This is a genomic window from Actinoplanes sp. NPDC049599 (genome assembly GCF_044465625.1).
Taxonomy (GTDB): Bacteria; Actinomycetota; Actinomycetes; order Mycobacteriales; family Micromonosporaceae; genus Actinoplanes.
This window is the reverse complement of record NZ_JBITLX010000033.1, coordinates 58,228-104,691: the sequence shown is the minus strand read 5'-3', so window position 1 is coordinate 104,691 and position 46,464 is coordinate 58,228. Positions and strand designations below refer to the sequence as shown.

The window sequence follows — 46,464 nt, the reverse complement described above, 5'->3', positions numbered from 1 at the left end:
TCTCAGTCCCAGTGTGGCCGGTCGCCCTCTCAGGCCGGCTACCCGTCGTCGCCTTGGTAGGCCATTACCCCACCAACAAGCTGATAGGCCGCGAGACCATCCCAGACCGAAAAACTTTCCACCACCAACCATGCGGCCAGCAGTAATATTCGGTATTAGCCCCCGTTTCCGAGGGTTATCCCAAAGTCCAGGGCAGGTTCCTCACGTGTTACTCACCCGTTCGCCGCTCGAGTACCCCGAAGGGCCTTTCCGCTCGACTTGCATGTGTTAAGCACGCCGCCAGCGTTCGTCCTGAGCCAGGATCAAACTCTCCAACAAAAACCTATGTTGAACACTCTGTCCCGACAACAAACAATCTGTTGCCAAAGGAAACCCCAACCAAACCATCCCCCACAAAGAGGACAGCCAGCCAAAGCAAAACCAATTGGCACTGGCTTATCTAGCACCCTGTTGAGTTCTCAAAGAACAACCACACACCAGAAAACCTGCCGCCACACTCGGCGACCCGCTCCCGGGGCACTCGTTCAACTTTACTCGCGGTGTTTCTCGGCGTCAAATCCGGGGTCTTCCCGGTTTTGCGTAAGAATTTCCCGCAAGCCCTCGATCCGTAACTCCGGTCGAGAGCCGCGCACGACTCTATCCGAAGCCATTTCCTGAGGTTTGGCAGGACGGCCGGAAGCTGATCTCCCTGACCGATTTTGCTCGGTTAGTTCGTTCTGCTTGCCTCGCCCGTTTCCCTGCCGGCTCCCAAAACATTACCCGGTCGCCCCAGGAGCGCCAAATCGGCCCCCCGTGGGCCCCGACACACCCCTCTCAACGCGCCGCAGACGGCTACCCGCAGCCGTTCTGAGCAGCGAGAAGAGCTTTCAGTAGCGGCATCATCCGATCGGGTAGCGGCCCCATGATCCACACAGCGCCGGATGCGACGACGCTCGGGGCGGCGGCGGCCGGCGGCACGGCCAGGCCTGTCCGGGACGGGAAACGCCCTTCGGGAGATGGGACATCCGGGTCAGGCGGCAGCTGGACGAGGCCACAGCACGCTGCACAAAGTCGAGGACCCACGCAGATGGGAGACGGCCGACAAGACGAACGCCCACGGACCACGAAGATCGGTAGCCCGGAACACCGGGAGACCCAGAGACGGGGACCCAGAAACAGGGGAAACCAATGGCCAGGACACCGGGAGACCAGGGCCCGCAACCCCGAGGACAGAAGACAGGAAGACCCGGAGACCGGGAGGCAGAGAGATCGGGACACCCGGACACCCGGACACCCGGACACCCGGACACCCGGACACCCGGGACACCCGGGACACCGGGACACCGGGACACCGGGACACCGGGACACCGGGACAGGGGGACAGGGGGACAGGAGACAGGGGGACAGGGGGCACGGACACCGGCAGGTAAGGCGGGAGACAGGGAGACAGGGGGCACGGACACCGGTAGGTAAGGGAGGGCGCAGGGTGTAGGGAGACGTCGCGGACGACAAGGACCAGGCATGAGGGCAGGTCTCGCGGACTACACAACCTCCGGGCGCAGACGGGCGGACCCGTAGCGGGAACAGCCAGCGGATCCGGAGCGGTGCCGCAAACGGACCCGGAGCGGAACAAGCGAACCAGAAGCGAAGCAACAAGCTGGGCAGAAGCGGACCGGACCGGACCGGACCGACCGGACCAGACCGGACCAGACCAGACCAGAGCTGAGCTGCAACGGACCGGAGCTGAGCCGCAGACTGACACGAGCTGAGCTGCAAACGGATCCTCCAGACCTGCTCGAACCTGTCGGGTCGCAGGATGCCGCCCCAGCAGGCCGGCGGATCCCCCCCGAGGGCGGGATTGACCGGATCGCCCCTGACCCCTCCCCCGGCCCCCGGCGTAAGGTGCTGCCCTTGATTGCAGGCGCAGGTTTGACGCGATAGGGAGCCGACGAGATCACCGTGTCCGATGACGATGACCTCCTCCCCGCCCTGCGCGCCGCGCAGCACGGTGATGAGCAGGGTTTTGCCACCGTCTGGCGGGCCCTTCAGCCCGCCGTGCTCCGGTACCTGCGCGTCGTCGTGGGTGATGCCGCCGAGGATGTCGCCTCCGAGACCTGGTTGCAGGCCGCCCGGGATCTGCACCGCTTTTCCGGGGACGTACCCGCTTTCCGGGGTTGGTTGTTCCGGATCGCCCGGCATCGCGGTATCGACGAGCGGCGCCGGCTCGGGCGGCGACCCGAGGAGCCGGGTGGTTCCGACGCGGATGCCGGGCCTCCGGTCCGGGATGCCGCCGCCGAGGTGCTCGAGGGTTCGGACACCCGGTGGGCGCTCGGGCTGATCGCCTCGCTTCCCACCGACCAGGCCGAGGCCGTGATGTTGCGGGTCGTCGCCGGGCTGGATGTCGCCACCACCGCCAAGGTGCTCGGCAAGCGGTCCGGTGCCGTCCGGATCGCGACGATGCGGGGTTTGCGGCGGTTGGCCGCGCATCCGCAGGTGCAGGCGCGGAACCTGCCGGTGGCCGGGACTTCGCCGGTTGATCCGGCACTGCCGGAGGGGGTGTAACGCGATGGGGGCATGGAGCGCTCTTCGGTACGCGATGTCGATGAGGCGAGTCCGCCGGATCGGTCTCTCCGAGGCCGATCGGCTTGTTGCCGGTGCACGGCCCGACCCCGGCCTGGAGGGTCTGGTCGGGCTGCTCGACGCCGCCAGGTCCCCTACCCCCGAGGTGGACCTGGCCGGCGAGCGGGCGGCCGTGGCCGGTTTCCTCGCCGAGCGGCAGCGCGCTGTACCGACCGCGCCGCCGAGGAGGCAGACCCGTGCAGTCAGGACGATCGCGATGAAGGTGGCTCTCGGATTCGCTGTGCTGGCGTTCGGTGGCACCGCCTTGGCGGCGCGGACGGGCAGTCTGCCCTCCGCGGTGCAGGAACGCGCCCACACCATGTTCTCCGACGTGGGGGTGCCGGCTCCCGCGCCGGCGTCGTCGACGAAGGTCACCAGCGCCGGCGTGCCGGCTTCGGCCGTACCGTCGCCGACCCCGGCGCCGAGCCGGACCGGGACGCCCTCCCCGGGCGCGGCCGCCGTGTTGGAGCTCTGCCGGGTCTGGGATGCCGCCCGGCAGGATCCGCCCGGTAAGGCCGTCCCGGCACAGACCCGGCGCGCGTTGGCGGACGCGGCCGGCGGGGTGCCCGAGATCGACGACTTCTGCGCCGCGCTGCTCGGTGGGCCGCCGGCCGATGCGTCGGTCTCGGGCACCGGGCAGCCCAGCAGCACCGGGAAGGCCCCGGGCGGCCCGAAGGCGACCGCAACGCCGAGCCATCCCGGCAAGGGGCAGGGCAACGGGAACGGCAAGAGCCAGAGTCCGGGCAGTGAGCGGCGGGATGGATCCGGTTTTCCTGGACCGCACCGGCCGGCGCCGGCGGTTGTTCGTGGCCGTGGGTTCGGTCGGTGGCCTGCTGCTGGCGGTCGCCGCGCTGGCGCTGGTCGCCGGGTTCACCGGGGCCGGTCCGGGCTCGGTGCCCGGCTGGCCGGGTGGGGCCGACGACCGGCGCGTCGACCGGCCGGAGTCCGTGGTGTCGGTGCGTCCGCAGGTGACCCGGCAGACGGTGACGGGCGGCGTCGACCGCACCACCGCCCCGGCGGCTCCGGGGCCGACCGCGACGTCCGCGCCCGCCGCCGCGACGAGCAGCACGCCCAGCGCGTCGGTCAACCCGCACCGGCGGGTGCCCACGCACACGCCGAATCCGCGCAAGAGCAAGGAAAAATAGGACATGGGCCAGCGGGTACGGCAGCCCACGCCCCGCGCACACTGGGTCCTGCTGGCCCTGCTCATGCTGGTGCTGCTGGCGGAGCTGTCGCTGAACGGGTACGTGAGCCACGTCGGCGCCGAGGGCCGGGGCGAGCCTGCGGCCATCGACTCCGGTGGTCAGGTGCCGGCCGCGGTCCGCGACGGTGCGGCCGTGCAGCGGATCGGGGCCGACGGGTCGGCGAGCAGCCGGGCGCTGCCGGCGAAGACGATCGCGCTGACCTTCGACGACGGGCCCGACCCGGTCTGGACCCCGCGGATCCTCGCGGTGCTGGCCCGGCACCGGGCCCGGGCCACGTTCTTCCAGGTCGGCTCGCAGGTCAACAAGCATCCGGAGGTGTCCCGCCAGGTCGTCGCGGCGGGCAGCGAGATCGGCTCGCACACGTTCAGCCACCTGACCACGGCCGGGGCGCCGGGGTGGCTGCTGAGCGCCGAGCTGACCCTGACCGGCAACGCCGTCGCGGCGGCCACCGGGCAGCGGCCGGTGCTGATGCGCCCGCCGTACTCCTCGTCGCCGGACGCGGTCACCGGCGCCGACTTCGCCGCGCTGCGGCAGATCGGCGCCGCGGGCTACCTGGTGACGCTGACCGACCGGGACACCGAGGACTGGCGGCGTCCCGGGGTCGACGCGATCGTGCGGGCAGCGCAGCCGGCCCGCGGCGCCGGCGCGGTGGTCATGCTGCACGACTCCGGCGGCGACCGGAGCCAGACGGTGGCCGCGCTGGACCGGCTGATCCCGGCGATGCAGAAGCAGGGCTACCGGTTCGTGACGGTCTCCGAGGGGCTGGGGCTGCAGGCGGTGGCGCCGGCCTCGGCGGGCGAACGCTGGCGCGGGCACGCGCTGCGGCTGGCGCAGGTGTCCGGCGGGTGGCTGGCCCGGGCGATGACGATCCTGATGCTGATCGCGGTGATCCTCGCCGCGGTCCGCCTGCTCGGCCAGCTGTGGTGTGCCCGCACGCACCTGCGCCGGGTCCGGGCGCTGGAGGCCGAGCCGCTGGTCAGCCTGGGTCTGGTGTCGGTGATCGTGCCGGCCTACAACGAGGCGGCCAACATCGCCGGCACGGTGCGCTCGTTGCTCGCCAACGACTATCCGCGGCTCGAGGTGATCGTCGTGGACGACGGCTCCAGCGACGACACCGCCGGCATCGTGGAGCGGCTCGCTCTGCCCCGGGTGCGGGTGGTCCGGCAGCCCAACGCCGGCAAGCCCGCCGCGCTCAACACCGGCATCCGGTACGCCCGCGGCGACATCTTCATCCTGGTCGACGGCGACACCGTCTTCGAGCCGGACGCCGTCGGGCGCCTGATCCAGCCGCTGAAGGACCGGGGCGTCGGCGCGGTGTCGGGCAACACCAAGGTCGCCAACCGCGGCGGGCTGCTGGGGCGCTGGCAGCACCTGGAGTACGTGATCGGGTTCAACCTGGACCGGCGGATGTTCGACGTCGGCCGGTGCATGCCCACCGTGCCCGGCGCGATCGGCGCCTTCCGGCGGGCGGCCGTCCGCGACGTCGGCGGGGTCTCGCAGGACACGCTGGCCGAGGACACCGACTTCACGATGGCGGTGATCCGGGCCGGCTGGCGGGTCGTCTACCAGCCCGGCGCGGTCGCCTGGACCGAGGCGCCGGCGTCGCTGCGGCAGCTGTGGCGGCAGCGGTACCGCTGGTGCTACGGGACCATGCAGGCGATGTGGAAGCACCGGCAGGCCCTGGTGCAGCGCGGCCCGGCCGGCCGGCTCGGCCGCCGCGGCCTCGGCTATCTGCTGGTCTTCCAGGTGCTGCTGCCGCTGAGCGCGCCGATGGTCGACGTGTACGGCCTGTACGGCCTGTTCTTCCTGCCGCTCGGTGAGGTCGCCGCGGTCTGGGCCGGCTTCACCGCGGTGCAGGTCGCCACCGCCGCGTACGCGCTGAAGCTCGACGGCGAACGCTACGGCCCGTTGTGGAGCCTGCCGCTGCAGCAGGTCGTGTACCGCCAGCTCATGTACCTGGTGGTGGTGCAGTCGACGGTGATGGCGCTGCTCGGCGGGCGGCTGGGCTGGCACCGGATGGTCCGCACCGGCGCCGCCACGGCCCACATCGCCGCGACCACACCGGAGCCGGTGCCGTACCCGGCGCAGCGCACGGGCGCACCGCCCGCCCGCTGGCCGATCAACTAGCCGCGCCGGTCAGCGGATCACCTCGACGCCGGCGAAGGTGCGCTTGCCCCGGCGCAGGACCAGGAAGCGGCCCTGCAGCAGCGCCGACTCGGGGACCGTCGCCTCCGGGTCGGTGAGGCGCTCGTTGTTCAGGTAGGCCCCGCCCTCGGCGATGGTGCGGCGCGCCTCTCCCCCGCTCTTCACGAGGCCGGAGGACTGCAGCAGCGCCGTCACGGTCGGCAGCTCACCGCGTACCTGGGTCAACCCGGCCTCGGAAAGCGCGGCCCGCAGCGTTTCCGCCGAGAGCTCCGTCAGGGATCCCCGGCCGAACAGCGCCTGGCTGGCCGTGACCGCCTGCTGGGCCTCGTGCTCGCCGTGCACCAGCGCCGTGATCTCGAAGGCCAGCTCGCGCTGGGCCTGCCGGGCCTGCGGCCGGTCGGCCGTGGCCTTCTCCAGCTCCTCGATCTCCTCGCGGCTCTTGAAGCTGAAGTACCGCAGGTACAGCGGGACGTCCCGGTCGTCGGCGTTGACCCAGAACTGGTAGAACGCGTACGGCGAGGTCATCGCCGGGTCGAGCCAGGTGGCGCCGCCCTCGCTCTTGCCGAACTTGGTGCCGTCGGCCTTGAGCACCAGCGGGGTGGTGAACGCGTGCACCGGGCCCGCGCCGCGGCGGCGGACGAAGTCGACGCCCGCGGTGATGTTGCCCCACTGGTCGGAGCCGCCGAACTGCAGCGAGCAGCCGTGCCGGCGGTGCAGCTCGTGGAAGTCGTTGGCCTGCAGCAGCTGGTAGGAGAACTCGGTGAAGCTGATCCCGGTCTCCAGCCGGTTGCGCACCACGTCGCGGGCCAGCATCTTGTTGACCGGGAAGTGCTTGCCGACGTCCCGGAGGAAATCGATCACCGAGAGGTCGCCGGTCCAGTCCAGGTTGTTGACCATCGTGGCGGCGCTCGGGCCCTCGTAGGTGACGAAGGGCGCGAGCTGGTCGCGGATGCGCAGCACCCAGCCCGCGGTCACCTCGCGCGAGTTGAGCACGCGTTCGACCGATTTGCCGCCCGGGTCGCCGATCTGGCCGGTCGCCCCGCCGACCAGCAGCAGCGGGCGGTGCCCGGCCAGCTGCAGGCGGCGGGCCGTGACCACCTGCATGAGGTTGCCGACGTGCAGGGAGGCGGCGGTCGGGTCGAAGCCGACGTAGAACGTGATCGCCCCGCCGTCGAGGTGCTTGCGCAGCTCCTCGGGGTCGGTGGAGTCCTGGATCAGTCCGCGCCACTGCATGTCGTCAACGAGAGTCACCGGGAAATTGTCCCGCACCGGGCCGGCGCGGACACACCGGGTTTGGGGATGCCGGAAACGCGCGCTGGTGCGAGGCTTGGAGAATGAGTCGCCTGGGTTCCGCCACCGCACCGGTCGAGCTGTCGTCGAAGAAAGCCAGGGAGCGCCTGGAGGCCGCCCAGGAGCGGCTGCTGCGGCTGCGGCTGCTGCTCGGCGGCCAGATCGGCGAGCAGGAGATCGGGCCGCCGCTGTGCGCGGTCTTCGAGGGCTGGGACGCCTCCGGCAAGGGCGGGGCGATCAAGCGCCTGGTCTCGCCGCTGGACCCCCGGCACGTCCGGGTGTCGCAGTTCGCCGCACCCACCTACGACGAGAAACGGCACCACTTCCTCTGGCGGTTCTGGCCGAAGCTGCCCGGCTGGGGCGGGATGGCCGTCTTCGACCGCTCCTGGTACGGCCGGGTGCTGGTCGAGCGGGTGGAGGGCTTCGCGACCAAGGAGCAGTGGTCCCGCGCGTACGGCGAGATCGTCGAGTTCGAACGGACCCTGACCGCCGAGGGCATGATCATGGTCAAGTTCTGGATGCACGTGTCGCCGGAGGAGCAGCTGCGCCGGTTCGAAGACCGCGCCGGCGACCCGCTGCGCACCTGGAAGCTCACCGCCGAGGACTGGCGCAACCGGGAGAAGCGCGCGGAGTACGAGGTGGCGGTCGAGCAGATGCTCAAGCGCACCGACCACAAGTGGGCCCCGTGGCACGTCATCCCGGGCGACAGCAAGCACTATGCGCGGCTGGCGGTGGTCGAGACGGTGTGCGACGCGATCGAGACCGAGCTGACCAAGCGCGGCTGGGACCTCGACGCGCCCACCCCGGCCGCGGCCACGGGTCACTCCGGCGGGGAGTAGGCGGGCAGCCCCAGCGTCTCGCGGATCGACTTCTGCACCTGGTCGGCCGCCGGGCGGGCGTCGATGCCGTGCACGACCTCCTTGCGGCCGAACAGCTCCAGCACCGGGCGGGTCTTGAAGTGGTAGTCGCGCAGCCGGGCGGTGAGCGCCTCCGGGGTGTCGTCCGCGCGGGTGATCAGCTCGGTGCCGCAGATGTCGCAGCGCCCCTCGACCTCGGGCCGGTCGGCGATCAGGTTGTAGTCCATGCCGCAGCCCGGGCAGAGCCGCCGGCTGAGCACCCGGCGGCGCACCTCGTCGTCGGGCAGCTCGAGGTGGATGACCCCGTCGATGTCGTAGCTCTCCATGAAGAACTCGGCCTGCCGGCCGTTGCGGGGGAAGCCGTCGATGACAAAGCCGAAGTTCCAGTCGTGCTGGTCCAGCCGGTCCCGGACGACGGATTCCACCATGTCGTCGCCGACCAGCTCGCCGGCGTTCATGACCCGGCGCACCTGGGCGCCGAGCTTGGTGTGGCGCTGCACGTGCCAGCGGAAGATGTCGCCGACGCTGATGTGCACCAGGTCCAGGTCGTCGCAGAGCAGCTGGCTCTGGGTGCCCTTGCCGCTGCCCTGCACACCCATGATCACGTACTTGCGCATGGTGTCGTCCTCTCTCAGTCCGCGGCGCCGACGCGCAGCGGGCCCGGTGCCGGGCGTCCGTCCAAACCGGACGGGTCCAGGCTCCACCCGTCGGCGACGCGCAGCACGTCCTGTTCGGATACCAGGACGGTGGTGTCCTCGTCGGTGAAGGTCGCGGGCAGCCCGGCGGACCGTTCGGCCGGGTCGGGATCGCCGTGCCAGGAGGTCACGTCGCCGGTCTGTCCGACGTAGCCGAAGGTGCGGACCAGCTCGACGGCCACGGCCCGCTGCCAGCGGTGCGTCTCGGTGACCCGGTGGGTGGCGAAGAACTGCACCTCCGTGCCGAGGCGCGCGGAGAGCTCCACCACGTCCACCACCGTGTCGGGACGCAGAAGGTAGCGGCCCACCGCCAGCACCCAGGACGTGTCGCGGGCGCCCGGCAGCGGCGGCGTCACCGCGACCCGGTCGTCGCGCAGGTGCGCCAGGTCGATGCCGGCGCGCCAGTGCACCGGGCCGAGGTCGCGCAGGCCGAGGGCCGCGAGCACCTTCCCGGGATCGCCGTCGCGGACGGCGAGCCACGCCTGCTTGCCGCCGAAACCGACCATGACGTCCGTATCCATGTCCACCACGGTAGTGGGCAACCGAGGGCCGCCCGCGCCTATGCCCAGCCGTGGTCGCGGCGCAGCACGTCCGCGATGCGCTCGAAGCGGACCCGGTCGAGGACCGCGCCCTCGCGGCGGATGCCGTCCTCGTCGACCTCGAGGACCCGGTCGAGCCGGACCCAGCTGGGCCGCGCGTCGCGGTCCCAGTCGCCGGGGCCCAGGGCGAGCCAGTCGCGCTGGCCGTCGCGCTCGCTCTGGCTGGAGAGCATCAGGCCGAGCAGGGTACGGCCGTTGCGGCCGACCACGAGCACCGGCCGGTCCTTGCCCTGGCTCGGGTCGTCCTCGTACTTGACCCAGGTCCACACGATCTCGCCCGGGTCGGCGTCACCGTCGAGGTTCGGCGCGTAGTCGAGCCGGCGGCCGCGCCGGGCGGTCGGCACCTGCTGCGGCGCGGGCGGGGCGGGGCGGGCGGGGCCCTGCGGGGAGGGGGAACTCTTGCCCGCGACCCGGCGCAGCGTGCCGGCGATGCCCTTGAGGAGTCTGCTCACCCGGGCACTGTAGCGGCACCCGGGGAACCCGCACGGTCAGTGGCCGGGCGTCCCGCCGTCGGCCGTCGCGCCGTCGTAGAGGGCGATCAGCCGGTCGAGGAAGCCGGCCACCGCCCGGCGCTCGGCGTCGTCCATCGTGGCGATCACCGATTCGACCCCGTCGATCATCGGCAGCACCGCGGCGTGCACCTGCTCGACGGAGTGCTCGTCGGCGGTGACCACGAGCTTGCGCCCGTCCGAGGGGTGCCGGTTGCGCCGCAGGTGCCCCGCATACTCCAGCCGGTTGAGCACCAGGGTCATCGCCGCGGTCGAGATGTCGACCCGGCGGGCCAGCTCGGTGGGGGTGGCCGGGCCGGTCGAGATCAGGTGGTCCATCGCCGCCAGCCCGGCGTGGTCGACGCCGAGCAGCTTCGCCAGGTGCCGCTCGAAGCGCTGCTGGCGGATGTGCAGCTGCTGGACCCGCGCACGGATGTCGCCCTCCGGCAGCGGACGGCCGTCCCGGCGGGCGGCGGCCCGGTCGGCGCGGTCGGGGGTGACGTCCATGACAGGCATGATAGTGGCGGATATTGCCAACATCCTTGATAATCAACGATGTTGGTAATCGAGCGAGGGGCACGTGCCATGGGTAAGAGCGTTCTCATCTCCGGCGGCGGGATCGCCGGGCCGGCCCTGGCCTACTGGCTGGCCCGCTACGGCTGGCGGCCCACCGTCGTCGAGCGGTCCCCGGCCCTGCGGACCAGCGGGCAGAACATCGACGTCCGGGGCGCCGGCCGGGAGGTCGCCCGCCGGGCCGGCATCGAGGAGCTGATCCGGGCCGGCACCACCGGCGAGGCGGGCACCCGGTTCGTCGACGTCCACGACCGTCGCACGCCGACGCCTTCGCGGCCTACGAGCGGATCGTGCGCCCGTACGCCGAGCAGGCCCAGCAGCTGCCGCCGGGCGCGCCGCGGGTGGCGAATCCGAAGTCCCGGGCCGGGCTGGCCGTCTTCCACGGGGCGTTGCGGCTGATCTCGCGGCCGGCGTTCCTGCGGGTCGGCGAACGGCTCTTCACCCCGCCCGCCGACAAGATCGACCTGCCCGACTACGGCTCGCTGGTCGTGGCCTGATCGCGCACCAGGGCGGCGACCTTGGCGCGCGTGTCCAGCCCGAGCTTGCGGTAGATGTGTTCCAGGTGCTTGTGCACCGTGCGTTCGCTGATGCCCAGGCCGTGGGCGATCTCACGGTCGCCCAGGCCGCCGGAGAGCAGCGCGACGACCTGGTGCTCGCGGTCGGTGAGCGTGGCCAGCCGCAGCGCCGCGCGGTGCCGCCGGCCGGCCTCGCGCTCGGCGCGGCCGAGCGCGGCGGTCAGCCGGGTGATCCGCTCCCGCTGGCGGATCGCCTGGCCCAGGTGCCCCGCCACGGTCTCGGCCAGCTCCCGCTCCCGCGCGGTGAAGCCGGCGCGGGAGCGGTTGAAGGCCAGGATGCCGCCCTGCCGGCGGTCCAGCCGCACCAGGCAGAGCAGCTGGTCGCGGGTCTCGCGGGGCTGGAAGAAGTCGACGAAGAGCGGCAGCCGGCGCAGCGCCCGCCGGTCCAGCAGGTCGGACCAGGCGGCGGCCTGCCCGGTGGCCAGCCGGCCGTCCCGGTAGGCCGCGAAGCCCGGATGCTGGGCGAACACCCGGTGGAACGAGTCCATCCCGAAGAAGGTGGAGGTGTGCGGCACGGTCACCGCATGCAGCAGGCGCCGCTCGACGTGGTCGACCGCGTTGTAGGAGGCCACGTCGCACCCGATCAGCGCGCCGAGGTCGGCCAGCACCGCGCTGGGCATGTCCCGGTCCGCCTCGTGGAACGTGTGCACCAGACCGGAGACCTTGCGCCAGTCCGCGCTGGTCATCGAGCTCATGTCGGCTTCCTTCCGCCGCCGTCGTCGGCTCCACGCTGGCAGCACCGGGCGCGAGGCGGTGTCACCGATGTGATGGCTGTGGTGTCCGGGCTCGGACAGCCGGCGCCGGCCGGGCTGCCCGCCGGCCGTACGCAAATCTGCGCATCCCCCGGCCCGGGCCTCCGTCGCCATAGTCATCGGCAGCGGCGACCGACGCCGCGGCCCGGCGTCCTCCGCCGGGCGGCAGACACCGAGGAGAACCACCATGACGATCACCGACAACCGGGTCGCCGGCTTCCAGACCGCACTGCGCGGCCTGGCGACCGCCACCGACCGGTTCGCCGGCGACCCCGAGGCCACCCGCGCGATGGCCGAGGCCATCCAGAGCGGCGACGCCGGCCAGGTGACCCAGGCGCTGGAGCGGCTGGGCGCCGGGACTGTCGCGTACGGCGGCCGCAAGCCGCGCCCGCACTTCGACGAGGACCCGGCGCCCACCCACATCGAGGTGTTCCGGCTGGTGCCGCCGGACAGCCAGCGGTGGCCCGTGGAGATCGAGGTCAGCATCTCGGTCAAGTGCTGACACCCCATGGCAGCCGGGCGGATCGCGCGCATGCGGTCCGCCCGGCGGCCGTCAGGCTCCCGGCATGACCCCCGGCGTGGACGCGTGGCAGCCGTATGCGCCCCGGGAGCTGGCCGACCGGCTGGCCGGGCTCCCGGCCCCTTGGGCGGTGGCCGGCGGGTGGGCGGTCGACCTGTTCCTCGGCCGGATCACCCGCGCGCACCACGACCTCGAGATCACCCTGCCCGCGGCCACGTTCGGGCTGCTGACGAGGTTGTTCCCCGGCTGGGAGTTCCACGTGCCGCGGTCCGGGACCCTGACGCCGGCCGATCCGGTGAGCCTGGCGGCCGACTTCCAGACCTGGGCGCTGGACCCGGTGACCCGCACGTGGCGCTTCGACGTGTTCCGGGAGCCGCACGACGGCGACACCTGGATCTGCCGGCGCGACCCGCGGATCCGCCGCCCGTACGCCGAGGTCGTGCTCCGCACCCCGGACGGCATCCCGTTCGTCGCGCCGGAGGTGGCCCTGCTGTTCAAGGCCAAGGGGCCCCGGGACACCGACGAACACGACCTCGCCGCGGTGCTGCCCGAGCTGGGCCCGGCCCGGCGTGACTGGCTGGCGACCGCGCTGGCCGTGGCGCACCCCGGGCACCCGTGGCGCGATCGGCTGGCTCACTCCGCCGAGCGGTAGGCCACCTCGGGGTCGAGCAGCGCCGCCCAGGACGGCGCCCGGGCCTGCAGCTCGGTCCGGAGGTGGGCGCGTCAGGGTCCGGAGATGCCGTTGTCCTGCCACCAAGTCGTAGCGGCGCTCCACGTCCACCCCGTCTGTGGTGGTCACGACGCGCAGGAACGGCCGGCGCCCGGAGGCGTCGTCTGCCTCGGCCGCCCGCAGCTGCCGGACCAGGTCGCTGAGCTCGCCGAAGGCGCCGAAGGCGCCGAAGGCGCCGAAGGCGCCGAAGGCGCCGAAGGCGCCGAAGGCGCCGAAGGCGCCGAACGTGCCCTCGCCGTGCCGGTCGGCGGGGCGTGCTCCCCCGGCTGCGCGGCCAGGCTGCTGCCGTCGGCGTACACCTGCAGCGTGCAGCGGCCGTCTCCGCCCGGCGCCCGCCCGCGCAGCCAGGTCACCAGCGCGCCCAGCACGCCCAACACGCCCAACACGCCCAGCACGCCGGTCGGCACCGGCTCGGGCCGCGCCCGTTCGGGCCGCGCCCGTTCGGGCCGCACCCGTTCGGGCCGCACCCGTTCGGGCTCGTCGTGCATCGCGGCCCAGATGAGCCGGTCGTGCTCATGGTCGCTGAGCTTGCGGACCCGGCGCCGCGCCGGGCGCCGGCCGACCGCTGTCCGCACCCCGCCGGGCGCCGGCCGGTCGCTGTCCGCGGCACCGCGGTGCCCGGGGCCAGCCCACCGCACCCCCACGGCCAGGCCGGACGCCGTGGACCGCGTACATCGCCAGCACGTCGTGCTTGTGCAGCGACACCTCGCCGTTCTCGATGCGGTACACCCGACTTTCGCCATTTCTGGCGCACGGTCCCCGGGATCCAGCACTTTGTCGGAGTTCGTCCGGCATGAGGGATTGGCCCCTTGGAGGTTGAGGGGGTCATCTCAGGAGGAAAGGGGCGCGAGTGGTGGACCTTGTAGCGGTGTGGTTTTGCTGGAACGTTTTAGCTCACCAAGATCTACGGGAAGGCTGTCGCTGAGGCTGCGACGGCACTGAATGAGGCTTTCCGAGTAACGGCCTGAGTGCTCTGGGTGGCGATCTCGATGTCGTGTGTGGACACGCCCGAACCTGGTGTGGTGCAACGAAAGAGCGCAGAACCCCGGTAGGAAGTGGACTTCTCACGGAACACTTCACACCAGGGGTCCTGCGCCGCCATGAGTGTCACATACACCGCCGTCCTGCCCGTGTCTGGCCACACCGTGTTGTTCCTGTCCGGTCTACTGCACACCGAACGCCGACGCCTCGCGACCAGGGCCGGAACCCGCTCGCTGGGCTGCTATCGGCAGGCGATCCTGGTGCTGCGCTGGCTGCTCGACGGCACCCGGATCACCCAGTTGGCCGCCGACAACAAGGTCAGCCGATCGACCGGATACGCCTACCTGCACGAGGGCCTCACCGTGCTCGCCGACCAGGCTCCCGGACTGTCATCGGTCCTGCTCGCCGCGAAAATGGCCGGCTACGCCCACGTCAACATCGACGGCACGCTGATCGAGACCGACCGGTGCCGCACCCCGGGACCGACACCCGGAGTGGATCTCTGGTGGTCGGGAAAGCACGACAACCATGGCGGGAACGTGCAGGTCATCACCGCCCCGGACGGCTGGCCGCTCTGGACCTCACCCGTGCGGCCCGGCCGCGAACACGACACCACCGCCCTGCGCCGCCACCCCGAGATCCTGCCGCTACTGACCACCTGGACCGACGATGACCTACGGGTACTCGGCGACCTGGGCTACGAAGGCGAACAGGCCACCATCACCATCGCGTTCAAGAAACCGAAGAACCGGTCCTGCACCACCATCGAACAGCAGTTCAACCGCGCCCACAACGCCGTCCGCGCCATCGGCGAACGCGGGAACTCCCTACTCAAGACCACCTTCAAAGCTCTACGCAACGTCAGCCTCTGCCCCTGGACCATCAGCAGGATCACCGCGGCAGCCCTGGTGATCCTGCACATCGAGCACGACCGGACCACCTGAAGAAGACCATCACCCAACGTCAACGGCCGTTACTCGGAAAGCCTCAATGGCGAGAGGCGACCGGTACATCCGCGCGCGGGAGAACTCGAACTCCACGGCCGCGGCCCTCAGCGAGCTGCCGGCCCCTTCCCGCAGCCGGCCGAGCTGGCGTCGCGGGTCTTTTGACCCCGTCTCGACCGTCCCGCCTCGCCCTCCTGTCGGAAAGTTGCCAGCCGTCTCGAGCGAGGCGGGGAGAATCCAGATCCGTGAATCCCGCCCGCAGCTATTGATGACCGACACCAGGTCAGGCACGCTCCTCTGTGTAGTCCCTATATCGCTCAAAGTGAGCGACGGAGCGGAGAGTGCTGCATGCTGGTGCCGCGGACCGAACACCTACCGGCCCGCCCGTCCTGGGACTGCCTCGTGTGCGACCGCTCCTGGCCCTGCGCGAATGCCAAGTCCGACCTCGCCGGGCAGTACGAACGCTTCCCGGCCAACCTGGCGATCTACATGGCGTCGGTGATGTACGACGCGGTCGAGGATCTCACCGCCACCGGCGAACCCACGCCCGCCGACCTCTACGAGCGCTTCCTCGCCTGGGTCGGCTGAACCGGCTCGGGAATGATCACGGCCTGTGCAACTTCCGCGACCTGGGCGGCTACCCGGCCGCCGGCGGCCGCACCACCCGCTGGCGCACGCTCTACCGAGCCGACTCGCTGGGCCGCCTGGCCGGCGCGGCCGACCTGCGGCGCTTCCGGGACCTGGGCATCGGCACGGTCATCGACCTGCGGTACCCGTGGGAGATCGCCGCTGCCGGCCGGCTGCCCGAGACCGACGGCGTGACCTGGCTCAACCTCAGCGTCGAGCACCGCACCTACGACCAGTCCCAGATCGATCCGGGACGGCGACCCGTGGCGGTACCTGGCCGACCGGTACGCCGAGGTCGCCGCCGACGGCACCGCCGAGCTGCGCCGGGCGCTGGAGACCATCGCGGTCGCGGAGGCGCCGGTGTTCTTCCACTGCGCCTCCGGCAAGGACCGCACGGGGCTGCCGGCCGCCCTGGTGCCGGCCCTGCTCGACGTGCCGGTCAAGACGATCGCCGCGGATTTCGCGCTGACCGAGCTCGCCGCGCCCCGGCTGCGCGCGCTGGCACGCCGGCCACCCGGGCCGCGAGCTGCGCCGGCCCGGCTACGGCCGGGCGCCGGCCGCGCTGATCCTGACGGTCCTGGCCGAGCTGACCGCGGCGCACGGTTCGGTGCACCGGTACGCGACCGAGCACCTCGCCCTCGACGACGCCGCACTGAGCGCCCTGCGCGCCCGGCTTCTTATGTCTTCGTGAGTCGAGCCTTAAGCGCACCTGAGGTACCGCCCGTGCCGGCCCCGCGGACCGCATAGTCAGTGGGCTCCCGTGTCCTGCGAATCCTGAGGTGACCGAACCCGTGCCGATGTCCGCTGCCCACCGATTTCGGTACACCCTGGTGGCGGGAGCCACGGCCGTGGTGATCGGCGCCGGCTTCACGGCTGTCGGGCTGAACCGGCAGGGTTCACCGCTGGCCACCCGGACCGCCGCCGACAGCCCGTTCGTCGCGACCGAGCCGACCGGCGACCCGGGCACCGGCACCGACCTGCTGGACGACGCGCTCCCGCCCAGCTCGGCGGTGCCGTCGCCGGCCGCGACCAGCGCCACGCCGGCCACCAAGGCGCCGACCGCGGCCAGCCGGAAGCCGAAGGCCACGCCGACCAAGCGGACGACGCCCCCGACGACCGCGCCGGCGAAGCGCAAGAACGCGCCGGTGACCAGCGGTTCGATCCTCGACCAGGTGCTGGACCACATCAACGCGGCCCGCGGCGACGAGGGCCTGGCGGCGCTGTCGCTGGACACCTCGCTGTCGAAGGCGGCGGCGCTGCACAACCAGCGGATGATCGACGGCTGCGGCCTGTCGCACCAGTGCTCCGGCGAGGGCGGCATCGGCGAGCGGTTCAGCGCCCAGGGCGTGCCGTGGCGCTCGGCCGGCGAGAACATCGGCTTCGGCTTCGCGGGCGACTCGGACGCGGCGATCGCGCAGGCGGCGAACGGGCTGTGCGACAGCATGCTGGCCGAGGTGCCGCCGGAGGACGGGCACCGCAAGAACCTGCTGAGCAAGGACTTCACCCGGATCGGGCTGAGCGTGGTGCGCGAGTCCGGCGGCAAGGTCTGGCTGACCCAGGACTTCGTCGGATGACCGGCCGGTGGCCCAGCCGCCCGTCCCGGCGCCGGCGGCTGCGGGACATGTTCGGCCCGACGCGGCCGTTCGGGCCGAACCGGCCGGGCGGCCAGTGCGGCCCGATCAAGCGGACCCGGCCCGCCGGCCCCCGGCGCCCGGCCTGCTAGCTCCGGCCTCGCTGATCCCGGCCCCGCCGATCCCGGCCCCAGCTGATCCCGGCCCTGCCGATCCCGGCCCCCGCTGGTGCCGGCCTGTTAGCTCTGGCCTGCTAGTTCCGGCCCGGCCGTGACGCGGGCCGCTCGCCGCCGATGCCGGCGTGCAGGAACGAGGTCAGCGTCTCGATCGCCTCGGCGTCCGACAGCTCCCGGCCCAGCTGCGGGCCGTGCCCGGAGAGCCAGCGGTCGGCGAAGGTCGACAGCAGCGTGGTGAACATCGACGCCACCACCAGCGGATCACCCGGCAGGTCCAGTCCGCGCAGGTGATCGGCGAGGTGCCGGAGGTCCGGCTCCAGCAGCTCCTGGCTGCGCCGCGCGAACGACTCGTCCACCGTGGCCGCCTGCTGCAGGGCCACCACGACCGTCCGGTGCCGCCGGTAGAACTCCCAGTAGACGGCCACGTGCCAGCGCACCGCGGCCCGGTCGCGGAAGTCGTCGCCGTGCCCGGGCAGCACCGCGCTCGCGTCGCCTTCGGCCATCAGGTCCGCCAGCAGCGCCTCGAGCAGCGCCTCCTTGTTGGCGAAGTGGGTGTAGAAGGAGCCGGCCGCGCGGCCCGCCTCGGCGGTGATGTCTGTGATCTTGGCGTTCAGGTAGCCGAGGCGCCCGAACACCCGGACCGCCGCCGCCTTCAGCTCGGCCTCGGTCTCCGCAGCCTGCCGCTTGCGTACCCCGACCGCCATGCCCCACCTCCGAGATCCGCGCCTTGACGGCACGTTATCAGCCCTCCTATGGTGAATTCATGTTCACTGAATCCGAATTCACCGTAATGATCGTGGGCGCCGGCCCGACCGGGCTCACCCTGGCCGTCGACCTGGCGCGCCGGGGCGTGCCGTTCCGGCTCGTGGAGAAGTCGCCGCTGCCGCAGCACGGCTCGCGCGGCAAGGGGATCCAGCCGCGCACCCAGGAGATCCTCGAGGACCTGGGCGTGCTGGACCGGTTCCGGGAGCACGGCGCCGACTATCCCGAGCTGCTGATCCACCGGCCGGACGGGGGCACGACGACGCGGCGCATGGACGAGCTGCACGCGCCGACGCCCGCGGTGCCGTACCCGAACCTGCTGATGGTGCCGCAGTGGCGCACCGGCGAGCTGCTCACCGAACGGCTGGCCGAGCTGGGCGGGCAGGTCGAGCCGGGCGTCGAGGTCACCGGGTTCGGCCAGGACGAGCGCGGCGTGCACGTCGAGCTGAGCACCGGCGAACGCGTCACCACCACGTACCTGGTCGGCGCGGACGGCGGCCGCAGCACGATCCGGCGGCGGCTCGGGGTGGGCTTCGCCGGCGAGACGCGCGAGAGCGAGCGCATGCTGATCGCCGACGTCCGGCTGACCGGGCTGGACCGCGACCACTGGCACGTCTGGCCCGGCGCCGAGCCGCACGCGCTGCGCCTCGGCCTGTGCCCGCTGCCGGGCACCGAGGACTTCCAGCTCACCGCGCCGCCGGCCGAGGACGCCTCACCGGCGGCGCTGCAGCGGCTCGTCGATGCCGTCCAGCCCGGCGTCACCGTTACGCACGTCGGCTGGACGTCGCTGTACCGGGCCAACATCCGGATGGTGGACCGTTACCGGGTCGGCAACGTGTTCCTGGCCGGGGACGCCGCGCACGTGCACTCGCCGGCCGGCGGGCAAGGGCTCAACACCGGCCTGCAGGACGCGTTCAACCTCGGCTGGAAGCTGGCCGCCGGCGACGACGCGCTGCTCGACACGTACGAGGCCGAGCGGTTGCCGGTCGCGGCCGGGGTGCTGGGCGTCAGCACCCGGCTGCACCGCCGGCACGCGGCCGGCGCCGAGGACGCGATGCGGCGGGACGATCCGGTGCTGCGGCAGCTGTCGCTGACGTACCGGGGTGGGCCGCTGGCCGACGACCCGGACCCCGCGCCGGGCCGGCTGCGCGCGGGCGACCGGGCGCCGGACGCGCCGTGCGGGCCGGTCCGCGTCTTCGACCTGCTCCGCGGTCCGCACTGGACCCTGCTGGCCTTCGACGCGCCCGCCGCCGAGCTCCCGCCGGAGACGCCGGACCTGCGCGTCCACCACATCGTCCGGCCGGGCGGGCCGGCCGCTCCGGGCGCCCTGGTCGACCTCGACGGCCACGCCCACCACGCCTACGACATCTCCGCGCCGACCCTGGTGCTGGTACGGCCGGACAACTACGTCAGCCGGGTCACCGCTCAGGTGCCCTCGGCGCCCGGCCGCCACCCGGCGTAGCGGCCGTTGGGGCGGAAGCGGCTGGGCTCGTCCGCGTACTCCTCCAGCGCGTGGGCGATCCACCCGGCCGTCCGGGCGACCGCGAAGATGGTCTCCCCCGCGTCCGCGGCCATGCCGTTGAGCAGGGCGAAGGCGGCGAGCGCGAAGTCGATGGTGGGCGCGGCGCCGGAGTGGCGCCCGATGGCCGCCGTCACCTCGGCCAGGGCGGCCCGCACCGCCGCCGGTTGCTCGTCGGCGGCGGGTGCCAGCAGGTCGAGCAGGACCGCCGCGCGGGGATCGCCGGCCGGGTAGAGCGGATGGCCGAAACCGGCTATCCACCCGTCGGTGCGCAACCGGCCGGAGATGGCGCCGACCGCGTCCTGCGAGCGCATCACCTCGGTCAGCAGCCCGTACGCCAGGTCGCTGGCCGTGCCGTGCAGCGGGCCGTCGAGCGCGGACAGGCCCGCCTGGACCACCGCGTACGGGTGCGCCCGGGTGGACGCGGCGACCCGCGCGGCGAAGGTCGACGCGGCGAGGTCGTGATCGGCGAGCAGCACCAGGGCGGCGTTCAGCGCGACGAGGTCGGCCGGCGCCGGGGCACGGTCGGTGAGCCGGGCCCACAGCACCCCGGCGAGCCCGGAGCCGTGCGGCGCGGGCGCCCGGACGGGCAGCGCCGCGACCATCGTGCCGAGGATCGTCCGGCCCCGGGTGATCACCGCGGCCGGCGTGGTGTCGAAGCGCAGCCGGTCCGCGGTGGCGATCGCGGCGACCGCGACCCGGAGCCGGTCGGTCAGCCGGGCGCCGGCCGGCAGCGGCGCCGTGACCGCCTCGGCCAGGGCCCGCAGCTCCGGATCGGGAGCCACCGGCACGTGCCGCAGCTCGCCGGTCCACAGCAGGGTGGCCACCGACTCGAACGACGCCATGCGGGCCAGCTCTCCGGCCGGGTGGCCGCGGTAGAACAGCTCGGTGCCGGTGATCAGCGTGAGGCCGGTGTGGATCGCCGGCGCGTCCGGCGCCGCGCCCGGGCGCTTGCGGCCGGCCACGAAGGCGGCCACCTCGGGCTCGGCGAACAGGCTCTCCTTGCCGTCGGCGTTGCGCCGGCTGCCGAGCAGCCCGCGACTCACGTACGCGTAGACCGTCGCCTTCTTGACGCCCAGCCGCCGCGCCACCTCCTCGGTCGTCAGCAGCCGCTCCGCAGTCATGTGGCCATCTTCTCATGTTGACTGAATCAATGTTGACATGCGGATTATCGGCGGTGAGATTGGACGGATGCTGACCGTGAATCCAGGACTGGCCGACGTCGTCGCGTTCGACACCGGCATCGCCGAGCCCGACCGCTCCGGCGGCGCCCTGCGCTACCGCGGGGTCGACATCGCGAAGCTGATCGGCCGGGCGAGCTACGCCGACGTGTGGGGCCTGCTGGTCGACGGCGACTTCACCCGGCGCCTGCCCGCGGCGGACCCGCTCGCCGTCCCGGCCGGCACCGGCGACATCCGGGTGGACCTGCAGGCGGCGACGGCCATGCTCGCCCGGCTCCGGGGCCTGCGACCGCTGATCGACATCACGGACGAGCAGGCGCGCGCGGACCTGGCCCGCACCTCGGCCACGATGCTGTCGTTCGTGGCCCAGGCCGCCCGCGGCGCGGAGCTGCCGGCGGTGCCGCAGGCCCGGATCGCCGAGGGCCGGACCGCCGCGGAGCAGTTCCTGATCCGCTGGCAGGGCGAGCCGGACCCGCGCCGGGCCGAGGCGATCGACCGGTACTGGGTCTGCGCGGCCGAACACGGCATGAACGCCTCGACCTTCACCGCGCGGGTGGTCGCCAGCACCGGCACCGACGTGGCGGCCTGCCTGTCCGCCGCGGTCGCCGCCCTGTCCGGGCCGCTGCACGGCGGCGCCCCGGCCCGGGCCCTGGGCATGGTCGAGGCGGTGGAGCGGCGCGGCGACGCCCGCGGGTACGTGCGGGAAGTACTGGACAGCGGCCGGCGCCTGATGGGCTTCGGGCACCCGGTCTACCGCGCCGAGGACCCCCGCGCCCGGATCCTGCGGGCGGCCGCGAAGGAGCTCGGCGCACCCCGGTACGAGGTGGCGCTCGCCCTGGAGCAGGCGGCGCTGGCGGAGCTGCGCGACCGCAAGCCGGACCGGGTGCTGGAGACGAACGTCGAGTACTGGGCGGCGATCGTGCTGGACTTCGCGGGCGTGCCGGCCGAGCTGTTCACGCCGCTGTTCGCCTGCGCCCGCACGGCGGGGTGGAGCGCGCACGTCCTCGAACAGAAGCGGCTCGGAAAGATCATCCGGCCGTCCGCCGACTACATCGGCGAGACCGACCGGGAGCCCGCGTCGCTGGCCGGCTGGGACCGGCTACTACCGTACGGCGGGTGACGGACTACCCCTGGCTGCGCCGCCCCGCCGCGCAGGTCGACCGGGCCGCCCGGGACCTGCTCGGCTGGCGGATCGGCGCCCACGGGGTGACGGTCCGGCTCACCGAGGTGGAGGCGTACAGCGGGCTCGGGCAGGACCCGGCGAGCCACGCGCACCGCGGGATGACCGGCCGCAACGAGGTCATGTTCGGCCCGGCCGGGACACTTTACGTCTACCAGATCTACGGCATGCACTTCTGCGCCAACGTGGTGTGCGGCGAGGCCGGGGTGGCGGCGGCCGTGCTGCTGCGCGCGGGGGAGGTCGTCGACGGGCTGGAGCTCGCCCGGTCGCGGCGGACCGCCGCCCGGCAGGACCGGGACCTGGCCGCCGGGCCGGCCAAGCTGATGCAGGTGCTGGCCCTGGACCGCGCGGCCAACGGCACCAGCGTGGTCGACGGGAACGGCCCGGCCGTGCTCACCCCACCGGCGGCCGAGGTGCGGCCCGGCAGCGTGACGGCCGGGCCGCGGGTCGGGGTGACCTCCGCCCACGACGTGCCCTGGCGCTTCTGGATCGACGGCGACCCCACGGTCAGTGCCTACCGCCGGCACACCCCTCGCGTGCGCAAGGTTCCGTAGGGGTTTCGCCGAACGGCTCTCCGGTGTGCGGGGCGGGAACTAGCGTTGTCGCCGGTGATCTCGCGACGGATGTTGCTGGTGCTCGACGTCATGTGTGTGGCCGGCGTCGGGTGGGCCGGTGTGCTCATCGGGGCCCTGCTCGGCGGGGAGCGGCTGGTGCCCACCGCCCTGGCCGTGGTGGTCGCCGGGGTGCTCGTGCTGCCCGGTTTCGCCGCCGGGGTGGTCAGCAACCGCCGGATCGTGCGGGGGCGGCAGCCGCAGAGCGGGAGGGTGCGGTCCGTCTGGGCGCCGCCCGAGCTGCCGCGGTGGGGTTTGCTGGTCACCGGGTTGCTGTTCTTCGCCTTCTGGCTCGCCGGGATCAGCGCGCTCGCCGGGATCAGCCCGGACGTGCCCACCGGCGACAGCGCCGTCCAGAACAGCCAGCAGCGGTTCGCGCTCGGCGTGCTCGGCGGGATCGGCACCGGCGGGACCGCCCTGGCCGCCGCGTCGCTGGTGCGGCAGCGGAGAACGCGCGACCCGCTCGCCTGAACCGCACCGACGGCTCTTCGTATTGACAACGGGTTATATCTGCGTGCTTCTATAAGCCACGCTCTGACATCGTTGTCACCACGAAGGGACGGCACCCTATGCTCCGTACCCTCGCCGCGGCGGCCCTCCTCGCCGCCGCGGTCCTGTCGGTCCCCTCGGTCGCGCGGGCGGCCGATCCGGACCTCGCCTCGTACGTCAATCCGTTCGTCGGCACCGACGACAGCAACTCCCCCAACCCGGTCGGCGGCGGCGCCGGCGGCAGCACCTTCCCCGGCGCCACCGTGCCGTTCGGGATGGTGCAGTTCAGCCCGGACACCCCCACCGCCTCGCCGTCGGGCTACCGCGACCGGGACCGCACGATCGAGTCGTTCAGCCTCACCCACTTCAACGGCGCCGGCTGCCCCAACAACGAGGACCTGCCGATCCTGCCGATCACCGGCAACCTCGGCGCCTCGCCCGGCTCCAGCTGGACCAGCTACGCGTCCGCGTACACCAAGACCAACGAGAGCGCCGCGCCCGGCTACTACCGGAACCGGCTCGACAAGTACGGGGTGGACGCCGAGCTCAGCGCCACCAAGCGCACCGGCGCGCTGAAGCTGACCTACCCGGCGAGCACCACCGCCCGGGTGCTGATCAACGCCAGCCGCTCGGCCACCGGCGACCGCGACGGCACCGTCACCATCAGCGGCAACCGGGTCTGGGGCGAGCACACGGCCGGCGGCTTCTGCGGCGGCAAGACGTTCAAGATGTACTACTCGATCCTGTTCGACCGCGCGCCGACCGGCTTCGGCACGTTCAAGGCCGGCACGGTCAGCGCCGGCTCGACGACCACCAGCGGCACCAGCACCGGCGCGTACGTCACCTTCGACACCACCTCGAACGCCGTCGTCACCGCCACCGTCGGCATCTCCTTCGTCAGCGTGGCGAACGCGCAGAACAACGCCACCGCCGAGGCGGCGCCCTTCGCCACCGTCCGGGCGGACGCCTACGCCGCGTGGAACACCGCGCTGAACCGGGTCCAGGTGACCGGCGGCGCGACGACCGACCTGCGGAAGTTCTACACCGCGCTGTACCACGTGCTGCAGAACCCGAACCTGTCCAGCGACACCAACGGCGAGTACCGGGGCTTCGACCAGGCCGTGCACACCGCCGCGCACCCGGTCTACCAGAACTACTCCGGCTGGGACATCTACCGCTCCTGGGCGTCGCTGGTCGCGCTGATCGCCCCGGACGTGATGACCGACATCGTCAGGTCCATGGTGCTCGACGGCCAGCAGGGCGGGCTGCTGCCCAAGTGGTCGCACCAGACCGTCGAGGACTTCGTCATGCCCGGCGACCCCGGGCCGATCATCGTGGCCGCCGCGTACGCGTTCGGCGTGCGCGGCTTCGACACCGCGGCCGCGCTGGCGCTGATGAAAGCCAGCGGCAGCGGCGGCTCCACCCAGGGCGTGGTGCTGCGCGGCAACCAGGCCACCTACCAGGCCAACCACTTCATCCCCGGCAACCCCTCGGAGACCCTGGAGTACGCGGCCAGCGACTTCGCCATCGCCCAGTTCGCCGGCGCGCTCGGTGACACCGCCGCCCGCGACACCTACGCGGCCCGGTCGCAGTACTGGCGCAGCCTGTTCAACGGCGAATCGTCCTATCTGCACACCCGGGACGGCGGCGGTGGCTGGTCGGCGGGGCTGAACCCGGCGCAGGAGAACCCGTACGTGGAGGGCAACGCCGCCCAGTACACCTGGATGGTCCCGCACAACCTGGGCGCGCTGATCACGCTGATGGGCGGGCCGGGCACCGCGGCGCAGCGGCTCGACCACCACTTCACCGAGCTCAACGGCGGGCTGAGCCGGCCGTACTTCTACATCGGCAACGAGCCGGAGCACAACGTGCCGTGGACCTACCACGCCGCGCGCAGACCGGCCGGCACCAGCGACGCGGTGCGCCGGGTGATGGCCGAGTCGTTCACCACCGGCGCGGGCGGCCTGCCCGGCAACGACGACTTGGGCGCCACCTCCGCCTGGTACGTCTGGTCGGCGCTGGGGCTGTACCCGGTCACGCCTGGCGCGGACACCCTCGCCGCGCACGGCGCGCTGTTCCCGAGCGTGCTCATCCGGCGCGGCCCCGGCGACATCACCGTCACCGGCGGCAGCGCGACCGACCGCTACGTCCAGTCGCTGTCCGTGGACGGGGCCGCGACCAGCCACAACTACCTGCGGTACGGCGACATCGCGGACGGCGGGACGGTCGCCTTCACCATGGGCGGCAGCCCGTCGGCGTGGGGCACGGGCGCTGCGGACGTACCCCCGAGCTTTGCCGCCGGGGCGACCCAGCCGCCCGCGGAACCGGATCTCGGGCCGAACCTGGCCCTGGGCCGGCCGGTGACCGGCTCGGCGGCCTGCGCCGCGAGCGAGGCCGCCGGCAAGGCGGTCGACGGCGCCCTGGCCGGCAACAGCAAATGGTGTACGGCCACCGCGCCGCGCCAGCTCCAGGTCGACCTCGGCACGGCCCGCACGGTGTCGTCGTTCGTGGTCGAGCACGCCGGCCTGGGCGGCGAGACCACCACCTGGAACACCGCCGCGTTCACGATCACGACCAGCACCGACGGCACCACCTTCACCCCGGCGGTGGCCGTCACCGGCTCGAAGGCGAGCCGGACCTACACCCCGATCGTGCCGCGCAGCGCCCGGTACGTGCGGTTCGAGACCAGCCAGCCGGCCGCCGACACCAGCGCGGCGGCCCGGATCTACGAGCTCGAGGTGTACGGCAGCAGCAGCGCCCCCACCGACCTGGCGCTGCTCCGGCCGGCCGCCGCGGACTCGTCCTGCGGCGCGAACGAGGGCCCGGCCAAGGCCTTCAACGGCAGCTGGCTGGGCGGCTGGGCGGACAAGTGGTGCTCGCAGGGCGCGACCAAGTGGGTCCAGGCCGACCTGGGCAGCACGCAGCGGGTCGGCGCGGTGACGATCCGGCACGCGGGCGCCGGCGGCGAGTACCCGGCCTGGAACACCCGGGACTTCGACGTCCAGACCTCCGACGACGGCGCCGGCTGGACCACCCGGGCCCAGGTCCGCGGCAACACCGCGGACTCCACCACGACGACGGTCGGCGTCGACGCCCGCTACGTGCGGGTGGCGGTCCTGACCCCGACCTCGGACGGCAGCACCGCGGCGCGTCTCTACGAGGTGCTGGTCACCGCCTGAGAAACCCCCGGGGTGGGAGTCGGGTCCCGCGACCCCCACCCCGGGCCGTGCGGCTGCCCGCGGACCCGGCTCAGACCGTGGCGAAGCCGGTGCGGCCGTACCGGGGTGCCAGCCGCTGGCCGCTCACCGCGTGCGCGAACGCTCCCCAGCAGGCCGCCTGGGCCGGCTCGGCGCCCCGGCCGAGCAGCCCGGCGACGATCCCCGCCCGCACGTCGCCGCTGCCGGAGGTGCCCAGCCCGACGTCGCCGCTCTCCTCGCGCCAGCTCCGCCCGTCCGGGGTGGCGATGTGGCCGAACAGGGTGACCGTCGCCTGGTACCGCCGGGCCAGGGCGGCGGCCTCGGCGGCCAGGTCGTCGCCGGGCTCGCGGCCGAGCAGGTGCGCGGCCTCGGTGACGTTCGGGGTGAGCACCACCCGCTCGGACCGCCCGGCGAGCAGGTCCGGCTCCTTGCTCAGGGCGCCCAGCGCGTACGCGTCCAGCACGATCGCGGTGTCCTTGCCGGTGGCGTCCAGCACCAGGTGCAGCAGCCCGGCGGTGACCTCGATGTCGTCCAGGCCGGGGCCGAGCGCGACCACGTCGGCGTCGGCCGCGAGCCCGCCCAGCCGGTCCGGGTCGTCGTCCAGACTCACGACCTTGGCCTCGGGCACCGCGATGCTCAGCGCGCTCACCGTGGCGGACTCCGCGGCCAGTTGCAGCCGGCCGGCCCCGGCGCGCAGCGCGGCGACCCCGGCCAGCAGCACCGCGCCCGGCGTGGACCGCGAGCCGCCCATCACCAGCACCGTGCCGCGGGCCTCCTTGCCACCCTGCGGATCGGGCAGCGGCCAGTCGCGCAGCAGCCGCGGGGTGATGACCTGCTCGGCCTCAGACGGGCTCGGCATTGACGTCCTCCTGGCGGGTCGGGCGCGCACCCTCGGAGTGCAGGTGGGCGACGGAGTTGAACAGGTCCGGGAGCAGCCGGTCGCCGTCGCGGCGCCAGGTGCTGATCGAGCAGTTCGCGACCGCGGTGGCGTGCGCGACAGCCATCAGCTCGGCCTCGCTGAGCGACTCGGCCAGATACCGCACCAGCAGCACGGTGGCCTCGTGACCGACCAGCAGCACCCGGCCGCCCGGATGGTCGGCGCGCACCTCGCGCAGCAGGGCGCGCAGCCGCAGCAGCACGTCCGCCCAGGACTCGCCGCCGGGCGGGCGGTAGTAGAACTTGCCGAGCCGGACGCGGCGGGCGTGCTCGCCGGGCAGCCGGGCCTGCACCCCGCGGCCGGTGAGCAGGTCCAGCACGCCCAGTTCCCGGTCGCGCAGCCGCTCGTCGACGACCGCCGGGATGCCGGTGCCGGCCAGCGCCAGCTCGGCGGTCTGCCGGGTCCGCAGGTACGGCGACACGACCACCAGCGCCGGCCGCTCGTCCGGCTTGCGCCCCCGCAGCCAGGCGCCCACCGCCTCGGCCTGCTCGCGGCCGGTCTCCGACAGCGGCACGTCGGCATCGCGCTCGGGGATGTCGATGGCCTCCGACCCGGCGGTCTCGGCGTCCTGCGCGATCACGTTCCCGGTGCTCTGGCCATGACGGATGACGCCCAGCCACTGCGGTTGCTCCATGACCGGGGGTCTTACCCGGCCGGCGTGAGGACTACCACGAACATTGCCCCCGTCCTCGCCCGTGGCGTCGGGGCGCCCTCGCCCGTTAGGGACAAAGCAAGCTCCATGGCGGGGGCCAGCCATCTCAAGCGGAGGTCTTCGGTGACTGACAACCAAATAAAAGCCCGGGTCAAAGCGGTTCTCAGCGGCGCGTCCCCGGACAGCGCGACCTCGGAACACCCGCTGGTCGGCACCGGCGGACCGCTGCACCCCGACCACGCGCTGCAGGTGCTGACCCTGGCCCAGCGCACGGCCGAGGAACACGTCGCGATAGCCAAACGCCAGGCGGACAAGATCCGCTCCGACGCCCAGGCCGCGGCCGACCAGTCCGCCCGCGACGCCCAGGTGCACGCGCACAACGTGCGTTGCGAGGCCGACAAGGTGCTGGCCGAGGCGCGCGCCACCGCCGAGCAGGCCGCCCGGGACGCCCGGATGCGCGCCGACGACGGCAAGCGCACCGCCGACCAGATCCTGGCCGAGGCCCAGAACGAGGCCCGGTCGATCGTCGGCGACGCGCAGGGCCAAGCCGAGCAGCTCAAGCATCAGGCGCAGCAGCGCTACGAGGACTCGGTGGGCAGCCTGATCGCCAAGCGGGGCGCGCTGCAGCAGCAGATCGAGGCGCTGGAGCAGTTCGACCGCGAGTACCGGGCCCGGCTGACCACGTTCATGCAGGGCCAGCTGCGGGCGCTCTGGGTCGACCGGCCGCAGGTGGGCACCGATCTGCAGGCGCCGGTGAGCGGCCCGGGCGGCCCGGCCGGCTCGGACACCGGCGAGGTGCACGCCGACGCCGAGCAGCCCGGCGACGACGGTCCGGCCGAGCCGGAGGCGACCGCCGAGGCGCCGGAGAAGCCCGGGGACGGCAAGAAGCCGCGCGACACCAACTGAGCTAAGTCCTTCAGAACCGCCCCCGATTTCCGATGGGCGGTTCATGAACCGTGGACAGCGTGTGCCCGTCATCGCCGGCGGCGCCCTGCTCGGGTTCAGCCTGGGCACCTTCGCCGCGGGGCTGCTCGGGGCCGGTCTGCCTCCGGTGACCGGGTGGTTGCCGCTGCCGGCGATGGCGATGCTGGCCGCGTACGCGTCCTGGCAGGTCGGCCGGCGCACCGAGCTGGCCGCGTCGACCCGCCGGTTCTGGCGCCAGTTCGCCGGGTGTGTCGGGCTGCTGGCCGTCACGCTGGCGCTGCACGCCCGCGACGTGCTCACCGGGCCGCCGCCGTACCAGCGGATCAGCCCCACGACCACGGCGCTGTACCTGCTCATCCTGCTGGTCATGGTCTGGTCGCTGATGCGGCTGCCGGCCGAGGCGCGCTCGCGGGGCGACTGGGCCCGCTTCGGCTTCGACGCCGGCATCATCCTGATCACCACCGGCATGCTGGTCTGGCACTTCGCGCTGAGCCGCGCGGCGAGCTGGACCGAGCAGACCGGCTCTGCGCTGCCGCTGCTCGGCATCATCATGGTCGCCTCGGTGTCGCTGATCGCGTTCGTCAAGGTCGCGTTCACCGGCGCGGGCGGGCTCGATCGGGGCGCCGTGCACCTGTTGTCGTTCGGCACCGCGCTGGCCGCCGCGACCGGCTCGCTGATGCCGTTCCTCGGCGGCTGGCCGGAGCTCAACTCGACCTTCCTGGCCGTGCCGATCGCCTGCTACTGCGCGCAGGTCGCGGCCGGGCGCCAGCTGCGCGCCCCGGCCGGCGCCGCGCTCCCACGGCGGGCCCGGCGGCGGGTCAGCGTGGTGCCGTACGTCGCGGTGGCCGGGATGGACGCGATGCTGCTGGGCACCGACATCCCCAGCGCCCAGGGGCGGATCATCGCCGCGGCCACGGTGGCGATCACCGCGCTGGTGGTGCTCCGGCAGATCAGCGCGCTGCGCGAGAACGGCCGGCTGCTCGCCACCGTCGACACCAACCTGGCCCAGCTGCGCGCGTACCAGGACCAGCTCGCCCACCAGGTGCGGCACGACTCGCTCACCGAGATCGCCAACCGGCCCAACTTCGAGGAGCAGGTCACCGCCCGGCTCGGCGGCGGCGCCGACTTCCTGGTCGCCCTGCTCGACCTCGACGACTTCAAGACGGTCAACGACCGGCTCGGGCACGGCACCGGCGACGCCCTGCTCAAGGCCGTCAGCCGGCGGCTGCACGAACGGCTGCGGGCCGGCGACACCGTGGCGCGCCTCGGCGGCGACGAGTTCACCCTGCTGCTGCCCGGGCTCAGCGGCGCCGACGCGGCCGTGCTGCTGCAACGGGTGATCACCGGGGTGCAGGAGACGCTGTCCGTCGACGGCCACGAGATGGCGCCCCGGATCAGCATCGGCGTCACCGCCGCCCAGCCCGGCGACACCCCCGGCGAGCTGCTGCGCCGCGCCGACGTCGCGATGTACGCGGCCAAGCACGCCGGCGGCGGCCGCTGGACCTGGTTCGACCCCGCGATGGACCGGCTCGCCGACCGCGACGCCCGGCTCGGCGCGGACCTGCGCCAGGCCGTCACCCGCGGCGAGCTGTCCGTGGTCTACCAGCCGATCGTCGAGCTGCCGGACGGCCGGCTGGCCGGCGTCGAGGCGCTGGTCCGCTGGCACCACCTCGAGCACGGGCAGGTGTCGCCTGCGGTGTTCATCCCGCTGGCCGAGCGCAACGGCACGATCATCGAGCTGGGTCGGTGGGTCCTCGGGCAGGTCGCGGCCCAGGCCGCCGAGTGGGACCGCACGCTGGGCGCGCGGGCGCCCGGCCGGATCAGCGTCAACGTCTCGCCCCGGGAGCTGCACGAGCCCGGCTTCGCCGCCGGCGTCGGCGCGCTGCTGGCCGCCGCCGGGGTGGACCCGGCCCGGTTCACCGCGGAGATCACCGAGACCGCGGTGCTGGGCACCGGGCCGGGCGGGCTGGACGCGGTCCGCGAGCTGCACGAGCTGGGCCTGGCGGTGGCGCTGGACGACTTCGGCACCGGCCAGTCGTCGCTGAGCCTGCTGGTCGACTGCCCGGTGCACGTGCTCAAGGTCGACAAGTCGTTCGTCGACGGGGTCACCGCCGGCAGTGCCCAGGCGGTCATCGTGGACAGCCTGATCGGCATCACCACCGGCCTGGGCATCCAGGCCATCGCCGAGGGCGTGGAGACCGAGGCCCAGGCGCAGCGGCTGTACGCGGCCGGCTACCGGTACGCGCAGGGCTTCCACTTCGCCCGGCCGATGCCCGCCGCGGACATCGGCCTGCTGCTGAGCCCGGTGGCGCTCACCTCCTGAGCGTCAGACAGTGATCCTTCTCGATTCGTGTCCGGTCCTTCTCGTCTTGCGAAGACCGATCCCTGGACTGCCGAAAGGCGCGGCGGCAGGCTCCAGGAATGACACTGAGCCGACGCGCCTTCCTGAGCGGCACGGCCGCCGCGGCGACCCTCGGGCTGGCCGGGTGCAGTGGCCTGACACCGGGGCGGGACACCGGCGGGTCGCTCGACTACTGGAACCTGTTCGGCGGCGGCGACGGCGTCCGGATGAACCAGATGCTCGACGGCTTCCGCACCGCAAACCCCGGCATCGACCTCAGCGCCGTCACGCTGGCCTGGGGCAACCCGTACTACACCAAGCTGGCGCTGGCCACGGTCGGCGACAAGCCGCCCGACGTGGCCATCTCGCACCTGACCCGGATGAAGACCCTGGTCGGCTCCGATCTGCTGGAGGAGCTGCACCCCGAGGACCTGGCCCGGCACGGCATCACGGCGGACAAGTTCACCGAGCGGGCCTGGCAGGCCGGGCTGGTCGAGGGCAGGGCGTACGCCATCCCGATCGACACCCACCCGTTCGTGATGTTCTACAACACGGACATCTGCGCGAAGGCCGGCCTGCTCGACCCGTCCGGCACGCTCCGCCCGCTGGACAGCCCGGAGAAGTTCACCGACGCGATGCGCAGGGCCAAGGAGGCCTCCGGCGGGTACGGCGGGGTGGTGTCGATCGACAACGACACCTCGACGTCCTGGCGGATCTTCCAGTCGCTCTACAGCCAGCTCGGCGGCGAGACGCTGGCCGACGAGGGCCGCCGGGTGGTCATCGACGACGCCAAGGCCGCTCAGGTCCTCACGTTCCTGCAGTCGCTGACCCGGTCCGGGGTGTTCCCGGCGGCCATCGACTACCAGGGCGCGATCGCCACCTTCGCCACCGGCCAGGCCGGCTTCTACTTCCAGGGCGAGTGGGAGATCTCCACCTTCCAGACCGCCAAGATGCCGTTCTCCATGACGCTGTTCCCCAACCTGTACGGCGGCGCGCGCTACGCCGTGCAGGCCGACTCGCACACCCTGGTCATCCCCCGCCGGCCGGAGACCGACCGGGCCCGGCTCGACCGCTCGCTGCTGCTGGTCCGCTCGATGCTGGATCAGAGCAGGACCTGGGCCGAGGGCGGCCACGTGCCGACCTGGAAGCCGTTCCGGGACAGCCCGGAGTACGCGGCCATGACCCCGCAGTCGAACTACGCCGCGGCTGCCGACGGCGCGGTCTACGACCCGGACGGCTGGTACTCCGGTTCCGGCTCCAACTTCGAGATCGTCACCGGCTCCGCCATCGCCGACGTGCTCGGCGGCCGCCGGTCCCCGGCCGCCGCCATCGCCCAGATGCGGGACAAGTTGCAGACCCTGTCCACGACCGCGTCACCCATCTGAGGGGGTGCCTGGTGACCACCGAGACCGTCGTCCGCCCCCGCCCCGCCACCGAGGAGGGCTCACCGCCGGAGCAGCGCCGCGGCGCGGGCCTGCCCGCGCTGGGCTTCCTGGCCCCGTTCCTGGTGCTCTACCTGGCCCTCATCATCGGCCCGACGATCTACGGCCTGGTGATGAGCTTCTTCGACACCAGTCTGGTCAAGCCCGGGCTGTCCACGTTCGCGGGCTTCGGCAACTACGCCGAGGCGCTGCAGAGCCCGGACTTCTGGTCCTCGCTGTGGCACACCGTCTGGTTCACGATCCTGACCACGCCGCCGTTGATCGTGCTCGCGTTCGTCTTCGCGCTGCTGGCCGACCGGGCCCGGCGCGGCCGGTGGTTCTTCCGGCTGGCGTTCTTCGCGCCGTACATCCTGCCGTCGGCGGTGGTGGCGCTGGTCTGGATGTTCCTCTACACCCCGGGCCTGGGCCTGCTGGAGGCCGGGCTGCTCAAGCTCGGCATCACCGCGCCGAACTGGCTGGGTGACCCGCTCTGGGCCATGCCGTCGCTGGCGCTCACCACGATCTGGTGGACGCTGGGCTTCAACTTCGTGCTCTACCTGGCCGGCATGCAGGACATCCCGCGCGACCTCTACGAGGCCTCCGCCATGGACGGCGCCTCGCCGTGGCAGCAGATCCGCAAGATCACCATTCCGATGCTGGGCCGGACCACGACGCTGGTGGCGGTGCTGCAGGTGATCGCCTCGCTCAAGGTCTTCGACCAGATGTACCTGATGACCCAGGGCGGGCCCAACTTCGCCACCCGCTCGATCCTGGAGTACGTCTACGACGAGGCCTTCACGAATTTCCGGGTCGGCTACGCGGCCGCGGTGTCGATGCTGTTCTTCCTGATCGTGCTCGTGGTCTCGGCCGTCTGGTTCGCCCTGGTCCGCCGCCAGGAGAAGGAGGTGTGACCGTCATGACCGACCTCGCCCAGCGGGCCGAGTTCCGCGTCAAGCTGTTCAACCGGATCTGCTTCGGGGTGCTGATCGCCTTCGCGCTGGTCTGGCTGGTGCCGCTGCTCTGGGCCCTGGACACCGCGCTGAAGCCGAACGCCGAGACCACCAGGACCACCTGGGCCATCGACGATCCCACCGTGGACGCGTTCAGCCGGACGCTGCGCGACACCGACATCGTGACCTGGTTCGGCTCCAGCCTGTTCATCGCGACGCTGTCCGCCGCCGGCACCGTGCTGGTCGCCAGCCTGGCCGCGTACGCGCTGTCCCGGATGCGCTTCCGCTATCGCAACGTGGTCTTCTGGGCGGTGCTCGCGGGCATCATGATTCCCGGGCAGGTGCTGATCGTGCCCTGGTTCCGCGAGTTCGACGCGCTCGGCCTGCTGAACACCTGGTGGGCGGTGAGCCTGCCGCAGATACCCACCGCGATCGCGGTCTTCATCTTCAAGCAGTTCTTCGACGGCCTGCCCCGGGAGCTGGAGGAGGTGGCCCGCATGGACGGCGCCGGCTACCTGCGGATCTACCGCCGGATCATCATGCCGCTGGCCCGCCCCGCGGTCGCCGCCGTGGCCATCTTCACCTTCGTGCAGTCCTGGAACGACCTGCTCTGGCCGCTGCTCGTGCTGAGCAACCCCGACATCATGACGATCCCGGTCGGCCTCGCCACCGTGCAGGGCGCCTTCGGCATCCGGTACGCGGACACGATGGCGTCGGCGATCCTCGGCGCGATTCCGCTGGTCGCCGTCTTCCTGCTGTTCCAGCGCAATATCGTCGAGGGCATCGCCGGCAGCGGCCTGAAGGGTTGAGCATGCTTTTCGCCACCATGACCGTCGATCCCGCGTTCCCGGTGGGCGAGGTCGACCCGCGGCTCTACGGCTCGTTCGTCGAGCACATGGGCCGCTGCGTCTACACCGGCATCCACGAGCCGGGCCACCCGAGCGCGGACGAGCACGGCTTCCGGCGCGACACCGCCGAGCTGGTCCGCGAGCTGGGCGTGCCGCTGGTGCGCTACCCCGGCGGCAACTTCGTCTCCGGCTACCGCTGGGAGGACGGCATCGGGCCGGTCGAGCAGCGGCCGACCCGGCTGGACCTGGCCTGGCGCTCGCTGGAGACCAACCACGTCGGCGTCGGCGAGTTCATGACCTGGGCGCGCACGGTCGGCGTGGAGCCGATGATGGCGGTCAACCTCGGCACCCGCGGCATCGACGCGGCCCGCTCCCTGGTCGAGTACTGCAACCTGCCCGGCGGCACGTACTGGTCGGACCTGCGCGGCGGGCAGCCGTACGGGATCCGGACCTGGTGCCTGGGCAACGAGATGGACGGGCCCTGGCAGATCGGCCACAAGACCGCCGGCGAGTACGCCCGGCTGGCGCTGGAGACGGCCAAGGCGATGCGCCAGGTCGACCCGTCCATCGAGCTGGTCGTCTGCGGCAGCTCGGGCCGGCAGATGCCCACGTTCGGCAGCTGGGAGGCCACGGTCCTGGGCGAGACGTACGACGCGGTCGACTACGTCTCGATGCACGGCTACTACCAGCAGCACGGCGACGACCGGGACAGCTTCCTGGCCTGCGCCACCGACATGGACGCGTTCATCAACGAGGTGGTCGCCACCGCCGACCACGTCCGCGCGGTCGGCCGGCACCGCAAGCGGATCAACATCTCCTTCGACGAGTGGAACGTCTGGTACCAGAGCCGCTTCGCGGGCGAGACCAACCTGGCGATCGAGCAGGCCCCGCACCTGATCGAGGACGTCTACTCGGTCACCGACGCGGTCGTGGTCGGCAACCTGCTGATCAGCCTGCTGCGGCACGCCGACCGGGTGAAGATCGGCTGCCAGGCCCAGCTGGTCAACGTCATCGCCACGATCATGACCGAGCCGGGCGGGGCGGCGTGGCGGCAGGCCAGCTTCCACCCGTACGCGCTGACGACCCGTTACGGGCGCGGCACGGTGCTGCTGCCGGCGATCACCGCACCGACGTACTCCACGGCCCGGCACGGCGAGGTCCCGCTGCTGGACGCGGTCGCGGTGCACGCCGACCCGGGCGTGGTGCTGTTCGCGGTGAACCGGTCGCAGACCCAGCCGATGACCCTCGAGGTGGACCTGCGCGCGCTGCCCGGGCTGTCGGCGGCGACCCACACGGTGCTCGCGGACGACGACCCGGACGCGACCAACACCGCCCGCCAACCGGACCGGGTGCGGCCGCGCGACCTCGACGAGCCCAAGGTCGACGGCGGCCGGCTCCAGGTGGTGCTCCCCGCGCTGTCCTGGAACATGATCCGGCTGCGCTGACCGCGGTGCGCGCCGTCAGCCGCCGCGGGTGAAGCGCAGCCGCATCCAGGTCCGTTCCGCGCCGTCCTCGCCCCGGAGCACCCAGGTCGCCCGCATGCTCGTGCCGTCGGCGGCCACGTCGAGGGTGGCCTGCGCGGCGGCGGCGCGGAAGGTCCACCGCCCGTGCGCGTCGACGGTGGCGGTCGAGGTCTCCACGCCGCCCCGGTCGTCGTAGGCCCGGGTGGGGAAGGCACCGCGGGCCGCGTCGTAGGGCTCGAAGATCTCCAGGGCCTGGGTGCGCCGGTCACCGATCACCACGTCGACCCGGTGCACGACAAACGGACCGAGCCACTCGTACGCGTCGGAGCCCCGCACCCGCGCGGCCACCGTGACGCCGTCGTCGCCGAGCATCTCGCCCTCGGTCCGCCACGTGCCGATCAGGGGCGCGAGCGTCGGTGCGTCCGTCATGTCTCTCCTCCGGCTCGGGACGGGTCCCTGCGCCGGGCCCGTCGCGGGCGACGATAACGAGCCGGGCGGGACGCCGTGGGGCACAATCGGAGGCCGGTGCCCGCCCGAGACCCCCGGAGCTGCTCTTTCATGTCGTCGTGGCCGATCTGGGTGGTGGGCGTGGGGCTGCTGGTGGGTGCCGGGTTCGCCGCCGTTGCCGTGCCCCGGTGGCGGGCGGGCGAGCTGCACCGGCGCACCGCCTGGTCGGCCGCCCGGGCCGCGATCGGCACCGCCGCCGTCAGCCGCGACGCCTGCCCGGTGCCGGTCGCCGAGGCCGACCAGCTGCTGGCCCGGGCCGAGCTGATCGCCGCCGGCCGGGGCGGGCACGCGGCCGCGCGGACCGCCGCCGGGTACGCCCGGCGCGCCGACGACCTGTGGCGGGCGGCCGCTCGTGGCTGACCGTCCCGTCCGCTCCTGGCCGGAGTGGCTGCGCTGGGTCTCGCTGGCCGGGGCCGTCGGCATCCTGCTGATCTTCCTGGTCGCCCAGCGGCAGAGCATCGACGTCAGCTACGGCCGGTCCCCGTCCACCTCCACCCGCATCGACCAGCCGTCCGCCGGCGAGAACACCGCGACGGTGCCGTCGGTCGAGGCGATGACCGCCCTGATCCGGGCCGAGCCGGTGGTGCGGCTGCCCGGCGCCGTCGCGTTCTGGGACGAGGCCGCGGTGCGCGCGGCGGCCGGCGGCGCGCCGGTGCGCATCCTGGTCGCGCCGCCCGGGCTCGACAAGGACGAACGCCGGCGGGTCGGCGACGTGGACGCGGCGACCGTCCGGATCGTCGGCACCGAGGTCAGCGGCGGCATGTACCAGTCCGTCGGCACCACCGCGGCCGACTGGCGGGCCCAGTTCGCCACCGGCGACGTGACCACCCAGCTCACCGGGCTGGTGGCGAAGCTGAACGACCGCACCGCGGCGGAGAGCGACCGGCTGGCCCGGCGCGACCCGACCGCGGCGGAGCTGCGCACGGTCACCGCCGACCTGCGGCGCACCGGGGTGCACCGCGCGCCGGGCGCGACGCTGACCGAGGTGCCGGCCAGGGCCGCGGCGGCGGCTTTCCCGGCCGGCCCCGCGCTGTACGTGGCGCTGCCGCAGCAGCCCTTCGGCGAGCCGGTCCCCCGGTACGGGCCCACGCTCGCCGCCGCGTTCCCGAAAACCCCGATCGTGGTGCTGTACGGCTCGTGGATCGAGTACGACGGTCCCGACGCGGCCGAGTTCGCCGAGCTGGCCACCGCCACGTACTACGGGCGGTTCGGTGACTTGCTCAGCCGGTCGGCGTACCCGCAGGCCAACGTGCTGGCGGCGTACCTGGACCGGGTCGCCGACGTCCGCTACTCGGGGGTGTTCGACCGGCCGTTGCCGTACCGGCCGCTGGACCCGGTCCGGGTCGCCCTGCCGGCCCTGCCCTGGCTCTTCGCCGCCTGCGTGGTGGCGTTCCTGCTGCTGTCGGCGCGGGCCGCGAACCGGCCCGGCCGCACCGCGCCGCGGCTGGGCACGCCCGCCCGGCTCGCCGCCCTGACCGGGCTGGCGGTCGAGATGTCCGCGCTGACCGACCGGGCGAGCGGGCCGGCGCTGACCCGCGGCATCACCGGGCTGCTGGCGGCCCGCGAGGCGCTGGCCGGGGACCTGCCGGACCCGCACGTCCGCGAGCTGCTCGACGCCGCGCAGGCGGACCTGGACGAGGCCGCCCGGCTGCTGCCGTTCACCGGGTTCCGGCCCGACGACTACCTGGGCAGGCCGGCATGAGGCGACGCGTCACCCCGTTCGGCCTCGCGGTGGCCGGGTGCCTGATCCTGGCCGGCTGGGCGCTGTGGTCCGGCGGCATCCTGGACGGCCCGATCGCCCGGCAGGTCCGCTCGTCGTCGGTGTACGCGGCCCCCGGCATCAGCCTGGACCGGCCGGCCGCCGAACGGGTGCTCGGCAACCGCCGGCTCGTCGTGATCATGCTGGCCCCCGGCACCGGCAAGCTGCGGCAGGGCTGCGACGCCGCCCGGCAGGCGGCGAAGGGCACGCTGGTGCTGGTGGTCGCCCGCGACGGCGACGAGTACAACACGTACGGCTGCGCGCTGCTGCCCGGCGTCGCCGACGAGAACCTCGGCAAGGCCGCGGTCGCCGAGACGACGATCGGCGCGGGCATCGACGGGTTCGCCGACCGGCCGCTGGAGGCGCTGAAGGTGATCGCCGTCAACTACGACGGGCTGGTCAAGGCGGGCGTGGTGCCGGACGGCGCGCGGACCATCAGCCCGTCGCTGCCGCGCTACCTGATCGCGGCGGCGGCCATCGCGGCGGTCCTGCTGGGCGCGGCCGGGCTGTACGTCGCGGGACGGCGGGCCGGGCGGCTGGCGGTGGTGGCCGACGAGCGGCGTACCGCGGCCCGCGATGCGGGCACCGCGACGAACGCGGCCGCGGCGGTGCTGGCCCAGCAGATCGTCGACCTGGACGGCCGGTACGGGCACAGCTCGCTGCGGACCTTCGACAAGCAGTACCGGCGGCTGGTGGGCGACTACACCGAGCTGCTCGGCGAGCTGACCGACGGGGGCGACCCGGCCGCCCTGGAACGCCGGGTGGAGTCGCTGAGCGCCCGGTGCCGCAGGCTGGCGGCGAAGGCCGGTTAGCTGGCCCGCTCCCGGGCCGCCTCGCGCCAGCCCAGCTCGGCCGAGAGCGCCCGGGCGGTCGCCACCAGGTCGACCGCGTACCGGGACGGATCATTCGCCCGCCACAGCACCGACCACGGGTAGCGCGGCACCGACGGCCCGAGCGGCCGCCAGACCAGCTCCGCCGACACCCCGGCGGTCGACTCGGGGGTGCAGAGCACGCAGCGGCCCTGCCGGACGAGATCCACGGCCGCGCGCAGCGTCTGCACGCTGCCGGAGAACAGCGTCGGGAAGAAGCCGGCGGACCGGCACACCTCGGCGACGAACCCGTTGAACTCGGGCGCCTGGTCCTGGTCGGCCAGCAGCAGCGTCTCGTCGCGCAGGTCCGAGACCGGCACGTGGGCCAGCCCGGCGTACGGGTGGGCGGCCGGGACCAGCACGCCCAGCGGGTCCAGCCGGAACATCTCGGCGGCGATCTCCGGGGCGGCGCCCGGCAACCGGCCCACCCCGATGTCCAGCCGGCCGTCGGCGAGCAGCCGGCACTGCTCGGGCACGCCCGCCAGCACCTGGTGGATCTCCAGCTCGGGGTGGCGGAGCTGGACCGCGTGCAGCACCGGGCGGACCGCGTCGTACCCCTCGTCGAGCACGCCGACGCGCAGGGTGGGCGCGGCGAGCGCCAGGCCCTGGGCCAGCACGGCGGCCCGGTCCACGTGGGCGACGATCTGCCGCGCCTCGATCAGGAAGCGGGCGCCGGCCGGGGTGAGGGCGACGTGCCGGGTGGTGCGGTCGACGAGCAGCACGCCGACGGCCCGTTCGAGGCGCTGCACCTGGGCGCTGAGCGCGGACGGCACGATGTGCTCACGGGCGGCGGCCCGGCCGAAGTGCAGCTCCTCGGCCAGGGTGACGAAATACCGCAACTGGCGCAACTCGATGCGTGCCCCACCGGCGGCGTCGGCCGGCACGGCCCGGAGCGCGGAGTGCCGGGGCAGGGTGCTCATGGTGAGACCTCCTCGATGACCCCGCTCGTGCGCATCGATCCGTATCTCGCAGCGTTATCGTTAACATTCCCGTAGTCAAGGCGCAACAAATCGGCGGGGCCGGGCGCGGACGGTCGCTGTTAGCGGTCACATCGGTTGTCCCGGACGGGTGATCCGCGTTCCAATAGTTGATATAGTCGACCGAGTTAGTAGACAAAGCAGGGATTGGTCGTCGAGACTCGTTCGATGGATCTCACCCTGGCGCTCGCCGGACTCGGCGTCGGCATCGTGGTCGGCCTGACCGGCATGGGCGGCGGCGCCCTGATGACCCCCCTGCTGGTCCTGGTGTTCGGCGTCCCGCCGGTGGCCGCGGTCTCCAGCGACCTCGCGGCCAGCGCCGTGATGAAGCCGTTCGGCGGCTGGGTGCACGCCCGCCGCGGCACCGTGAACTGGCAGCTGGTCGGCTGGCTGTGCGCCGGCAGCGTGCCGAGCGCCTTCCTCGGCGTGCTGCTGCTGCGCCTGCTCGGCGACGACGAGACCGTGCAGCACACCATCAAGATCGCGCTGGGCGCGGCGCTGCTGCTGGCCGCGGCCGGCATGCTGCTCAAGGCCTGGGTGACGCGCCACCAGCGCACCGACGGCCCGGCCGAGCCGATCACGGTACGGCCGATCCCGACGCTCCTGGTCGGCGTCGGCGGCGGCGTGATCGTGGGGCTGACCTCGGTGGGCTCCGGCTCCCTGATCATCGTGGCGCTGCTGGCGCTGTACCCGAAGCTGCGCGCCAACGACCTGGTCGGCACCGACCTGATCCAGGCCATCCCGCTGGTCATCTCGGCGGCGGTGGGCCACGCGCTCTTCGGCGACCTGCACCTGGACATCGCGGGCGCGGTGCTGCTGGGCTCGATCCCGGGTGTGCTACTGGGTGCCCGGATCTCGTCGCGGGCCCCGGGCGGCATCGTCCGGACCGCCCTGGTGATCGTGCTGCTGGCCAGCTCGCTGAAGCTGCTCGACGTGCCGACCACCGCGGTCGGCCTGATCACCGGCACGGCGATCCTGGCGGCCGTCGGGGTGGCAGTGTTCCGCCGGACCCGCCGCGTCCCCGAGCCGCCGGCGCCCGCCGAGGACGACCGGGAACCGAGCCTGACCGCGCGCTGACGTCGGGCCAGGCCGGTGAAGTCCAGCGCCTGCAGCGCCGCGCCGTTCCGGTTGTCGGTGCAGACCGCGCCGCCCCGGCTCCAGCCCGGCGGATGACCGCCGGGCTGGAGCCGGTCAAAGCTGCTTACCGGTGGCGCAAGCCGGTGGTGCGGTGGAGACCACCGCCGCGCGTATCGGATGGACGAGTCCCTACCGGGGCACGACCTGTTCGGTTGACCATTCGCGCCAGCCGGCCAGCTTGTCCGAGGCCGTCTGCAGCTGATCGGCCACCGGGCCCGGCCCCGTCGAGCCCGCCGTCGTCCGTGCCGCCAACGCCGATCGCACGCTCAGCACCTCCCGCACCGACGGGTCGAGGTGCTCGCTGACCGACTTCAGGTCCTCGTCCGAGACGTCCTCCAGCTCGCATTCGCGGGCCGCGCACAGCGCCACCAGCCGGCCGGTGATCTCGTGTGCGTCGCGGAACGGGACGTGCCGGCGGACCAGCCAGTCGGCCACCTCGGTGGCCAGGGAGAAGCCCACCGGCGCCGCCGCGGCGAGGCGGTCCACCCGTACCGTCATGGTGGAGATCATGCCGGCCAGCGCGGGCAGCAGCAGCTGGAGCGTGTCGATCGCGTCGAAGGCCGGTTCCTTGTCCTCCTGCATGTCGCGGTCGTAGGTCAGCGGCAGGCCCTTGAGCATGGTCAGCACCGCGACCAGGCCGCCGATCAGCCGGCCCGCCTTGCCCCGGGCCAGTTCCGCGATGTCCGCGTTCTTCTTCTGCGGCATGATCGACGAGCCGGTGGCGAACGCGTCGTCGAGGATCACCCAGCCGAACTCCTGCGAGGTCCAGAGCACCACCTCCTCGCCCAGCCGGGACAGGTGCACGCCGATCAGGCCGGTGATGAAGAGGAACTCGGCGACGAAGTCGCGGTCCGAGACGGCGTCCATCGAGTTCTGCGCCGGCGCCTTGAAGCCCAGCTCCTTGGCCACCGCGCCCGGGTCCAGCGGCAGCGACGAGCCCGCGAGGGCGCCCGAGCCGAGCGGGGAGATCGCCGTCCGGGCGTCCCAGTCGCGCAGCCGGTCGAGGTCGCGCAGCAGCGGCTGGACGTGCGCCAGCAGCCAGTGCCCGAAGCTCACCGGCTGGGCGTGCTGCAGGTGGGTCATGCCCGGCGCGGGCGTGTCCAGGTGCCGGCCGGCCTGCTCCACCAGCGCGTCGGCCAGCTCGACCACCGCGACGGCCACCCCGCGGGCGTGGTCGCGCAGGTACATGCGCAGGTCGGTGGCGACCTGGTCGTTGCGGGAACGGCCGGCGCGCAGCTTGCCGCCCAGGGTGCCGAGGCGTTCCAGCAGGCCGCGTTCCAGCGCGGTGTGCACGTCCTCGTCCTCGACGGTCGGGCGGAACTCCCCGGCCGCGCACGCCGACTCGAGGTCGTCCAGCGCGGCCAGCATCCGGCCGAGCTCGTCGGCGTCGAGCAGGCCGGCGCCGGCCAGCACACGGGCGTGCGCCCGCGAGGCGGCGAGGTCGTACGGCGCCAGGCGCCAGTCGAAATGCACACTCACGCTGAGGCGGGCCAGGGCCTCCGCCGGTCCGCCGGCGAAACGGCCACCCCACAGCCTGGTCGGGCCCTCGTTCTCCGGCACGCGCTCACTCCTTCATTCGGTACGGATGACCAACGATAAGGTCGTGCCATGACGCTCGACCTGCACGATGATGTTGTCTCATTGACCCGCGCGCTCTGCGACATCCCCTCGGTCAGCGGCAACGAGGCCGCTCTCGCGGATGCCGTGGAGGCGTCCCTGCGCAAGCTGGGGCACCTCGAGGTGCTGCGCGACGGCGATGCCGTGGTGGCCCGCACCACCCTCGGCCGGGACAAGCGGATCGTGCTCGCCGGTCACCTGGACACGGTGCCGATCAAGGACAACCTGCCCACCTGGTTCACCGGCGAGGGCGACGCCCAGCTGCTGCACGGGCGCGGCACCTGCGACATGAAGGCCGGCCTCGCCACCCAGCTGCGCATCGCCGCGACCGTCACCGAGCCGCGCCACGATCTCACCTTCGTCTGCTACGACAACGAGGAGGTCGCCTCGGTGCGCAACGGGCTGGGCCGGCTCGTGCGCAACCACCCCGACTGGCTGGCCGGTGACTTCGCGATCCTGGGCGAGCCCTCGAACAGCAGCGTCGAGGGCGGGTGCCAGGGCACCATGCGGGTGCGGATCACGCTGCGCGGCAAGGCGGCGCACACCGCCCGGGCCTGGCGCGGGGTCAACGCCATCCACGCCGCCGCGCCGGTGCTGGCCATCCTCAACGCGTACGAGCCGCGCCGTCCCGTGGTCGACGGCCTGGAGTATCACGAGGGCCTCAACGCGGTGAACATCCAGGGCGGCATCGCCGGCAACGTGCTGCCCGACGAGTGCGTCATCGACATCAACCACCGGTTCGCGCCCGACCGCAGCATCGCCGAGGCGTACGCCTACCTGCAGCAGGTCTTCGCCGGCTACGAGCTGGAGATCCGGGACCAGGCGCCGGGTGCGCGCCCCGGCCTCGACCAGCCCGCCGCCGCGGAGTTCCTGGCCGTGGTCGGCAAGCCGCCGGCGCCGAAGTTCGGCTGGACGGACGTGGCCCGCTTCGCCGAGCTCGGCATCCCGGCCGTCAACTACGCGCCGGGCGACCCGCTGCTCGCGCACACCGACGAGGAGCACGTGCCGGTCGCGGAGATCCGCGAGTGCGAGCGGGTGCTGGCCGCCTGGCTGCGTTGAGGTCATTTCTCGGGTGAACCGGCGTTCTTGGCGATGGCGCCCGGGATCGCGTACATGTGCGCGAAGGCGCGGGCCTGCTCGCCGGTCCACAGCGACGAGCCGTAGCCGTAGACCACGCCCTGGCGGGTCGCGGCGTCCAGCAGGCTGTGCGGGCTGCGGCTGCCGAGCGGGATGACGTTGCCCTTCTGCAGCCGGATCCGCACCTCACCGGTGACCCGGGTCTGGCTGGAGTCCAGGAAGGCCCGGTAGTCGTCCAGGATCGGGTCGTAGTAGACGGCCTCGTGCAGCAGGTCGCCGTAGGCGTTCCCCAGCGTGGCCTTCGCCGCCTGCTGCCGGTTGCTGAGCGTCAGCCGCTCGAGCTCGCGGTGGGCGGCGATCAGCGTGAGCATGCCGGGGGCCTCGAAGCCCACCCGGGCCAGGTTGCCCACCATGGTCGAGCCCATGTGGATGCCGCGGCCGACGCCGTGCTCGGCGGCGAGGGCATTGAGCGCGCGCAGGATGGCGTAGTTCTTCTCAGCGGGGCCGGTGCCCTTGATCGGGGTGCCGTCGAGCGTCGTCGCCGAGGTCACCTCGCCCTTGTCGAAGGCCAGAATCAACTCGATGCCGTCTGACGGAGCATCGTTGATGGACTTGGTGCTCTCCCAGGCCTCCTCGGGCAGGTAGTCCCAGGAGCCGTAGGTCTCCTTGCCGCCGATCGAGGTGCCGATCAGGCCCTCGTTGATCGAGTACGTGGTGACCTTGTCGCTGGTCGCGAAGCCGTGCTGGGCCAGGAAGTCGCGTTCGAACTCGCGGGTCAGCCGCTCGTCCCGGATCGGCGTGACGATCTCCAGCTGCGGGGCCAGCGCGCGGATCACCGAGTCGTACCGCACGTGGTCGGCGCCGGCGCCGGTGGAGCCGTGCGCGACCGCGTCCGCGCCGTTCTCCAGCGCGCACTGCACGACCTTCTCCGCCTGGACCAGCCGTTCCGCGCCCACGCACGACGGGTAGCCGCCGTTGCGCAGGTAGTTCGCCTTGATCGCGTAGGTGACCACGCGGGCGTACAGCTCCTCGCGGGCGTCGATGACGAAGTGCCGAGCCGAGCCGAGCTCCTCCGCGCGGGCCCGGACCACGTCACCCTCGCCGCTGTGCAGGCCGCCGGTGTCGATGTTGGCGGTGAGCACCTCCCAGCCCTGCTCGCGCAGGGAAACCAGGGCGTACGACGTGTCGAGGCCACCGGAGAAGGCGAGGACGATCTTGCGCTTGGACATCAGGGTTTCCTTATCAGGACGCGGGGATCTCGAGGATGGGCACGTACGTCTTGCCGTCCTGGACGAGGTGGCCGGGGGCGAGCACGTAGAACGTGGACCGGTGGGCCTCGATCGCCTTCTGCATGGCCCGCTGCCGCTCGTAGTCGAACGGGTCGAGCAGGAACGACGGCTCCGGCTCGGTCGCGGTCACGGCGACGGTGAAGTCGTTCTCGTAGACGAACGAGCCGGGCGAGGTGTGGAACGGCACGGTGGCCACCATGACGCGCAGCCGGCCGAAGCGGGTGTGCACCCGCAGCGCGCTGTTGTCGTACTGGGTGACCCCGTCGAGCTTCTGCGCCTGGTACGCCGAGAGCGCCAGCGCCTTGAGCGCCTTGCCGAGCCCGACGCTGGTCCACAGTGACCACAGCGACCAGCCGACCCAGGTGCCCGGTGCCGCGCTCGGCGCCGCGCAGTAGCCGGCGATCGGGATCGGTCCGTTGTAGTCGCTCTGCTTGGCCTTGTCGAAGACGGCCCGCATGTGCCGCTTGGCGTCCTCGTCGAAGGCGCTGGTCTCGAGCACCTCGGTGAACGACGACTGCGGCAGCGCGGCGATGACCGCGGCCGAGGGCATGAGGATCAGGTCGACCATCACCCACTGCGGCATCGGGATGCCCCGGTCGCCGAACGCGATGCCGTTCATCACGTTGAACAGGTTGAGGAACTCGCCGGTGTCCCAGCCCTTGTCGGCGGTGTCGGTGAAGTCCAGCCAGCTGAGCTTGTGGCCGTACGGGGTCTCGTTGAGGAACGGCCGCAGCGACTCGTTGGACGCCAGGTAGAACTCGAGGCCGTGGCCGAGAAGCTTCTGCATGTTGTCGGCGAAGCCGGGGAAATGCGCCTCGACGGCGGTCACGGCTGAGCCTCCCTTGCCATGCTCTCCTGGCCCTCGCCGGCCAGGCCGTTGCAGGGTGCGGCCCGGCGAGGCTCGGTGCAGTCGATCATGACGCGCTCCCTTCAGGGTCGGTACGGCTCCACGCCGTGAGTTTCCCGGCGAGCGCGGCGCCCGGCCCGTCGCCGGAGTCGCGGGCCACCACCAGGATGGTGTCGTCGCCGGCGATGGTGCCGACCACGTCCGGCAGGCCCGAGCGGTCCAGCGCACTGGCCAGGAACTGGGCCGCACCCGGCGGCACCCGCAGCACCACCAGGTTGCCGCTGACGTCGACCGAGTTCAGCAGCTCGCGCAGCAGCCGGATGAGCCGGGCCGGCGCCTGCTCGACCGGGCGCAGCGCGGGCATCCCGTCCTCGGGGATGACGTAGACCCCGCCGGCCTTGACCGCCCGCAGCTCCTCCAGGTCGCGCGACAGCGTGGCCTGGGTGACCTGGACCCCGTCGAGGCCGAGCAGGTCGGCCAGCTCGGTCTGCGAGCGCACCGCCTTGTCGCGGATCAGGTCGACGATCCGCGCGTGCCGCGCCGCCCGCGTCCCCGGCCCCGTCACTGAGCCACCTCTGTCATGC

Annotated in this window: 45 protein-coding genes, 1 rRNA gene and 3 pseudogenes; 30 read left to right on the top strand and 19 right to left on the bottom strand. The window is 72.8% G+C overall.

The window, feature by feature from the left end:
• A 16S ribosomal RNA gene (locus ACIBQZ_RS37450) occupies window positions 1–318 on the bottom strand; the annotation flags it as partial.
• Between the two features lie 1,620 nt (window positions 319–1,938).
• On the opposite strand from ACIBQZ_RS37450, the gene ACIBQZ_RS37445 reads away from it, so the two are divergent.
• From ACIBQZ_RS37445 to ACIBQZ_RS37435, 3 genes are all read left to right on the top strand, one after another.
• A complete protein-coding gene (locus tag ACIBQZ_RS37445) occupies window positions 1,939–2,541 on the top strand; it encodes an RNA polymerase sigma factor (RefSeq protein ID WP_396093638.1) in 603 nt (200 codons plus the stop codon).
• 815 nt (window positions 2,542–3,356) lie between these two features.
• Complete coding sequence (locus ACIBQZ_RS37440; protein ID WP_396093637.1) at window positions 3,357–3,743, top strand: hypothetical protein; 387 nt, start codon at window positions 3,357–3,359, stop codon at window positions 3,741–3,743.
• Between the two features lie 3 nt (window positions 3,744–3,746).
• Window positions 3,747–5,930: a bifunctional polysaccharide deacetylase/glycosyltransferase family 2 protein gene (locus ACIBQZ_RS37435; RefSeq protein WP_396093636.1), complete on the top strand. Its 2,184-nt coding sequence runs from the start codon at window positions 3,747–3,749 to the stop codon at window positions 5,928–5,930.
• Between the two features lie 9 nt (window positions 5,931–5,939).
• On the opposite strand, the gene tyrS is transcribed toward ACIBQZ_RS37435, so the two are convergent.
• Window positions 5,940–7,181, bottom strand: a complete 1,242-nt coding sequence (gene tyrS, locus ACIBQZ_RS37430; protein ID WP_396093645.1) for a tyrosine--tRNA ligase — start codon at window positions 7,179–7,181, stop codon at window positions 5,940–5,942.
• A 101-nt stretch (window positions 7,182–7,282) separates the two neighbouring features.
• On the opposite strand from tyrS, the gene ACIBQZ_RS37425 reads away from it, so the two are divergent.
• Entirely contained in the window at window positions 7,283–8,077 is a 795-nt protein-coding gene (locus tag ACIBQZ_RS37425; RefSeq protein ID WP_396093634.1) for a polyphosphate kinase 2 family protein, read from the top strand.
• Here ACIBQZ_RS37425 and ACIBQZ_RS37420 read toward each other — a convergent pair.
• Genes ACIBQZ_RS37420 through ACIBQZ_RS37405 form a run of 4 tightly spaced genes read right to left on the bottom strand, consistent with a single transcriptional unit; the run spans window position 8,059 to window position 10,384 of the window.
• The gene (locus tag ACIBQZ_RS37420; RefSeq protein WP_396093633.1) at window positions 8,059–8,712 is read right to left on the bottom strand and encodes an adenylate kinase family protein; all 654 of its coding nucleotides are present in this window, start codon (window positions 8,710–8,712) and stop codon (window positions 8,059–8,061) included. The genes ACIBQZ_RS37425 and ACIBQZ_RS37420 overlap by 19 nt on opposite strands.
• A gap of 14 nt (window positions 8,713–8,726) precedes the next feature.
• Window positions 8,727–9,311, bottom strand: a complete 585-nt coding sequence (locus ACIBQZ_RS37415; protein WP_396093632.1) for a hypothetical protein — start codon at window positions 9,309–9,311, stop codon at window positions 8,727–8,729.
• A 38-nt stretch (window positions 9,312–9,349) separates the two neighbouring features.
• On the bottom strand, window positions 9,350–9,820 hold the full coding sequence (locus tag ACIBQZ_RS37410) for a type II toxin-antitoxin system PemK/MazF family toxin (protein WP_396093644.1): 471 nt from the start codon (window positions 9,818–9,820) through the stop codon (window positions 9,350–9,352).
• Between the two features lie 57 nt (window positions 9,821–9,877).
• Window positions 9,878–10,384 (bottom strand): MarR family winged helix-turn-helix transcriptional regulator, encoded by a 507-nt coding sequence (locus tag ACIBQZ_RS37405; RefSeq protein WP_396093631.1) that lies wholly within the window; start codon window positions 10,382–10,384, stop codon window positions 9,878–9,880.
• Between the two features lie 48 nt (window positions 10,385–10,432).
• On the opposite strand from ACIBQZ_RS37405, the pseudogene ACIBQZ_RS37400 reads away from it, so the two are divergent.
• A pseudogene (locus ACIBQZ_RS37400) lies at window positions 10,433–10,537 on the top strand (hypothetical protein); the annotation flags it as partial.
• Here ACIBQZ_RS37400 and ACIBQZ_RS37395 read toward each other — a convergent pair.
• Window positions 10,531–10,710: a hypothetical protein gene (locus ACIBQZ_RS37395; protein ID WP_396093647.1), complete on the bottom strand. Its 180-nt coding sequence runs from the start codon at window positions 10,708–10,710 to the stop codon at window positions 10,531–10,533. The pseudogene ACIBQZ_RS37400 and the gene ACIBQZ_RS37395 sit on opposite strands and share 7 nt — an antisense overlap.
• Window positions 10,711–10,740: 30 nt before the next feature.
• On the opposite strand from ACIBQZ_RS37395, the gene ACIBQZ_RS37390 reads away from it, so the two are divergent.
• On the top strand, window positions 10,741–10,947 hold the full coding sequence (locus tag ACIBQZ_RS37390) for a hypothetical protein (protein ID WP_396093646.1): 207 nt from the start codon (window positions 10,741–10,743) through the stop codon (window positions 10,945–10,947).
• On the opposite strand, the gene ACIBQZ_RS37385 is transcribed toward ACIBQZ_RS37390, so the two are convergent.
• Complete coding sequence (locus ACIBQZ_RS37385) at window positions 10,923–11,720, bottom strand: LuxR C-terminal-related transcriptional regulator (protein ID WP_396093630.1); 798 nt, start codon at window positions 11,718–11,720, stop codon at window positions 10,923–10,925. The genes ACIBQZ_RS37390 and ACIBQZ_RS37385 overlap by 25 nt on opposite strands.
• Window positions 11,721–11,964: 244 nt before the next feature.
• On the opposite strand from ACIBQZ_RS37385, the gene ACIBQZ_RS37380 reads away from it, so the two are divergent.
• Both ACIBQZ_RS37380 and ACIBQZ_RS37375 read left to right on the top strand, forming a co-directional pair.
• Window positions 11,965–12,279, top strand: a complete 315-nt coding sequence (locus ACIBQZ_RS37380) for a hypothetical protein (RefSeq protein ID WP_396093629.1) — start codon at window positions 11,965–11,967, stop codon at window positions 12,277–12,279.
• Between the two features lie 64 nt (window positions 12,280–12,343).
• Entirely contained in the window at window positions 12,344–12,949 is a 606-nt protein-coding gene (locus ACIBQZ_RS37375) for a nucleotidyltransferase domain-containing protein (RefSeq protein ID WP_396093628.1), read from the top strand.
• A 143-nt stretch (window positions 12,950–13,092) separates the two neighbouring features.
• Here the strand turns inward: ACIBQZ_RS37375 and ACIBQZ_RS37370 are convergent, their stop codons facing one another.
• Complete coding sequence (locus ACIBQZ_RS37370) at window positions 13,093–13,602, bottom strand: hypothetical protein (RefSeq protein WP_396093627.1); 510 nt, start codon at window positions 13,600–13,602, stop codon at window positions 13,093–13,095.
• A gap of 525 nt (window positions 13,603–14,127) precedes the next feature.
• Here ACIBQZ_RS37370 and ACIBQZ_RS37365 point away from each other — a divergent pair.
• The 6 genes and pseudogenes from ACIBQZ_RS37365 (at window position 14,128) to ACIBQZ_RS37340 (ending at window position 17,153) form a co-directional block, all read left to right on the top strand.
• Window positions 14,128–14,952, top strand: coding sequence for a transposase family protein (locus ACIBQZ_RS37365; RefSeq protein ID WP_396093626.1), 825 nt, complete (start codon window positions 14,128–14,130; stop codon window positions 14,950–14,952).
• Between the two features lie 348 nt (window positions 14,953–15,300).
• Window positions 15,301–15,540 carry a hypothetical protein gene (locus tag ACIBQZ_RS37360; protein WP_396093625.1) on the top strand — a complete coding sequence of 80 codons (240 nt, stop codon included), beginning with the start codon at window positions 15,301–15,303 and terminating at the stop codon, window positions 15,538–15,540.
• A pseudogene (locus ACIBQZ_RS37355) lies at window positions 15,528–15,752 on the top strand (tyrosine-protein phosphatase); the annotation flags it as partial. The gene ACIBQZ_RS37360 and the pseudogene ACIBQZ_RS37355, both read left to right, overlap by 13 nt.
• Window positions 15,753–15,825: 73 nt before the next feature.
• Window positions 15,826–16,020: pseudogene (locus ACIBQZ_RS37350) on the top strand (tyrosine-protein phosphatase); the annotation flags it as partial.
• Window positions 16,021–16,186: 166 nt separating this feature from the next.
• Window positions 16,187–16,270, top strand: a complete 84-nt coding sequence (locus tag ACIBQZ_RS37345; protein ID WP_396093642.1) for a hypothetical protein — start codon at window positions 16,187–16,189, stop codon at window positions 16,268–16,270.
• Between the two features lie 139 nt (window positions 16,271–16,409).
• The gene (locus ACIBQZ_RS37340) at window positions 16,410–17,153 is read left to right on the top strand and encodes a CAP domain-containing protein (protein ID WP_396093624.1); all 744 of its coding nucleotides are present in this window, start codon (window positions 16,410–16,412) and stop codon (window positions 17,151–17,153) included.
• 250 nt (window positions 17,154–17,403) lie between these two features.
• Here the strand turns inward: ACIBQZ_RS37340 and ACIBQZ_RS37335 are convergent, their stop codons facing one another.
• Window positions 17,404–18,030 carry a TetR/AcrR family transcriptional regulator gene (locus ACIBQZ_RS37335; RefSeq protein WP_396093623.1) on the bottom strand — a complete coding sequence of 209 codons (627 nt, stop codon included), beginning with the start codon at window positions 18,028–18,030 and terminating at the stop codon, window positions 17,404–17,406.
• Window positions 18,031–18,089: 59 nt separating this feature from the next.
• Here ACIBQZ_RS37335 and ACIBQZ_RS37330 point away from each other — a divergent pair, with 59 nt between their 5' ends.
• Window positions 18,090–19,550, top strand: coding sequence for an FAD-dependent monooxygenase (locus ACIBQZ_RS37330; RefSeq protein WP_396093622.1), 1,461 nt, complete (start codon window positions 18,090–18,092; stop codon window positions 19,548–19,550).
• On the opposite strand, the gene ACIBQZ_RS37325 is transcribed toward ACIBQZ_RS37330, so the two are convergent.
• A complete protein-coding gene (locus ACIBQZ_RS37325) occupies window positions 19,514–20,731 on the bottom strand; it encodes a citrate/2-methylcitrate synthase (protein WP_396093621.1) in 1,218 nt (405 codons plus the stop codon). The genes ACIBQZ_RS37330 and ACIBQZ_RS37325 overlap by 37 nt on opposite strands.
• 67 nt (window positions 20,732–20,798) lie before the next feature.
• Between ACIBQZ_RS37325 and ACIBQZ_RS37320 the strand changes: the two genes are divergently transcribed.
• The 4 genes from ACIBQZ_RS37320 to ACIBQZ_RS37305 all read left to right on the top strand — a co-directional run bounded on the left by ACIBQZ_RS37320 (window position 20,799) and on the right by ACIBQZ_RS37305 (window position 26,247).
• A complete protein-coding gene (locus ACIBQZ_RS37320; RefSeq protein WP_396093620.1) occupies window positions 20,799–21,908 on the top strand; it encodes a citrate synthase 2 in 1,110 nt (369 codons plus the stop codon).
• Window positions 21,905–22,522, top strand: coding sequence for a DNA-3-methyladenine glycosylase (locus ACIBQZ_RS37315; protein WP_396093619.1), 618 nt, complete (start codon window positions 21,905–21,907; stop codon window positions 22,520–22,522). Before ACIBQZ_RS37320 ends, ACIBQZ_RS37315 begins: the two co-directional genes overlap by 4 nt.
• Before the next feature lie 54 nt (window positions 22,523–22,576).
• Complete coding sequence (locus ACIBQZ_RS37310) at window positions 22,577–23,050, top strand: hypothetical protein (protein WP_396093618.1); 474 nt, start codon at window positions 22,577–22,579, stop codon at window positions 23,048–23,050.
• A 98-nt stretch (window positions 23,051–23,148) separates the two neighbouring features.
• A complete protein-coding gene (locus tag ACIBQZ_RS37305) occupies window positions 23,149–26,247 on the top strand; it encodes a GH92 family glycosyl hydrolase (protein ID WP_396093616.1) in 3,099 nt (1,032 codons plus the stop codon).
• 70 nt (window positions 26,248–26,317) lie between these two features.
• Here ACIBQZ_RS37305 and ACIBQZ_RS37300 read toward each other — a convergent pair whose 3' ends face one another.
• Window positions 26,318–27,124, bottom strand: coding sequence for an NAD(P)H-hydrate dehydratase (locus tag ACIBQZ_RS37300; protein ID WP_396093615.1), 807 nt, complete (start codon window positions 27,122–27,124; stop codon window positions 26,318–26,320).
• Window positions 27,108–27,836: a histidine phosphatase family protein gene (locus ACIBQZ_RS37295; protein ID WP_396093614.1), complete on the bottom strand. Its 729-nt coding sequence runs from the start codon at window positions 27,834–27,836 to the stop codon at window positions 27,108–27,110. Before ACIBQZ_RS37295 ends, ACIBQZ_RS37300 begins: the two co-directional genes overlap by 17 nt.
• A 141-nt stretch (window positions 27,837–27,977) precedes the next feature.
• Here ACIBQZ_RS37295 and ACIBQZ_RS37290 point away from each other — a divergent pair, with 141 nt between their 5' ends.
• The 6 genes from ACIBQZ_RS37290 (at window position 27,978) to ACIBQZ_RS37265 (ending at window position 35,783) form a co-directional block, all read left to right on the top strand.
• Complete coding sequence (locus ACIBQZ_RS37290; RefSeq protein WP_396093613.1) at window positions 27,978–28,760, top strand: hypothetical protein; 783 nt, start codon at window positions 27,978–27,980, stop codon at window positions 28,758–28,760.
• 61 nt (window positions 28,761–28,821) lie between these two features.
• A complete protein-coding gene (locus tag ACIBQZ_RS37285) occupies window positions 28,822–31,101 on the top strand; it encodes a putative bifunctional diguanylate cyclase/phosphodiesterase (protein WP_396093612.1) in 2,280 nt (759 codons plus the stop codon).
• A gap of 98 nt (window positions 31,102–31,199) precedes the next feature.
• Complete coding sequence (locus ACIBQZ_RS37280; protein WP_396093611.1) at window positions 31,200–32,504, top strand: extracellular solute-binding protein; 1,305 nt, start codon at window positions 31,200–31,202, stop codon at window positions 32,502–32,504.
• Between the two features lie 11 nt (window positions 32,505–32,515).
• A complete protein-coding gene (locus ACIBQZ_RS37275; protein ID WP_396093610.1) occupies window positions 32,516–33,451 on the top strand; it encodes a carbohydrate ABC transporter permease in 936 nt (311 codons plus the stop codon).
• A 5-nt stretch (window positions 33,452–33,456) separates the two neighbouring features.
• Entirely contained in the window at window positions 33,457–34,299 is an 843-nt protein-coding gene (locus tag ACIBQZ_RS37270; RefSeq protein ID WP_396093609.1) for a carbohydrate ABC transporter permease, read from the top strand.
• A 2-nt stretch (window positions 34,300–34,301) separates the two neighbouring features.
• Window positions 34,302–35,783 carry an alpha-N-arabinofuranosidase gene (locus tag ACIBQZ_RS37265; RefSeq protein ID WP_396093608.1) on the top strand — a complete coding sequence of 494 codons (1,482 nt, stop codon included), beginning with the start codon at window positions 34,302–34,304 and terminating at the stop codon, window positions 35,781–35,783.
• 15 nt (window positions 35,784–35,798) lie between these two features.
• Here ACIBQZ_RS37265 and ACIBQZ_RS37260 read toward each other — a convergent pair whose 3' ends face one another.
• Window positions 35,799–36,230, bottom strand: a complete 432-nt coding sequence (locus tag ACIBQZ_RS37260) for a VCBS domain-containing protein (RefSeq protein WP_396093607.1) — start codon at window positions 36,228–36,230, stop codon at window positions 35,799–35,801.
• Between the two features lie 129 nt (window positions 36,231–36,359).
• Between ACIBQZ_RS37260 and ACIBQZ_RS37255 the strand changes: the two genes are divergently transcribed.
• Genes ACIBQZ_RS37255 through ACIBQZ_RS37245 form a run of 3 tightly spaced genes read left to right on the top strand, consistent with a single transcriptional unit; the run spans window position 36,360 to window position 38,879 of the window.
• Entirely contained in the window at window positions 36,360–36,668 is a 309-nt protein-coding gene (locus ACIBQZ_RS37255) for a DUF6403 family protein (protein ID WP_396093606.1), read from the top strand.
• Window positions 36,661–38,010, top strand: coding sequence for a hypothetical protein (locus tag ACIBQZ_RS37250; protein WP_396093604.1), 1,350 nt, complete (start codon window positions 36,661–36,663; stop codon window positions 38,008–38,010). The genes ACIBQZ_RS37255 and ACIBQZ_RS37250 overlap by 8 nt, the downstream gene beginning before the upstream one ends.
• Entirely contained in the window at window positions 38,007–38,879 is an 873-nt protein-coding gene (locus tag ACIBQZ_RS37245) for a hypothetical protein (protein ID WP_396093603.1), read from the top strand. Before ACIBQZ_RS37250 ends, ACIBQZ_RS37245 begins: the two co-directional genes overlap by 4 nt.
• On the opposite strand, the gene ACIBQZ_RS37240 is transcribed toward ACIBQZ_RS37245, so the two are convergent.
• Entirely contained in the window at window positions 38,876–39,856 is a 981-nt protein-coding gene (locus ACIBQZ_RS37240; protein WP_396093602.1) for a LysR family transcriptional regulator, read from the bottom strand. The genes ACIBQZ_RS37245 and ACIBQZ_RS37240 overlap by 4 nt on opposite strands.
• 225 nt (window positions 39,857–40,081) lie before the next feature.
• On the opposite strand from ACIBQZ_RS37240, the gene ACIBQZ_RS37235 reads away from it, so the two are divergent.
• Window positions 40,082–40,990, top strand: a complete 909-nt coding sequence (locus ACIBQZ_RS37235; protein WP_396093601.1) for a sulfite exporter TauE/SafE family protein — start codon at window positions 40,082–40,084, stop codon at window positions 40,988–40,990.
• Between the two features lie 189 nt (window positions 40,991–41,179).
• Here ACIBQZ_RS37235 and argH read toward each other — a convergent pair whose 3' ends face one another.
• Window positions 41,180–42,610, bottom strand: a complete 1,431-nt coding sequence (gene argH / locus ACIBQZ_RS37230; protein ID WP_396093600.1) for an argininosuccinate lyase — start codon at window positions 42,608–42,610, stop codon at window positions 41,180–41,182.
• 48 nt (window positions 42,611–42,658) lie between these two features.
• On the opposite strand from argH, the gene dapE reads away from it, so the two are divergent.
• Window positions 42,659–43,726: a succinyl-diaminopimelate desuccinylase gene (gene dapE / locus ACIBQZ_RS37225; protein ID WP_396093599.1), complete on the top strand. Its 1,068-nt coding sequence runs from the start codon at window positions 42,659–42,661 to the stop codon at window positions 43,724–43,726.
• Between the two features lie 2 nt (window positions 43,727–43,728).
• Here the strand turns inward: dapE and ACIBQZ_RS37220 are convergent, their stop codons facing one another.
• From ACIBQZ_RS37220 to argR, 3 genes are all read right to left on the bottom strand, one after another.
• Entirely contained in the window at window positions 43,729–44,973 is a 1,245-nt protein-coding gene (locus ACIBQZ_RS37220; RefSeq protein ID WP_396093597.1) for an argininosuccinate synthase, read from the bottom strand.
• A gap of 13 nt (window positions 44,974–44,986) precedes the next feature.
• Entirely contained in the window at window positions 44,987–45,862 is an 876-nt protein-coding gene (locus ACIBQZ_RS37215; RefSeq protein ID WP_396093596.1) for a hypothetical protein, read from the bottom strand.
• 85 nt (window positions 45,863–45,947) lie between these two features.
• Window positions 45,948–46,445: an arginine repressor gene (gene argR, locus ACIBQZ_RS37210; protein WP_396093595.1), complete on the bottom strand. Its 498-nt coding sequence runs from the start codon at window positions 46,443–46,445 to the stop codon at window positions 45,948–45,950.
• Window positions 46,446–46,464 lie beyond the last annotated feature (19 nt).

Excerpts from the sequence above, each read along its gene's own strand:
- ACIBQZ_RS37440 (WP_396093637.1), top strand. The coding sequence starts at position 3,357 with ATGGATCCGGTTTTCCTGGACCGCACCGGCCGGCGCCGGCGGTTGTTC.
- ACIBQZ_RS37435 (WP_396093636.1), top strand. The coding sequence starts at position 3,747 with ATGGGCCAGCGGGTACGGCAGCCCACGCCCCGCGCACACTGGGTCCTG.
- tyrS (WP_396093645.1), bottom strand. The coding sequence starts at position 7,181 with ATGCAGTGGCGCGGACTGATCCAGGACTCCACCGACCCCGAGGAGCTG.
- ACIBQZ_RS37425 (WP_396093634.1), top strand. The coding sequence starts at position 7,283 with ATGAGTCGCCTGGGTTCCGCCACCGCACCGGTCGAGCTGTCGTCGAAG.
- ACIBQZ_RS37420 (WP_396093633.1), bottom strand. The coding sequence starts at position 8,712 with ATGCGCAAGTACGTGATCATGGGTGTGCAGGGCAGCGGCAAGGGCACC.
- ACIBQZ_RS37415 (WP_396093632.1), bottom strand. The coding sequence starts at position 9,311 with ATGGATACGGACGTCATGGTCGGTTTCGGCGGCAAGCAGGCGTGGCTC.
- ACIBQZ_RS37405 (WP_396093631.1), bottom strand. The coding sequence starts at position 10,384 with ATGGACGTCACCCCCGACCGCGCCGACCGGGCCGCCGCCCGCCGGGAC.
- ACIBQZ_RS37385 (WP_396093630.1), bottom strand. The coding sequence starts at position 11,720 with ATGAGCTCGATGACCAGCGCGGACTGGCGCAAGGTCTCCGGTCTGGTG.
- ACIBQZ_RS37380 (WP_396093629.1), top strand. The coding sequence starts at position 11,965 with ATGACGATCACCGACAACCGGGTCGCCGGCTTCCAGACCGCACTGCGC.
- ACIBQZ_RS37375 (WP_396093628.1), top strand. The coding sequence starts at position 12,344 with ATGACCCCCGGCGTGGACGCGTGGCAGCCGTATGCGCCCCGGGAGCTG.
- ACIBQZ_RS37365 (WP_396093626.1), top strand. The coding sequence starts at position 14,128 with ATGAGTGTCACATACACCGCCGTCCTGCCCGTGTCTGGCCACACCGTG.
- ACIBQZ_RS37360 (WP_396093625.1), top strand. The coding sequence starts at position 15,301 with ATGCTGGTGCCGCGGACCGAACACCTACCGGCCCGCCCGTCCTGGGAC.
- ACIBQZ_RS37335 (WP_396093623.1), bottom strand. The coding sequence starts at position 18,030 with ATGGCGGTCGGGGTACGCAAGCGGCAGGCTGCGGAGACCGAGGCCGAG.
- ACIBQZ_RS37330 (WP_396093622.1), top strand. The coding sequence starts at position 18,090 with ATGTTCACTGAATCCGAATTCACCGTAATGATCGTGGGCGCCGGCCCG.
- ACIBQZ_RS37325 (WP_396093621.1), bottom strand. The coding sequence starts at position 20,731 with ATGACTGCGGAGCGGCTGCTGACGACCGAGGAGGTGGCGCGGCGGCTG.
- ACIBQZ_RS37320 (WP_396093620.1), top strand. The coding sequence starts at position 20,799 with ATGCTGACCGTGAATCCAGGACTGGCCGACGTCGTCGCGTTCGACACC.
- ACIBQZ_RS37305 (WP_396093616.1), top strand. The coding sequence starts at position 23,149 with ATGCTCCGTACCCTCGCCGCGGCGGCCCTCCTCGCCGCCGCGGTCCTG.
- ACIBQZ_RS37300 (WP_396093615.1), bottom strand. The coding sequence starts at position 27,124 with ATGCCGAGCCCGTCTGAGGCCGAGCAGGTCATCACCCCGCGGCTGCTG.
- ACIBQZ_RS37295 (WP_396093614.1), bottom strand. The coding sequence starts at position 27,836 with ATGGAGCAACCGCAGTGGCTGGGCGTCATCCGTCATGGCCAGAGCACC.
- ACIBQZ_RS37280 (WP_396093611.1), top strand. The coding sequence starts at position 31,200 with ATGACACTGAGCCGACGCGCCTTCCTGAGCGGCACGGCCGCCGCGGCG.
- ACIBQZ_RS37270 (WP_396093609.1), top strand. The coding sequence starts at position 33,457 with ATGACCGACCTCGCCCAGCGGGCCGAGTTCCGCGTCAAGCTGTTCAAC.
- ACIBQZ_RS37265 (WP_396093608.1), top strand. The coding sequence starts at position 34,302 with ATGCTTTTCGCCACCATGACCGTCGATCCCGCGTTCCCGGTGGGCGAG.
- ACIBQZ_RS37260 (WP_396093607.1), bottom strand. The coding sequence starts at position 36,230 with ATGACGGACGCACCGACGCTCGCGCCCCTGATCGGCACGTGGCGGACC.
- ACIBQZ_RS37255 (WP_396093606.1), top strand. The coding sequence starts at position 36,360 with ATGTCGTCGTGGCCGATCTGGGTGGTGGGCGTGGGGCTGCTGGTGGGT.
- ACIBQZ_RS37245 (WP_396093603.1), top strand. The coding sequence starts at position 38,007 with ATGAGGCGACGCGTCACCCCGTTCGGCCTCGCGGTGGCCGGGTGCCTG.
- ACIBQZ_RS37240 (WP_396093602.1), bottom strand. The coding sequence starts at position 39,856 with ATGAGCACCCTGCCCCGGCACTCCGCGCTCCGGGCCGTGCCGGCCGAC.
- ACIBQZ_RS37235 (WP_396093601.1), top strand. The coding sequence starts at position 40,082 with ATGGATCTCACCCTGGCGCTCGCCGGACTCGGCGTCGGCATCGTGGTC.
- dapE (WP_396093599.1), top strand. The coding sequence starts at position 42,659 with ATGACGCTCGACCTGCACGATGATGTTGTCTCATTGACCCGCGCGCTC.
- ACIBQZ_RS37220 (WP_396093597.1), bottom strand. The coding sequence starts at position 44,973 with ATGTCCAAGCGCAAGATCGTCCTCGCCTTCTCCGGTGGCCTCGACACG.